Source organism: Pannonibacter sp. I15F10I1, from assembly GCF_900185665.1.
GTDB classification, from domain to species: Bacteria; Pseudomonadota; Alphaproteobacteria; order Rhizobiales; family Stappiaceae; genus Pannonibacter; species Pannonibacter indicus.
The window spans coordinates 224,568-273,883 of sequence record NZ_FYAN01000003.1; the positions used below are offsets into that span (position 1 = coordinate 224,568).

Below are 49,316 nucleotides of genomic sequence, written 5' to 3' on the forward strand. Positions count from 1 at the left end.
CCAGCCCCGGTTGCGCATGCCCTCGATGACCGGACGGGTCATGGTGAACATGCTGTCGAGGTTGGTGGACATCACCGCGCGCCACTGCTCGAACGTCATCTTGTGGAACATGCCGTCACGGGTGATCCCGGCGTTGTTCACCAGGATCTCGACCGGGCCGAGCTCTGCTTCCACCTTGGCAATGCCTTCGGCGCATTCCTGCTCATTGGCCACGTCCCACTTGTAGACGTGAATGCCCGTGGCCGCCTTGAAGGCTTCCGCCTTTTCCGTGTTGCCGGCATAGGTGGCGGCGACCGTGTAGCCTGCCGCCTTCAAACCCAGAGAAATTGCCTCACCGATACCGCGGGTGCCACCGGTGACCAACGCAACCTTGCTCATTCATCTCTCCCCAGACTACGGGCCTGTTTCCTCAGCCCTGTTCCCGATTGAACTTCCCGGCAGGCACCCCGCCGGGAAGAAACTGGACATGCAGGCTCTTGCGGCCCGCTTCACGGCAAAGGCTTGTGCTTAGCGCTCGACGCAGAGCGCCACGCCCATGCCGCCGCCGATGCAGAGCGTGGCAAGGCCCTTCTTGGCGTCACGGCGGCCCATTTCGTGCAGCAGCGTGACGAGAACGCGCGCGCCCGATGCACCGATCGGATGACCGATGGCAATGGCACCGCCGTTGACGTTGACGATGTCCGGGTTCCAGCCCATGTCCTTGTTGACGGCACAGGCCTGCGCCGCAAAGGCTTCGTTGGCTTCCACCAGATCGAGGTCGGCAACGCTCCAGCCAGCCTTCTCCAGCGCCTTGCGCGAGGCCGGGATCGGGCCGGAGCCCATGACGGCCGGATCAACGCCTGCCGTTGCCCAGGAGGCAATGCGGGCGAGCGGGGTGAGGCCGCGGCGGGCAGCTTCAGCTGCGCTCATGACCACAAGTGCCGCAGCGCCGTCATTGATGCCCGAGGCATTGCCTGCGGTGACGGAGCCTTCCTTGTTGAAGGCCGGGCGCAGCTTGGACATGCTTTCCAGCGTTGCGCCATGGCGGATGTATTCGTCATCCTCGATCACCTTGTCGCCCTTGCGGTCGGCGATGGTGACGGGCGTGATCTCGTCCTTGAAGCGGCCGGCCTTCTGGGCAGCTTCCGCCTTGTTCTGCGAGGCAAGGGCGAAGGCGTCCTGCTCGTCACGGCTGATCTGCCACTTCTGGGCGACGTTTTCGGCCGTCTGGCCCATGTGGTAGCCGTTGAAGGCATCCCACAGGCCGTCCTTGATCATGGTGTCGATCATCTTGTAGTCGCCCATCTTGTAGCCGGCGCGCATCGGAGCGCAGTGCGGCGAGAGCGACATGTTTTCCTGACCGCCTGCAATCACGATGCTGGCGTCGCCGCACATGATCTGCTGGGCAGCAATGGCCACCGTGCGCAGGCCGGAGCCGCAGACCTGGTTGAGCAGCCAGGCGGTGGAATCCTGGGAGAGGCCGGCGGCAATGGCGGCCTGACGGGCCGGGTTCTGCCCCTGACCGGCGGTGAGCACCTGGCCGAAGATCAGTTCGTTGACGTCGGCGGCATCCACGCCAGCCTTTGCCAGCGCTGCCTTGATGACGGTGGCACCCAGCTCATGGGCGGGCGTATTGGCGAAAGACCCGTTGAATGAACCCACGGCCGTGCGCGTGGCACTGACAATAACGACGTCGGTAGAAGCGCTCATGAAGACCTCCTGAAACTGATTCCTCCCGGGATATGGCGGGTCCGCCGCTTGTTTTTTATGACAGGACCACACTCCCCGCTCCGTCAGACTAGAGACTGTGAAACGCGACAAGTCAACCGCCCTTCGCGCCCGCAACAACCCGTATAGCGTGCAACGCACACAAGCTTTCGCCCCGCAGCAGGAAAAGGCTGGCATGGGTGCCCGGCTTTGGCATAGTCTTGTGGCGGAGGACGCTGCAACACGGGGAAGATGTTGCAGCAAAAGAGGAACTTGCCGCCACCGGCCCCGCAAATCCGGGCAGGCAGGACAGGCAACCGGGAGCGACAGACGAGATGGCCAAGACGACCGAGCCCACGATCATCAAGAAATACGCCAACCGCCGCCTCTACAACACAGGCACCAGCACCTATGTGACCCTTGAGGATCTGGCAGTGATGGTGAAGGGCGAAGAGGATTTTGTGGTTTTTGACGCCAAGACCGGCGAAGACATTACCCGCTCCGTCCTCACCCAGATCATTTTCGAGCAGGAAGGCAAGGGCGGGCAGAATCTGCTGCCGATCACCTTCCTGCGCCAGCTGATCCGCTTCTACGGCGACAGCATGCAGGGCCTGGTGCCGAGCTATCTCGAGTTCTCGATCTCCTCCCTGACCAAGGAGCAGGACAAGCTGCGCGCCCAGATGAGCGAAGCCTTCGGCGCCAGCGCCTTCGAGATGATGGAAGAGCAGGTGAAGCGGAACACCGAGATGTTCGAGCGGGCGATGAAGATGTTCATGCCCTTCTCGCTGCCCGGCGCCGCCGCCCCCGGCACGGCCGCAGCGCCCGCCGCCGCACCGGAAAAACCGGCTGCCTCCGCCGGATCGGATCTGGACGACATGAAGAAGCAGCTGGCCGCCATGCAGAAAAAGCTCGACGCCATCAGCGGCAGCAAGGACTGAGGCAGCAAGCAGCATGCGGGCCAGTCACCCTGGCACCATCTCTCCGCCCCTCTCCCCTTTGAGCTACTGCATGCAAACATCGTGCTTGAAGCAGGGTAAGGCTTGGGGAAAGCCTGCAGTCTGCTCACTCCCGCACAGCGTTTCAGCCCCCCTCCCCCTGGTGGGGAGGGGTTAGGGGTGGGGGGGAAGCCTTTCCATTTGGCGGAGCATCCATTGATCCCGGGCAGCGGCTCCCCTCATGCCTCTTCAGGAAAGTTTTGGCTTTTCAATCCCTTGCAGGCTCAGAGCCTCCCACCCCTTACCCCTCCCCACCAGGGGGAGGGGGCGGAGGCGTACTGCCATCATGCCGGTGCCCCCTTGCGTCCGATGGCAAGCGCCGGCCCCTCAGCCGCAATCCGGCTTGAAACCGGCGGCTTCGATGCCGGCAACGGCGCAGGCTTCGTCATTGTCCGAAGTGTCGCCGGAGATGCCCACGGCGCCGAGGATCTCCCCTGCCCCATCGCGGATCAGCACGCCGCCGGGCACCGGCACGATGGCACCGCCCGAAATGCCGTTGAGCGCCTGGACGAAATGCGGACGCTCGGCAGCGGCCGTGTTGAGCCAGCGCGAGCCCGCCCCGACACCGACAGCACCATAAGCCTTGCCGAAGGCAATCTGCGGCCGCAGGATCGAGGAATTGTCCTGCCGGACCATCGCGACCAGATGCCCGCCGGCATCGATCACCGCCACGGTCAGCGGCTTCAGCTTCAGGCTCTCCGCTTTTGCCAGAGCGGCAGAGATGATTGTCTGTGCGGACGAAAGTGTCAGTTTGCTCATGGCCCGGCTTCTCCTCTAGACTTGGTCAATGCAGGGCATCATCGCCCTGCCCTTCCATCTGGCTACCAGATCTTACGGACGGGACACAGCGGCAGCAGCGGGTAAAGATCTGCGCCGGGAGGGAAACAATGGGCGAGGGAGAACACGATCTTGGCGCGAAACTTTGAAATGCCCGGCCGCTCGCCGGTCTATGCCACCAACGGCCTTGCCGCCACTTCCCACCCGCTGGCAACAGCTGCCGCCATCGAGGTGCTGCAGGATGGTGGCAACGCGGTGGACGCAGCCATTGCCGCCGTCGCCGTGCAATGCGTGGTCGAGCCGCATATGACCGGCATCGGCGGCGATTGCTTTGCCATCGTCACCGAAGCCGATGGCCGCATGGCCGGCTTCAACGGCTCAGGCGCAGCGCCCAGGGGCGTTTCCTCCGCAGCCTTGCGCGATGCCGGGCTGACAAGCATTCCCCTCGAGAGCGCCCACGCGGTGACGGTGCCCGGTGCGGTGCGCGCCTGGGAGACCCTGCTGAAGGCCCACGGCACCCGCTCCTTCGCCACCCTGTTCAAGCGCGCCATTGCCTATGCCCGCGACGGCTTTGCCGTGGCGCCGCGCGTCGCGCTCGACTGGCCGGCCTCCATTGCCAAGCTCTCGGCCGATGAAGCGGCCGCCAAGACCTATCTGCCCGGCGGCAAAGCGCCGGAAGCGGGTGACATCATGCGGTTCCCGGCTCTGGCCGATACGCTGGCCGCCATCGCCAGCGGGGGCGCGGATGCCTTCTACACCGGCGCAGTGGCCGAGGATATCGTTGCCACGCTGAAGGCACGCGGCAGCTATATGACGCTGGAGGATCTGGCCGCCTGCCACACCACCGCCGTTGCCCCCGTCACCCGCGACTACCGCGGCTATACCGTGGCCGAGCTGCCGCCCAACGGCCAGGGCATTGTTGCGCTGATCATGCTGGGCCTGCTGGAACGCCACGACCTTTCCAGCCTCGATCCGCTGGGCGGCGAGCGGCTGCATCTGGAAATGGAGGCGGCCCGCATCGCCTATGCCATGCGCGACCGGTTCGTCGCCGATCCGGGACATATGGATGCCTGCCACATGTCCCTCTTCGCCGATGACATGATCGAAAGGCTGTCGCCGCTGCTGAACCCTTCGGCCCGCACGCAGGACCTGCCCCTGCCCAGCGCCCCGCCGCAGACGGATACCGTCTATCTGACCGTCGCCGACAGCAGCGGGCTGACGGTGTCCTTCATCAATTCCATCTTCCACAGCTTCGGATCGGGCATTCTGGCGCCCAACTCCGGCGTGCTGCTGCACAACCGGGGCGCCAGCTTCAAGGTGGCGCCGGGCCATCCCAACACCATCGAGGGCGGCAAGCGGCCCATGCACACCATCATTCCCGCCTTCGTGCTGAAGGATGGTGCGCCCTGGATGTCCTTCGGCGTCATGGGCGGCCAGTATCAGGCCTGCGGCCACACCCATGTGCTGACCAACATGATCGACTATGGCATGGACGTGCAGCAGGCGATCGACTTCCCACGCATCTTCATGGATGACGGCTTCAGCTTCCTGCAGGCGGAGAGCGGCATTCCGGCAGCAAGCCTCGACGTGCTGCGCGCCAAGGGCCATATCGTGAAGCAGGCACCGGCACCGATTGGCGGCTCGCAGGCCATCCGCATCGACCGCAAGCGCGGCCTGTTCATCGGCGGTTCCGACCCGCGCAAGGATGGCCACGCGGCGGGATACTGACCCGAAAAGGCGAGAGGGCGGCTCCCCCCGAAACCGCCCCCTCCTGAAGTCCCCACCCGGGGACCTCGAAACTTCCGCGATGCAGATTTCAGAAGCTCTGCGACACCACAAAGCCAGCCGGTCTGCGGCGCGGGCTCGCGGCCGTGCGGCGGTAGCTCACCGTGGCCTCGCTGCCCGCGTCATCATTCAGCGCACCGGCATCGCGCATGGCGATGAGCTGGGCCAGAAACGCCGCATCGGGCCGGTACATGGTGAAGCTGGCGGTGCGCTCCTCGGTGCGCAGCACCATGGGAACGGGGACGGAGGGCGGCGTGCGGCGCAGCTCTTCGGCCTGCGCGGCGGTGGCAGCTTCGGCCTTGGCTCTGGCCCTCGCACTGCGGCGGGCGGCGGCACGCTCTTGGGCTCGGATAGGATCGATACGCAACGGATCTGCCTCTGCCTGTTTCACTTCGGGACGCCCTCACGGGGCTTGTCCTGAAAGTCGCAAGGCATGTGCCAGCAGGCCGGAGCGCGTTAACTTTTTGACATTGAATTTATTGAGAAATTTCATTTAATGGTTAACGCCACAGGCCGCAGGCAGACCTGAAACGCTCAAGGCACTGAGATTCCGTCTGAATCCTCCCGCCCCCGCCAGCCCCATCCGGCGGCCCGTTTCGCCGTCCAGGCACCCATGACCGGACATACTGCGCCGGTCCGGCCCATGCCTCCGGTCCGCCAGCCTGTCCCGTCCCGGCACCCGGCCCCGCTTTGGCACAGAATGGGGACGTGAAATGGGACGGGATGGCGGCGGCAATGGAGCGCCCATCCGTCAAGCACGCCCCTTCCGGCGTCATCCCGGCCGAGCAGAGCGAGAGCCGGGACCGGTGAGCCGGGGTGCATGATGTTACTCCCTTGCGCCAGAGCCGATGGTCCGGGACTCACCGGTACCGGATCTCCGCTTCGCTGCGTCCGGTATGACGATGGAGGGGCTTGAGCATTTTCAAGGTGCGATACGTCAGCATCGAAAGCCTTGGTATTATGCGCCCCCTCCGCCCCAAAAGAAAAAGACGCCCCCGTTTCCGGGAGCGCCTTGCGATCATGCCGCGAGGGCCGGACTGCTTAGGCAGCCAGAGCGCCCTGAGCCTTCTCGACCAGAGCCTTGAAGGCTTCCGGCTGATGGATGGCGAGATCGGACAGAACCTTGCGGTCGACTTCGATGCCAGCCTTGTTGAGGCCGTCGATGAAGCGGCCGTAGGTCAGGCCCAGCTCACGGGTGGCAGCGTTGATGCGCTGGATCCAGAGCGAGCGGAAGTTCCTCTTCCTGACCTTGCGGTCGCGATAGGCATATTGTGCTGCCTTCTCGACGGCCTGCTTGGCCACGCGGATGGTGTTCTTGCGGCGGCCATAGTAACCCTTGGCTGCCTTGATAACCTTCTTATGACGGGCATGGGCCGTTACGCCCCGCTTGACACGCGCCATTGGTAGTCTCCTTGATTGTCAGGTGGCGTTAGGCGTTCGGCATGTACTGCTTCACGATCCGGGCGTCCTGCGGCGACAGCGTGGTGGTGCCACGTGCGTTGCGGACGAACTTGGCCGTGCGCTTGATCATACCATGACGCTTGCCAGCCTGACCGGTCTTGACCTTACCGGTCGCGGTCAGCTTGAAGCGCTTCTTGGCTCCAGACTTGGTCTTCAGCTTGGGCATTTTGCATCCTTTCATTGGCGCGGGCCAAAGCCCGCTCGTTTGTTGGTGCATCGAGAAGCCGCCACGGCATGCCCTGGTTCTCTTGGGACCCGCCTGCGCAGTCTGACTTGTTTCAGGAAAACAGGTCAGAAAACGGCAACAGGCAATTGGTCCACGGAGAGCCGGACGACTCTGGACCGGAGGCTTATAGGGACAGCCTGCCGCCTTTGCAACCGGATTCATGCGGGCACTGGATCACCTGCATCAAAAAAGCAAGGCGGCCACGGATTACTCCGCAGCCGCCGCACGAATCTTTTGCCGGAAAAAGGCTCAGCGCTGGATCGGCGACAGAACCATCACCATCTGGCGGCCTTCGAGGCGGGGCGAGGACTCGACCTTGGCGATTTCCGCCGTCTCGTCGCGCACCTGCATCAGCAGCTTCATGCCAAGATCCTGGTGAGCCATTTCACGGCCGCGGAACCGGAGCGTGACCTTCACCTTGTCGCCTTCAGAGAAGAAACGCATCATCGCCTTCATCTTCACTTCATAGTCATGAGTGTCGATGTTCGGACGCATCTTGATCTCCTTGATCTCGACGGTCTTCTGCTTCTTGCGCGTTTCAGCAGCCTTCTTCTGCGACTGATACTTGAACCGGCCGTAGTCAAGGATCTTGCATACGGGCGGCTGCGCATTCGGCTGAATCTCGACCAGGTCGAGACCGGCCTCCATCGCGATTTCGAGGGCTTCACCGGTCGGGACAATGCCGCGGTTCTGGCCTTCGTGATCAATCAGCTGGACTTCGCGAACGCGAATTTCGTCATTGGTGCGCGGGCCATCCTTCGTGGGAGGCGGGGCGCGGAACGGACGGCGAATGGTCGCTATCTCCTCTATCGTTGCAGCACGGTCGTTTGACTGTTCCCGCAAGGGCACAGAGCACCATTCCAGAACAGGAACAGAGCACCACTCCAATGCGCTTCAGCCCCGCGCGCTTGCGCCGGGGCCGCGGCCACATCCAGTGTGGCAGGAACGGACAAAGCATTGGCCGAAGCGCAGAGAAAGTCAACCTTTCTTGCAAGCCGGCGATCATTCTGCCCTGCGGCCAAGCAGCCCGGCATAAGCTTCAAGCGTGGAAGCGCACATGGCTTCCACCGTGAAGTGCCGCGCCACATGCCCCTGCGCCCGCTCCACCAGCGCCGCCCTGGCATCAGGGGCAAGCGCCAGAACGCCGGCAATGGCACCGGCCAGCGCGGCGGCATCCCCCGGCGGCACGCGCCAGCCGGTGCGCGCTTCTTCCGGCACTTCCGGCGGGGCCAGCACCGTTTCCGGCACGGCGCCCAGATCCGACACGATCACCGGCACACGGGCCGCCTGCGCCTCCACCGCCGCCCGGCCGAAGGCCTCGGGTTCAATAGACGCCACCACGGAGAGTGAGGAGAGAGAAAGTGCGGCGGGCACATCGGCACAGTGCCCCACCAGCCGCACGTCGCCTTCCAGACCGGCTGCGGCGATCTGCGCCTTCAGTTCGGCCAGATAGCCGCTGCGGCCCTGATCATCCCCGGCAATGATGGCAAGCGGCAGAGCTGCTCCCGTTGCCTTCAGCTCCGCCATGGCAGCAATCAGCACCTTCTGCCCCTTCCAGCCGGTCAGCCGGGCCAGCTGCAAAAGAATGGGCCGGGACCCGTCCACGCCCCAGGCCTCCACCAGCGCCACACGCCGCTCAGGCGTCACCGCCCCGGGCGCCAGCGCGGCGATGTCCGAGCCCCGGTAGATGACCGTGATCTTGCCGCGCGCAAATTCATGACGGGCGGCAATGAGATCTGCCGTGTAGCGGGAATTGGCGATGACACAGTCGCCCCGCGCCATCACGGAATTATACCAGGACTTCAGCGCGCCCTTCTGCTTGTAGATGCCGTGATAGGTGGTGACGAAAGGAAGCTTGAGGCTCCGCGCCGCCATCAGCGCCGACCAGGCCGGCGCCCGGCTGCGGGCATGGATGAGCGAAATACTCTCCGCCTGCGCCACCTGCTTCAGCCGCCGTGCATTGGCCAGAATGGTCAGCGGGTTCTTGGACTTCACCGGCAGGATGATGTGCTTGGCGCCAAGGGCCTCCAGCTCCGGCACCAGCCGCCCGCCTTCGCTGACGACAACCGCCCGCCAGCCCTTCGCCACCAGCGCGGCAGCCACATCCACCGTGGTGCGCTCGGCCCCGCCGGTGTTGAGATCCGGGACGACCTGAAGCACGGCCGGGCGGGTGGTGGTGTCGCTCTTCACAGGCAGGGCCCTTCAATTTGCCGCCCGCCTGTGCCACACCGGCCCGCAGCAGGACTGTTACAGCGGAGCCTTACATTGGATCAGGACGGCCTTCAATTCCTCACCCTCGGCCATGGCGCGGATGAACGGCGGATCGCGGTGAAGACGGAGCCGGGCAGACAGCCCGGCCTGTTCTGGCTCTCCGGCTTCAAATCCCACATGAACGGCTCCAAGGCCGAGGCGCTGGCGGCCCATGCGACGGCGCGCGGGCAGGCGGTGACGCGCATGGATTACTCCGGCCACGGCCTGTCGGGCGGCGCTTTCGAAGAGGGCACCATCTCGCGCTGGCTGGAAGAAGCACTCGCCGTGTTTGACCGCTGCACCAGCGGCCCGCAGGTTCTCATCGGCTCGTCCATGGGCGGCTGGCTGGCGCTGCGGCTGACACAGGAGCATCGCAAAGCCGCACTGACCGCCGGGCAGCCGAGCCGCATTCGCGGCCTCGTGCTCATTGCTCCGGCCACGGACTTCACCGAGGAACTCATCTGGAAGATGCGGCTGGATGAGGAGGGCCGGGAGCGGCTGATGCGCGATGGGCGGATAGAGCGCCCCTCAGCCTATGGAGACGGGCCTTACGCCATCACCCGCCAACTGATCGAGGATGGCCGCAATCACCTGCTGCTGGACAAGCGCCTCGCCACAGGCTGCCCGGTCACCATCCTGCAGGGGCGCGAGGACCCGGACGTGCCCTGGCAGCATGCGAGCCGCCTTCTGGAGGCGCTGGCGGAAGATGATGTCACCTTCACTCTGATCCCCGATGGCGATCACCGCCTGTCCCGCCCGCAGGATGTGGACTTGCTCCTGCAGGCGGTGGACCGGCTTTCCGGCTTGAAGGCCTGAAGTTCAGCGGTTGAAGACGATGGTCTTGTTGCCGACGATGATCACCCGGTTTTCCAGGTGGAACTTTACGGCACGGGCCAGCACCCGCGCCTCGATGTCGCGGCCGCGGGCCGTGAAATCATTGGCCGACAACGAGTGGTTCACCCGCTCCGCGTCCTGCTCGATGATCGGGCCTTCGTCGAGATCGGCGGTCACGTAATGAGCCGTCGCACCAATCATCTTCACGCCGCGCTCATGCGCCTGATGATAGGGCCGCGCGCCCTTGAAGCTCGGCAGGAACGAGTGGTGGATGTTGATCACCTTGCCGAACAGCCGCTTGGACAGGGTGTCGGACAGGATCTGCATGTAGCGGGCCAGCACCACCAGATCGGCACCGGTCTCCTTCACCAGCGCCAGCAGCTTGTCTTCCTGCTCGGCCTTGTTGGCCTTGGTCACCGGCCAGTAGTGGAACGGAATGCCCTCGTGGGTGGCGGTGCGGGCGCTGTCCTCATGGTTGGAGACAATGGCGACGACCTCCGCATCCATCCAGCCGACGCGGATCTGATAGAGAAGATGCAACAGCGCATGGTCGAACTTCGAGACCATGATGATCATCTTCTTGCGGCGCGACATGTCGGTGAGTTCGGTCTTCAGGTCGAAGCGGTTCACCACGGGCGAGATGGCATTGGCAATCGCATCGCGGGTGGTCTCATCCGGCACGATGAATTCGATCCGCATGAAGAAGCGGTTGGTCACCCGGTCCCAGAACTGATCGCTCTCGGCGATATTGGCGCCAAGATCAGCCAGCTCGGTGGTGATGGCGGCCACGATTCCCGGACGGTCTTCGCAGGACAGGGTCAGGACAAAGGACTTCATTTTGAGGACCAATCTTGTTTTCCAGTCAGTGGGCGAGCGTTGTAGATCAATTCGGCGGAAAGTGCAGCGCGCTTTTCGAACCGCCGCCCGAAATCGATGCAGCTTCGGGAGGCAGGCGTCACGGTGTGCGGCTGATGCCGGATTTGACGCGGCGCAGGGGGATGGAGCTTTCGATGCTGGAGACGCAGGCAAGCTTTGTCAGGCGGCCGGTGAGAAACGCCTCGAATCCGGCCAGTCCATCCGTCACCACCCGCAGCAGATAGTCCCGGTTGCCCGTCATCAGCCAGCAATCCAGCACTTCGGGGAAGGCGCGCACCGCCTCCTCGAACTGGGCCAGCGCCTGATCCACCTGCCGGTCAAGCTTCACCGACACGAAGACGGAAACGGAAAAGCCCAGCGCCGCCTCGTCGATGAGGGCGGCATAGCCGGTGATGATGCCCGCCGCCTCCAGCTGGCGCACGCGCCTTGCCACAGGCGTGGGGCTCAGCCCCACCCGCTCGCTCAACTCCTGCACGGTCAGGCGGCCATTGGCGCCCAGCTCCCGCAGGATACGGACATCAAATTCATCAATTCTGGCTGTTTCCACCACTCAAATTCCAAAATTGGAGAAAACCGGCAAAACACTGAACCTGAAAGGCGGAAATAGCAAGGACACACTCCCCCGCTTCATCCCATGATGGGATGCCGGAAGGAGAGAACAACCATGTCCCATCAGCATCTCAAGACCATCGAGCAGCGCCTGCTCTGGCTGTCGCATTGGATGATCCACAACGCCAACCATCTGCGGCCCAAGGCGGATGGCATCAAGATCGGCGGCCATCAGGCTTCGTCAGCCTCGATGGTGTCGATCATGACGGCGCTCTATTTCTCGGCCCTGCGGCCGGAAGACAGAGTGGCGGTGAAGCCCCATGCCGGGCCGGTGTTCCATGCGATGCACTACCTGATGGGCAACATCGCCCGCGAGAAGCTGGAGAATTTCCGCGGTTATGGCGGGGGGCAGAGCTATCCGAGCCGCACCAAGGACGTGGATGACGTGGATTTCTCCACCGGCTCCGTCGGCCTTGGCGTTGCCATCACCTCCTTCGCCTCCATCGTGCAGGACTATATCTCCGGCAAGCCCTGGGGCAAGGATCTGCGCCAGGGCCGCATGATCGCGCTGATGGGCGATGCGGAGGTGGACGAAGGCAATGTGCACGAGTGCCTGCAGGAAGGCTGGAAGCACGACCTGCGCAATGTCTGGTGGATCATCGACTATAACCGCCAGTCCCTCGACGGCGTGGTGCATGAGGGCCTGTGGGCCCGCATCGAGAAGATCTTCGAGGCCTTCGGCTGGGATGTGGTGAAGGTGAAATATGGCGTGCTGCAGCGTGCCGCCTTTGCCGAGCCGGGCGGCGAGCGCCTGCGCGCCTGGATCGACGCCTGTCCGAACCAGCTTTACTCCGCCCTCACCTTCAGCGGCGGCGCCGTCTGGCGCCAGCGGCTGATGGATGATCTGGGCGATCAGGGCGATGTTTCCGCGCTCATCGGCCGGCGCAGCGACGCAGACCTCGCCGCGCTGATGGAAAACCTCGGCGGCAACTGCGTCGAGACCATGGCGCAGACCTTCGCCGGCATCACCCATGACCGGCCGGTCTGCTTCCTCGCCTATACGGTGAAGGGCTGGGGCACGCCGATTGCCGGGCACAAGGACAACCACGGCGGCCTGATGACCAAGGCGCAGATGCAGGACTGGCAGGCCCATATGGGTGTGCCGGAAGGGCAGGAATGGGAGCCTCTTGCCGGTGTAGAGGACCGGGCCGGGCTGCAGGCCTTCCTGAAATCCGTGCCCTTCTTCGCCGCTGGCCGCCGCCGTCACAGCAGTGACAGGGTCAGCGTCCCTGCCCTGCCCGCCCCGTCCGGCGAACGCGAGACCTCCACCCAGATGGCCTTCAGCCGCATTCTGGATGACATCGGCCGCCAGCAGAGCGATCTGGCGGAGCGTATCGTCACCCTGTCGCCGGATGTGACCGGCACCACCGGCCTCGGCCCCTGGGTCAACCGGCGCAAACTCTGGGCGCGAAACGCCCGGGCCGATCTCTTCCGCGCCCAGAACATTCCTTCCACCGCGAAGTGGGACTTTGCCCCGGAAGGCCAGCATATCGAGCTGGGCATTGCCGAGATGAACCTCTTCCTGCAACTCGCCGCCGCAGGGCTTGCCTCGCCCCTCTTCGGCAAGCGGCTGCTGCCGGTCGGCACGGTCTACGATCCCTTCGTCTGCCGTGGTCTCGATGCCTTGAACTATGCCTGCTATCAGGATGCCCGCTTCCTCATCGCCGGAACGCCCTCAGGGGTGACGCTTGCCCCCGAAGGCGGCGCGCATCAGTCGATCAACACCCCGCTGATCGGCATGTCGCAGGACGGGCTGGCCGCCTTCGAGCCTGCCTTTGCCGCCGAGCTGGCGCTGATCATGGGCTGGGCCTTCGATTATATGCAGCGCGAGGGTGACGCGACGCCGGACCCGGTGAACCTGCTGCCGGATGCCAAAGGCGGTGCGGTCTATCTGCGCCTGACCACCCGGCCCATCGAACAGGCCGCCCTTCCGGCGGGGGAAGGCTTCGCCGGCGATGTCATCAACGGCGCCTACTGGCTGCGCCCGCCGGGGCCGAACTGCGAGGTGGTGATTGCCTATCAGGGCGCCGTGGCGCCGGAAGCCATTGCCGCTGCCGGCTATATCGGCGAAGGCCGCCGCGATGTGGCGGTGCTGGCGGTCACCTCCGCCGGACGCCTGCATGCGGGCTGGACGGCGGCCCAGCGTCTGCGCCGCAAGGACGAACTGCCGCCCTTCGGCCCGGCAAGCCATGCAGAGCGCCTGCTGTGGAACCTGCCGCGCCATTGCAAGCTCGTCACGGTGATCGACGGCCACCCGGCCACGCTCTCCTGGCTCGGCAGTGTCTGCGGCCACCAGTCGCTGGCACTCGGTGTGGAGCATTTCGGCCAGACCGGCACCATCGGCGATCTCTACCGCCACTTCGGCATCGACACGGCCTCGATCGTTGCCGCCGTCTCCAGCCTCACCGCCGGCCGCCAGCTGCGGCAGGTTCCAGCGTAAAACAACAACGGGGAGCCAAGGCTCCCCGGCTGCCTTTTTGACAGACCCTCACCCCTCGTTCGTCATACCGGACGCAGCGAAGCGGAGATCCGGTACCGGTGAGCCACGGACCATCAGCTATGTTCCTCGGGGACAAACATCACGCACCCCGGCTCACCGGTCCCGGCTCGCGCTCCGCTTGGCCGGGAAGACGGTGGAGGGGTGTGCGGCAGATTGACGGGGAGCCAGGGCTCCCCGTTCGTACATTCGGATTTCGCTCAGTCCTTGCTCACGTGCCGGTCTTCCGGCTCCACAAGCATCTTGAAGGGGTCGGCCAGCGCGGCTTCCGGGCGGCTGACCGGATAGGCGCGGCTCGAGGTGCGGGCGGCCAACTGTTCCGGCCCGTCACGGCGCAGCAGCGCGCGGAAGCTCGGGTGCATGCCGCCGTCCACATAGGACACCACGTGGTCGCGGCGGCTTGAGGCAATCGCCTCGTCCACCTTCAGCTTTTCCGCGTCCAGCTGGGCCACCAGTTCCGGTTCCGGCGGAACGGCCACCTCCGGGCACGGCGCCAGCGGATTGCGCGGCGTGCCATCCTTGAACTCGGTGTTGAAGACATAGCGCCTGCCGCAGGCGGCCACCTTCGGCTGCTGCTTCGTCAGTTCGAAGCTGTCATAGCCTTCCTTGAGCGTCCGCCAGAACGGCATTTCCGGATCGGACCGGTGCAGCGCCATATTCTCTGCCGTCATGCGGAAAGGAAAGGCCTGCACCTGGAACGCGGCCTGACCGGAGGCCAGCGCCTTGGCCACGATGGCATAAATCTCACCCGCCGCCTGATCGGTCATCGCATAGCAGCCCGACGAGGAACAGGCGCCATGCACCATGAGCGCATCGCCCGTGTAGCCCAGTGCCGATTCCAGCCGGTTCGGATAACCGAGATTGAAGGAGACGTAATACTGCGACTGCGGGTTCAGCATCCCCGCCGACACATGATAGAAGCCCTCGGGCGCCTGACGGTCTCCTTGCTTGCGCTTCGGCCCCAGCTTCCCGGACCAGCGGCACATGGGATAGGTCTTGAACAGGGCATAACGCCCGGTCTTGTCCACCTTCCACACCTCCAGCTCGCTCTCCTGCTTGAAGATGCGGACCAGCACCGGACTTTCCGGCTTCATGTCCTTCTTCGCCATTTCGGAGATCGTGGCGCTGGAAAGGCGCGGCGCATTGCGTGACAGGTTTTCGTAGTCCGACCCGGCACAGCCGGCGAGGGCAAGCGCCATGACGCCCGCAAGGATGAGCCTGCGCAAGGGCCGCAGACCCTGTCTCGAACGGCCTTGGGGTTGGATGGATGTGCCGGGCAGATGGAACAGCGAACTCATTCTGGCAGTATCTTCAGCTTCCGGTCCTGAGCCCCCCGGAGCGGGTGGTTGCATGGATATGCGTCAAGATCAACCGAAGTTATTACCGGTGCGTTAAGGATACGAACACGTTCAGGTGAGCGGCGGGCTGGCGCAGCAAACCCGCCGCTGCACGGGCCGGTCAAGCCTTACCCGGCCTGACCTTCAACCCAAGGCGGATCTGCTTTTCGATCTCCGCCAGGGCAAAGAAAACCACCCCGGCCCCGACGATCAGAAGCCCGTCCAGGAAAGGCACGGCCTCAGTCCCCAGCAGCATCTGCAAGGGTGGCAGATAGGTGACGGCGAATTGCGCGGCGGTGACCGCCAGAACCACCGTCCAGACCACCTTCGTCCCTTTCACCGCCGCCCATGTGAGGGAGGTGCCGTAGATGTTGCGGATGAAGAAGAGGTGGAAAATCTCGAGCACGACAACGGTGTTGACCGAGATGGTCTGCGCCAGTTCCAGCGAATAGCCGCGCGCCAGCGCATAGTTGAACATGCCGAAAACGGTTGCAACGAAAAGGCTGCCGACCAGCACGATGTGCCAGACCAGATCCCCCGTCAGCAGCGGCGCATCACGGCGGCGCGGCGGGCGCGCCATTGTGCCGGTCTCCGAGGGTTCAAAGGCGAGCGCCAGCCCCAGCGTCACGCTGCTGACCAGATTGATCCACAGCACCTGCACGGCCGTGATCGGCAGGGCAAGGCCGAGAAACAGTGCCAGAATGATCGGCAGGGCCTGACCGGCATTGGTCGGCAGCGTCCAGCTGATCACCTTCTTCAGATTGTCCCACACCGTGCGCCCTTCGCGTACAGCGGCGGCGATAGAGGCGAAATTGTCGTCGGCAAGCACGAGATCGGCGGCTTCCTTGGCCGCTTCCGAGCCCTTCAGCCCCATGGCAATGCCCGCATCGGCACGCTTCAGGGCCGGGGCATCATTCACCCCGTCTCCCGTCATGGCCACGGACAGGCCCCGCGCCTGCAGGGCCGCAACCAGCCGCAGCTTGTGCTCGGGGCTGGTGCGGGCGAAGACATCGCAATCCACCACTTCCATGGCAAGCTGAGGGTCATCCAGCCTGTCGAGATCCGCGCCGGTGAGCACCCGGTGCGGATTTTCAAGGCCGATCTGCCGGGCGATGGCCGCCGCCGTTCCGGCGTGGTCACCGGTGATCATCTTCACCCGGATTCCGGCCGTCCGGCATTCGGCCACGGCCTCGATCGCCTCCGGACGCGGCGGATCGATAAGCCCGGCCAGGCCCAGGAACGTCAGGCTTCCGTCAAGGCTGTTCCGGTCGATTTCCTGACCCGTCTCGTGCCGCATGGCAAGGGCCAGAACACGCAAGCCCCGTTTTGCCATGGCTTCGGCCCGGTCATGCCAATGCGGCAGGTCAATCCCGTGGCACATGCGCAGCACCCGCTCCGGCGCTCCCTTCACATGGGTGACGCGCTCGCCGCCGGCCTCCGCCAGGACCGCCATATAGCGGTGGCGGCTGTCGAACGGGATGACATCCAGCCGCTCGGCATTGATCTCGCCCGCAGCCTTGCCCGCCAGCGCAAGCAGCGCCCCTTCCATCGGATCGCCCTCCACGATCCAGTGCCCGGCCTTGCAGGCAAGGGCCGCATCGTTGCAAAGCGCCGCCGTCCGGGCGAGATGCGAGAGATCTCCGCGCGGCTGGATCGCCCCGGAGGGGGCATAGCCGTCGCCTTCCACCTCGAACACGCCGTCCGGTGTCTCGACGCAGACAACCGCCATCTCGTTGCGGGTCAGGGTTCCGGTCTTGTCGGTGCAGATCACCGAGACCGAGCCGATGGCCTCGATGGCCGGAAGGCGGCGGATGATGGCATGGCGCTGCGCCATGGCCCTGACGCCGATGGCCAGCGTGATGGTGGTGACGGCAGGCAGGCCTTCCGGAATGGCGGCCACAGCCACGCCGACAACCGCCATGAACAGGGATGCAAAAGGATGGCCGCCGAGGAAATACCCCCAGGCCAGCAGGATCGCGGCGGCCAGAACGATCAGCAGCGAGAGCCAGCGGGCAAAGTGATCCATCTGCTCCACGAGCGGCGTCTTCAAGGTCTCCACGCCGGACAGAAGCCCGCCGATGCGGCCGATTTCCGTATGCGTACCCGTTGCCACCACGAGGCCGCGCCCGGAACCTTGCGTCACCAGCGTGCCGGACCAGAGCATGGACCGCCGGTCCCCCAGCGGTGCATTCTCCGCCACCGGGGCGGCGGTCTTGTCCGTGGGAACCGATTCGCCGGTCAGGATGGCTTCCTGCGCGCTCAGCCCATGGGCCTGCAGCAGCCGCAGATCCGCAGGCACCTTGTCCCCGGCCTCCAGCAGCACGACATCGCCCGGCACCAGCGCCGTGCCATCGACCGAAACGCGCTGCCCGCCGCGCAGGACAGCCGCCCGCGGCGCCAGCATGCTGCGGATGGCGGCCATCGCCGCCTCCGCCTTGCCTTCCTGCAGGAAGCCGATCATGGCATTGCCCGCGACCACTGCCAGAATGACGGCGGTGTCGATCCAGTGCTGCAGCAGGGCCGTCACCACAGCCGCCCCCAGCAGCACATAGATCAGCACATTGCGGAACTGGGAGAGGAAACGGACAAGCGCGCTGCGCCTGGCAGCTTCCGGCAGGCGGTTGGGGCCGTGGGTTTCCAGGCGGCTGGCCGCCTCTTCCGGGGACAGCCCCCCGGGGCCTGCGGACAATTGATCAAGGCAGGCCTGTGCGGTCTGGCTGTGCGGAGAGGTCAGGGTCATGCAGTCTCTGGCTCCTTCGTCATCAGATGTCAGAGGGCCTTGCCCCCATGCGATTCTCTTTTCAGATCCTTTCTCAGGCCGTGGCGCGGCCTTCCGAGGCAATTTCAGGGATCTCGGTCCGCTCCTCCTCCTCGGCACCGCACAGCAGCTCTGCCGCCCGGTCCGCCGCATCCTGGAACGGCTCCAGCACCAGATTGACGCCCGAACCGGACAGGACGCCCGTGTCATGGGCGGTATGAGAGGCCGCCGCAATGCGCCCGGTAAAGCCAGCCGCCCGCGTCAGCTGGATCAATGTCCGGCGGGCATCCTCATGGCTGATGCCGGCCGGGTGGATCGGCACCGTGGAGACAATCCAGACCGCCTCACGCAATGGCAGTTCGGCGACGAATTCCGGATCGGTCGCATCCCCGAATTCCGCGGCAAGGCCCAGTTCCTTCCAGCGCTGCACGGCCTGCGGATTGAAATCGATGCCCAGCACCCGGATGCCCCGCCGCTGCAGCCGCATGCCGATGGCCGTGCCGAAGCGCCCGAGGCCGAAGAGAATGATCTGGAACCGCCCCTTGGGCAGAGCCGCCGTCTCCCCTGCCTCCCGGTGAGCATTGCGCCGCTCGAACAGGCCGAGCCAGGGCTCGCACAGGGCATAGAGCTGATGGGAATAGGTGATCATGTAGGTCGAGGCGGCGATGGTGACGAGGCCAACCATGGTCACCAGCCCCAGCGCCTCGTCCGGCACATGGCCCAGCGTCACGCCCATGGCAATGAAGATCAGCGAGAATTCGCTGATCTGCGCCACCGTCAGGCCGGCCAGAAAGCCGGTGCGCTTGCGGTAGCCGAGTGCCCCCATGATCGCCAGAACGATCAGCGGATTGCCGATGAGCACGAACAGGGAGAACACCACGGCCCCGGTCACATGGCTGCCGAGCTGCGACAGATCCAGCGTGGCACCGAGCGCAATGAAGAAGAAGAGCAGCAGGAAATCGCGCAGCGGCCCGAGCCGGGCTGCAATGGTTTCCCGGTAGGCGGTGGAGGCCAGCGCCACACCGGCCAGCAGGCCGCCCACTTCCTTGCCAAGGCCGATCTGATCGCCGATGGCTGCAAACATGGCCGCCAGCGCAAGCGCGAAGATCACCAGCAGCTCCGGCACCCGGGCCAGCCATGCGGTGAGCGGATTGGCAAGATAGCGCACGAACAATGCCACCGCTGCCACCATGGCAAGCCCAGCGCCCATGATGGTGACGATGGAGCCATCCCCATGCCCGCCTTCTCCGGCAGCACCGATGCCGATGGCCGACAGCACGATCATGGCAAAGACCACGAACAGATCCTGCACGATGAGGAAACCAAGGGCGATCTGGCCATGCAACGCATCGATCTCGCGCTTGTCGGACAGCAGCTTGACGATGATGATGGTGGAGGAGAACGTCAGGGCCACCGCCACATAGAGGCTGGTGACATGACCAAGGCCCAGCGCAAGCCCGATCAGATAGCCGAAGAAGGCGGTGAAGAGCACCTGCCCCAGGCCGGTCATGACCGAAACAAGGCCAAGGGACCGGACGAGCTTCACATCCAGCTTGATGCCGACGAGGAACAAGAGAACCGCAATGCCGAGTTCGGACAGCAGCTTGATCTGCTCCCCGGAGTGAACGACATCCAGTGCCGATGGCCCGGCGACCAGCCCGACAGCAATGAAGCTGACGATCAACGGCTGGCGCAGCAGCGTGCCGGCAAGGCCGACGGCGGCAGCCAGCACAAGAAGCAGCGAGACTTCGGTGAAAACGCTCATTCGCTTTGCCCCTCCGCATGCGGCGTTTCAGACGGTCCGCAGGTCCTTGGCACGGTTTCATGGCGGCGCAGGAACTCGGCCAGATCCGCATCCGCGATCCGCCAGCCCTTGCCGATATCGATGGCCCTGAGTTCTCCGGCCTTGATCCAGTGCCGGACCGTGGCTTCGGCAATCTTCAGGCGGTCAGCGACCTCCCGGACGGTCTGATAGGTTTCGCAAGGCATCCTGACTGTCCCTGACTTCAGTTCGGTGAAGCATAGCGGCGTTTGACATCGTTTGATTGAGATGGATCAATTCAGAAGCTGCCAATGCGTGCTCGTATGATGGAAAGACGACCTGAACAGCCAAGGGAGACAGCCCGTGCTTCAGCGGATCATGCTGGCGACAGATTTTTCCGAACGGTCCGACCGGGCGCTGCGCCGCGCCGTGCTGCTGGCCCGGGCCCATGGCGCGGCCCTGGATCTGGTCCACGTGGTTGATGACGACCGGCCGCGGCGGATCGTGGACCGGGAATTGTCCGACACACGCAGTCTTCTCATGGACCTTGCCCAGTCCCTGCGGGCGGCCGATGGCATCGCCTGCACGGTTGATACGGTTCTGGCTGATCCGTTTTCCGGCATCGTGCAGGCAGCGGAACAGCGGCGGCCGGACCTGCTGGTGCTCGGCCCTCACCGCCGGCAGGTCCTGCGTGATGCCTTCGCCGGCACCACGGCAGAACGCACGATCCGCACCACAAATTGCCCGGTTCTGATGGTCAACGGCCCTCCGGCCGCCCCCTGGCGCCATGCGCTGCTGACCACGGACCTGACGGACCAGTCCCGCGCAGCGCTTTCCCGCTTTGTCTCACTTGGCCTCACCGCAACACCGGCCAGCGTGCTGCATGTGTTTGATGTGCCGGCCCTCCGGCTAACCATGTCCGGCACGCTGCACAAGGAAGACCGGGATCTCTACCTGTCGGATCAGGCAAGCGCCGCCCGCAGCCGCCTTGCCGCCTTCGTCCAGGGGATCAGCGGCCTGCAGGCAGGGCTGATGGTCCGGCACGATGAAACCACCCAGGCGCATGAAATCCTGCAGGCGGCAGATGAGGCGGGGGCTGATCTCATTGTCATGGCCAACCACGGCAAGGGCATGCTGGCACGGATGATCCTTGGCAGCGTCACGGCCAAGGTGCTGCAATCCGCCCCGGTGGACGTCCTCATCTTCCCCGCCAGCCCGGACTGACACCGTTTCCCGATGAGCCTGTCTCATCGGAAAACGGTAGGGCCCGTGCAGAGCCTGAGCCATTTCAAGGCGTGATGCATCAGCATCTAAAGCCTTGGCATAAGGCCGCCCTCTTCAAACTCCTGATAGGTCTGCGGGCTGGTGAGGACGGCCCAGACATAGGGCACGATCTGGTCCCGCACGGCCTGAAGGTCAAACATGCCGATTTCGGAAATCTTGTCAGGCTCGCAGATCTGCAAGGCATCGGGCATGTGCTCCGCCTTGAAGAAATAATCGATATAGATCCGGTCCGGCAGGCGGCGGTGCAGCACCTTGGCAAAGGACACATCGCCGGGCGCAAGCCTCACGCCGATTTCCTCCGCGGCCTCGCGCAGCAGGGCTTCCAGCGGGGCTTCGGGCGACTCCACGTGACCCGCCACAAGGCTCAGGAAGCCGGGATAATAAGCACTGCCCGCACGCCGGATCATCAGGTGCCTGCCGTCTTTCTCATGGATGAGATGGGTGGAAACCTGTGTCTTCATCGGGCCTGCCTTCCCTGTCCGCAGACGCTGCTTGTAGCGCAGCATCAGCCAGGCGGCGAGCCTTTCCGGACCGGTCCACAGAGCGTGAAGCGCCACCGTGAAACGTCAGGGTTTCAACCAAGGTGATCGGGAAGCCGCCAGGCGGCAGGATGGTTTGCCGGACGTCCGGGACCTGCCCGGCAGGCCTGTTCCGGCTGACCTGCATTGGGGGCAGAAGGAGGACACAATGGCACAGATGATGAAGGCAGCGATCTTCGCCGGACCCAACCGCATCGTTCTTGATGAAAAGCCGGTGCCAGATGTGGGGCCGCTGGACGCGCTGATCCGCATCACCACCACGACGATCTGCGGCACGGACGTGCATATTCTCAAGGGTGAATACCCGGTGGAACGGGGGCTGACCATCGGGCATGAGCCGGTCGGCATCATCGAGAAGCTAGGCTCCGCCGTGAAGGGCTACCAGGAAGGACAGCGGGTGATTGCCGGCGCGATCACCCCCAGCGGCCACAGCGCGGCCTGCCTGTGCGGCTGCATGTCCCAGGATGGCGCCGGCACGAAACATGGCTTCAAGGCCATGGGCGGCTGGCGCTTCGGCAACACGATTGATGGCGCTCAGGCCGAATATCTGCTGGTCCCCGACGCGATGGTCAATCTGGCGCCCATCCCCGACGGGTTGACGGACGAGCAGGTTCTGATGTGCCCGGACATCATGTCCACCGGCTTCTCCGGGGCGGAAAGCGGCGCCATCAAGATCGGCGACACGGTGGCGGTGTTTGCGCAAGGCCCCATCGGCCTGTGCGCCACGGCAGGTGCGCGGCTGATGGGCGCAACGACCATCATCGGGGTGGAATCCGTCCCTGCCCGCATGGAAATCTCCCGCCGCATGGGCGCGGACCACATCGTCGACTTCAGCAAGGGCGACCCGGTGGACGAAATCATGCGGCTGACGGATGGGCGCGGCGTGGATGTTGCCATCGAGGCCCTCGGCCGGCAGGAGACCTTTGAAGCCGCGCTGCGGGTGCTGCGCCCCGGCGGGACCCTCTCCTCGCTCGGCGTCTATTCCAGCGACCTCACCATCCCGCTCGGGCCCTTCCTCGCCGGACTTGGAGATCACAAGCTGGTCACCTCCCTGTGCCCCGGCGGCAAGGAGCGCATGCGCCGGCTGATGGATGTCATTGCCTCCGGCCGCCTCGACACCAGCTCACTGGTGACGCACCGGTTCAAGCTGGATGACATTGAAGCGGCCTATGACCTCTTCGCCAATCAGCGCGACGGCGTTCTGAAAATCGCCATCACGCCCTGAAAATCGCCATTCCGGCGCTATGGCGCATAAAGAAGAAGCGGCGCCATCGGATGGATGGCGCCGCTTGCATTTGGCCTGTTCTCCATGAGCCAGGCTCATGGAGAGTTCGTATCAGTCCGAGCCGCGGGCGAGCATGCCCGGCGTGACGAAGCGCTTCTGATAGGCAAGCAGCGCCACACCGATGGCAAGGCCGGCGAGATCGGAGATCAGGCCGCCCTGGATCATGCACAGGGCGCCGATCAGCAGCACCACGCGCAGGACAGAGGCGAGTTTGCCGAAGTACCAGCCCTGCACCGCCGCCGCGAGCATGTAGATGCCGATGCTGGCCGTGACGAAGACATGCAGGACTTCCATCCAGGTGCCCTGCATCAGCAGGGCCTGCGAATAGAAGAACATGAAGGGCACGACGAAAGCGGCAAGACCGATCTTGAAGCTTTCGACCGACGTCTTCATCGGATCCGACCCCGACAAGGCCGCCCCCGCATAGGCGGCAAGCGCCACCGGCGGTGTGATGGCAGACATGACCGCGAAGTAGAACACGAAGAAATGCGCCGTCAGCACCGGGATGCCGAGATTGACGAGGCCCGGAGCCACGACAGCGGCGGCGACCGCATAGGCAGCCGTCGTCGGCATGCCCATGCCCAGCACGATGGAAATGCACATGGCAAAGAACAGCGCCAGAAGCTGGTTCTGTTCGGCAATGCCAAGCAGCAGGCTGGAGAAGCGGGCGCCGACACCGGTGAGCGCGATCACGCCGACGATGATACCGGCGCAGGCACACACCGCCACCAGCTGGATCGACATGCGCGCCGCCAGATCAAAGGCCTTGGCGAGAAGGCGCGGCCCCATCCGGTGCGGCGTCAGCCAGCTGACAACGGCTGCGGCCATCATCGACACCGTACCGGCACGGATCACCGAATAGCCGGCAAACAGCGTGTAGATCAGCATGATGATCGGGATGAAGAGATAGACCTGCTTCAGCAGTTCCTTGAAGACCGGCAGCTCTTCCTTGGGAAGGCCCTTCATGCCCATCTTCGTCGCCTGAAGATCGACCATGAAGTAAACCGAGGCGAAATAGAGCACCGAGGGGATGATCGCCGCAATGACGATATCCGTGTAGGGGATGCCCGTCACTTCGGCCATGATGAAGGCGCCGGCACCCATGATCGGCGGCATGATCTGTCCGCCGGAAGAGGCAGCCGCTTCCACGGCAGCCGAGGTCTTGGCCGGATAGCCGACCTTCTTCATCAGCGGGATGGTGAGCGAGCCGGTCGACACAACGTTGCCGGCCGATGTGCCGTTGATCATGCCCATCAGGCCCGAGGCCAGAACCGCCACCTTGGCCGGTCCGCCACGGGCGCGGCCTGCCGCTGCAAAGGCGAAGTTGACGAAATAATCGCCCACTTTGGAGGCCTGCAGGAAGGCGGCGAAGGTGATGAACAGGATGATGTAGGTGGAGGACACCGCCACCGGATCGCTCAGGATGCCCTGATCGGTGAAGATGTAGGTGAAGAAACGCCGTGCCTCATATCCGCGATGGTTGAGGAAACCGGGCAGATAGGGGCCTGCGAAGGAATAGAGGATGAAGATCGAGGCAATCGCCACCAGGGCAAGGCCCGCCACGCGCCGTGTCACTTCCAGAATGAGAATGACGCCGACGAGAGCTGCATAATAATCCGCGGGCTGCGCCATGGCCGTTCCGGCGCGCAGGCGGATCGGCCCGACGTTGAAGAGGATGTAGCCCAGAACCGCGATGGACGCGATGCCGAGGGCATAATCCGCCCAGCCGATACGGGCACGGTCCCGGTTCGGCAGGAACCAGGCCCCGGCCAGAGCCGCAAGCGTGCCAACCAGAAGCGGCAGACCGAAATTGGCGAAAACGAACGCCGGCGGACGTGGAATGCCGGCAAGCCAGTAGCCGCCCCAGGCATAGGCCACCATGGCAAATCCATAACCGATGCCGCCGACACCCACGGCCATGAACAGCCAGTCGAGCGGATTGCGCCGCGCACCGGCGGGCGCCGTATGCGGCAGCTGCACGGCGGAATAGATCAGGAACCCGAGCAGCAGCCCGCCGCAGACGTGGATCAGGCGGTAGGTCCAGGTCTCCAGCGGGTAGAGGTTCATGACCCCGATGTGAAAGGCCGTATAGGCAATGCAGAGAACCGTGATTGTCAGGTTGATCCAGCTGCCATGCAGGCGCTGGTTGCTGGCAACCGGTTCTTCATCGACATTCTGGGCCAGAATCGGCCCGCTGCCCTTGGGCGCTGAGGCGTTGTCAGCTTGTGTCATGGTGTTCGTCCCGAATGGATACCGGATCATTCACGAAAAATGGCGGCAGCCGGCAGCTGCCGCCCTCCGGAGTTTGGCCACCCGGCACGAGGGCCGGGGGCTCATCTCAGGGCTTGATGCATCAGCATCTATAGCCTTGGTCTTACTGACCCTTCAGGGCATCGGGAATGGTGATGCCCTTTTCTTCATAGTAGCGCACGGCGCCCGGATGGAACGGCAGGAACGAGTTCTTGTCGATGTTCTCTGCGATCGTCTCGGCTGCGGTGGCGTGGATCTGCACCATGCGGTCGTTGTTTTCCATCACCAGCTTGGTGATTTCATAGGCCAGCGTTTCCGGCATTTCGGCATTGGCAACGGCGAAGTTCCACAGGCTGACGGTGCCCTGCGGGTCCGGGAAGCCCTGATAGAGGCCGCCGGGGACTTCGAAGGCAGCCAGTTCCGGCATGGCTTCGAGGATCTTCGTCTGCTCGTCTTCACTGAAGCCGAAGATGTTGACCGGGTTTTCAGCTGCAATCTGGGCGAAGGCGGAGATCGGAACGCCGGCTGCGAAAGCGAAGGCGTCGATCAGGCCGTCCTTGACCTGGCTGGTCGCATCATTGGCGCCGGAATAGGAAATCACCGGCTTCACGCCGACGGTTTCAAAGTAGCGGGGCCAGTAGGTTGCGGCCGTACCGCCAGCCGGACCGACCGACACGCGCTTGCCGTCAAGATCAGCCACCTTCGTGATGCCCGACGACTTCAGCGCAACAACCTGGAACGGCGTCTGATACATCGGGAACAGGGCGCGCAGGCTCTTGTGCTCGACACCCGGTGCCAGTTCGCTTTCACCCATCCAGGCCTGATAGGCCGGGCCCATGGTGACGAGGCCCATCAGATGGTCGCCCGTTTCCACCAGCGTGGCGTTCTGCACCGGTCCGCCGGTCACTTCAGCCGAAGAATTGACGCCAAGCTTCTCGGTGATCAGGCCGGCAAGACCCGTGCCGTAGATGAAATAAGTGCCACCCTGGCTTGCCGTTCCAATGGTCATGCTGCCGGGCCAGCCGGTCTTGTCCTGAGCAACGGCCGGGGCAGCAACGCAAAGCGCCATGGCACCAGCCATGGCAATCATCAGCTTCTTCATGGAATCCTCCCAACGGTCTTCCGGTATGGTCCGCCCGGCGCCTCCTCTGGGCCGGACTTGACCGGACCTAAGCGCCTGCCGGGACGCATGGCAACGCCGGGAGGTCCTCCAGATGGCTGGATTCTTTCATTTTCCGTTAAGGGATGGGAGGAATCCGTAACATTGCCCAGTTGGCATGTGTGGAATTCCACACATGCGCAGATCATCCGGCCCATCTGAACAGAACTGAAGCCTTGCCCTACTCGCGGGCATCCAGAGCAAGACTCTTGTCGAGCCCGTATTTCTGCATCTTTTCGTAAAGCGTCTTGCGCGAGATGCCGAGCTGTTCGTAGACCGGCTTCAAAGCCCCGCCATGAGCCGTGATGGCATTGGCAATGAGCTGCCGCTCATAGGCGGCCACCTTGTCGGCCAGCCGGGTCGAGGGCGCATCCTGAGCCCCGGCGCTGTCCAGTCCGGTCTCCAGCCCCAGCACCAGCCGGTCCGCCGCATTGCGCAGCTCGCGCACATTGCCCGGCCAGTCACGCTCGGCGATTTCCGACAGGACCTCCGGCGCCACTTCCAGATCCTCGCGGCCATAGCGTGCACAGGCCTCCCGCACCAGATGCAGGAACAGGAGCGGAATATCCGCCCGCCGCTGCGCCAAGGACGGAACACGGATGGTCGCCACATTCAGCCGGTAGAACAGGTCGGCGCGGAACCGCCCGGCCGCCACTTCCGCCGCCAGATCCACCTTGCTGGTCGCCAGAAACCGCAGGTCCAGCGGCACGGCCTCGTTGGAGCCGAGCCGGGTGATCGTGCGCTCCTGCAGCACCCTGAGAAACTTGGCCTGCAAGTCCACCGGCATGGAGCCGATTTCATCCAGCAGGATTGTGCCGCCCCGCGCATGCTCGAACTTGCCGTATCGCGCGCGCAGCGCCCCGGGAAAGGCTCCCGCCTCATGGCCGAACAGCTCGCTCTCGATCAGCGTTTCCGGTAGCGCCGCGCAGTTGATGGCAATGAACGGCCCCTTGGCGCGGGCGCTGATGTCATGCAGACTGCGGGCGACGACTTCCTTGCCCGCCCCCGTCTCGCCAATGATCAGCGCATCCGCATCGCTGGCGCCGATGGCCCGTAACCGGTAGCGCAGGTCGACCATCACCGGGGTACGGCCCGGCAGGCGCGTCTCGACATCGTCGCGCTTGCCCGCAACGGCCCTGAGGCGGCGGTTCTCCAGCACCAATGCCCGCCGGTCCAGCGCATGGCGCGCCACACCCGCAAGCGCCTGGGTGGTGAAAGGCTTCTCGATGAAGTCATAAGCCCCTTCGCGCATGGCCTTCACGGCCAGCTGCACGTCGCCGTGGCCGGTCACCAGGATCACCGGGATCTCGTGATCCAGCTCCCGGATCCGTTGCAGCAGCGTCATACCGTCCATGCCCGGCATGCGTATGTCGCTGACCACGATCCCGTCGAAGCCGAAGCCGGTGCGTGCCAGCACTTCTTCTGCGGAGGAGAATGTCTTGACCTGCAGCCCGTAGAGCTCCAGCGCCTGACTGGTGGAGAGGCGCAGATCCTCCTCATCATCAACAAGCAGCACCATGCCGGAGTTCATACGGCCACCTCTTGCAAAGTCCCGGCGCCCGCTTCCACCTGCGCCTGCATAAGCCCGATACGGAACAGCGCCCCGCCCCCCGGCCTTGGCAGAACGGCGAGACTGCCACCGAAGTCCTTGATGATGTTATAGGAAATCGAAAGGCCCAGACCAAGCCCCTTGCCGACACCCTTGGTGGTGAAAAAGGGATCGAAAATGCGCTCGATGATTGCCGGCGGCACACCGGGCCCCCGGTCGCCGATTTCTATGATGATATGGCTCCCCTCCTCGCGGGCGCTGAGCATGATCTCCCGGTCCTCCAGCTCCTCGACCGCATCACAGGCATTGGTCAGGATGTTGACGAGCACCTGCTGCAGGCGCACCGGACCACCGCGCACCGGCGGAAGGCCCGCTGGAATGCTGGCATTCACGGTTGCACCGGCCGAAGTCAGCCGTGCCGAGACAATCTCCAGAGTATCACGGACAGCATCCTCGATCCGCACCGCCCCAAGCCGTTCGTTCGGCTTGCGGGCAAAATTGCGCAGATGCCGTGAGATCGACGCCATGCGGTCGATGAGCTTGGAAATGCGGCCGAGATTGTCCTGCGCCTCCGCGATGCGGTTCCGCTCGATCAGCAGGGCGGCACTGTCTGCATAGGTCTTGGCGGCAGCCAGCGGCTGGTTGAACTCATGCGACAAGGCGGCCGACATCTGGCCGAGCCCGGCGAGCTTGCCGGCCTGGATCAGATCCGCCTGGGTCTGGCGCAGCTGCAGGTTCACCCTTGCAAGATCGGCCGTGCGCTCCCCCCCCCGCCGCTCCAGTTCCGCCTGAGCCTCGATCTGCATGAACATGCGCTCCTGCAGCCGGGCGCGGCGCTGGATGACGGCGGAGCCCCCGAGCACGGACAGGCAGAGGAACAGGAGGATGGCAACAAGGCTGGTGCGCGCCTGGGTGTGGATCGAAGCGGTATCGAGCAGCACCTTCACCGTCCAGTCGGCTCCGGGCATGTAATGCTCGAGCATCAGGTATTCACGGCTGCCGCCAGTCTGGCTGCCGCTTTGGCTGCCAGACTGGCTGATGGTCATCAGATCATGGCCGGCAAAACTGCTGCGTGCCACCGGCAGTTCCCGCAGGATGGCGTCGGAATAGCGGCGGGATTCTTCTGTGCGGCTCAACCGCTCCTGGGTCAGCGGCAGCACCGAGGCATAGAGCCATTCGGGATTGCCGGTCATGAAGATGATGCCTTCCGGATCCGAAACGAGGATCTTGTATTCGCCGCCCTGCCAGGAGCTTTCGATGCCTTCGATATCGACCTTGAAGACGATGACCCCGCGGATTTCTCCCGAGACCCGGACCGGTGCCGAAAAGTAATAGCCGCGCTTGGCCGAAGTGGTGCCAAGGGCATAGAAGCGCGCCGGCCGCCCGGCTGCGGCCTCTTGAAAGTAGGGGCGGTAGCTGAAATTCTCGCCGACGAAACTCGCCGGCCCGTCAAAATTGCTGGCGGCAATCGTCGTTCCGTCCGTTGTCATGACATAGATGTCGGAGGATTCCAGCAGCGCGTTGATGTCCTTGAGATACTGGTTTGCCAGCTGGCGCAGGCCGGGATTGTCCGGATCCATCAGCAGATCCTTCATGTCCTGATGATCGGCGATCAGGGTTGGCAGCGGCTCATAGCGGCTGAGATGGCCGCTGAGCGCTGCGACCGCCAGACGCAAGGCACTGACGGCCTGCAGCGAGGCTTCCTGCATGAAATGCCGTGTCAGGGTCCTGTCGCCGATCGTCACAAGCGCCAGGGCCGAAAGCCCCAGCAGCACGATCAGCGCCGCAATCATCCGCCGCGCTGCAATGATGCGTCTTTCAGGAGATATTGCATCCGCCATCAGGTCAGGTCCTCTTCGGGCAGAAGATACCGTGGCAGGCCGAGGTTTCCAATGGCAAGCCAAAGCCAGGGCCCCAGCTGCCGCCCGTCAGAAACCGGCCCCCTTGCGGAACCGCGCAGGCGGAAGCCCGGTGAGGCGGCGGAAGTCGCGGGAGAAATGATAAGGGTCGGCATAGCCGCAGGTGGCGGCAACCTCAGCCACGGTTCCGGAACTTTCCGTCAGTGCCCGCTTGGCGGCCGTGATGCGCTCATGGCGCAGGAAATCCATCGGCGACGTGCCCGTGGCCGCCCGGAAGGCCCGGAAAAGCTGGGAAGGGCTGAGCCCTGTCAGCGCCGCCAGATCCCCGATCCGCCAGGGATGGGAAAGACTGGCGCGCAGGCGCTCCATCAGCGCGGCGATACGGGGATCCTGCGTGCGCCCTTCATCCGCCGGGCGCCCGGCCGCCAGCTGCGAGACGATGAGCGCCACTTGCGCATTCACCAGGGCATCCACCGCAGGCCCGCCCTGCTGTGCCAGCCGCAGCACAGCCGCAAAGGCAGCTTCCATGTCCCTGCAGGCCTCAGGCAGAAACAGCGGCTGGCGCGGCACATCCAGCACCCGGTGCAGCGCATCAAGCCCCGCACCGCGCAGACCCATCCAGTAATAGCGCCAGCGGCCCTCCCCCGCCGCGCCATGGGCATAAGGCCTTGATGTGTCGAGCCAGGCCACCATGCCCGGCAGGACCGCGTGCGTGGCACCGCCCGTCTCGATCCAGCCCTGCCCTTGCGTGGCGATGAGCAGCACGTGATCGCGGTAGCGCTTGCGCGTCGGCTCGGCGCCGGGCAGCGCCAGCCCGTGACCGGCCGCCTGCAGCGCATAGGGCAGCACCGCCGCCAGCGCACCGGGGGTGTGAAAGGCAATCTCTTCACGCTCGTCCATCATGCCCCGACGATGCGGGGCCTTGCGAGTTTTGTCCAGCTTTTGCGTTGATCCTGCATTTCCGCCCGGATTTTCTGAAGCTATCTTCCGCCCCTTGAGGGAGATTTTGTCATGTCAGGTTCCGCAGCCGGCGCAGCGCCGTCACAGGGTGAGTTTGTCTTTGCGCCGCTGGAGCCTGCCTTTGCGGCGGATCCCTATGCCGCCTATGCGCAGCTGCGGGCGCGCGAGGGGCTGACATGGTTCCCCGATTTCAAGATCCATCTCGCCTCCCGCTTCGAGGATGTGTCGGCCATCGTCATGGACAAGCGCATGGTGCGCTCGCTGGACGGGCTGGCAAGCCCCGAAGAGATTGCTGCGGAGAAACGCGCCGGAAACTGGCACGACATGCCCCACCATTCCCGCTTCGTGCAGTTCAGCCTGCTGGACAGCGACGGCGAGGTGCATGACCGGCTGCGCAAGGCCGTGTTCCGCCTGTTCACCCCGGCCATGATCGCAAGGCTGCGCGACAGCATCCAATCCTACGTGGACGGGCTGGTGGACCGCCTGCTGGAACAGCGGGACATTGACTTCGTGGAAGATCTGGCGGCGCAGGTGCCCGGCCACATCATCGGGCGGCTGCTCGGCGTGCCGGATGAGGATTGCCCGCAGCTGCGCATCTGGTCCGAGAATATCGTCCAGTTCTTCGATATCGACCGGTCGGACACCCGCAAGCAGCTGGCCGAAACCGCGACCACCGAGTTCTACACCTATCTCACCGCGCTGAAGGCCGAGCGGCAGAAGGCCCCGCGTGAGGACCTGATTTCCGAGTTAATCCGCGCCGAAGCCTCGGGACAGTTCACCGAGGACGAGTTCATCTCCACCTGCATGCTGATCCTCATGGCCGGACATGGCTCCACCATCGACGTGCTGGGTTCAGGCATGCACTGCCTGTTCCGCTTTCCGGACGAGCGGGAGAAGCTGAAGGCCGATCCCGGCCTGCTGCCCACTGCCGTGCAGGAGATGTTCCGCTTCGAATCGCCCCTGCCCTTCTTCCACCGCTATGCCACGGAGGACGTGACCATCGCCGGCACCGCCTATCCACGCGGAACGAAATTCGGCCTGCTCTATGGCGCGGCCAACCGCGACCCGGCGGCCTTTGCCGATGCGGACCGGTTTGACGCGGGCCGCAAGCCCAACCGGCATCTGGCCTTTGGCGGCGGCGCGCATTTCTGCCTGGGCAACCATCTGGCACGGCTGGACATGGAAATCATCTTCGCCACCCTGCTGCGCCGCTGCGCAAGGCTGGAGCTGGCGGAAGACCAGGTGGACTACAAACGCGGCCTTTCCGTGCGCGGGCCCAAGCGCCTCAACCTGCATCTGGCTCCTGCCTGAACCTTCAGCTTCCAACCGGACACGCCCCCATGCCCCGTATCATCTTCCAGTCCGCCGATGGCACCCGCACCGAAGTGGAGGCCGCAAGCGGCCAGAGCCTGATGAGTGCCGCCGTTGCCCATGGCATCGAGGAAATCGCCGCCGAATGCGGCGGTGCCTGCGCCTGCGGCACCTGCCATTGCTACATCCCCGAGGGACAGGGCATCGCCCTGCCGGAGGCGGAAGAGATGGAACTGGCGATGATCGAATGCGTCATCGACCCCCGCCCGCAAAGCCGCCTCACCTGTCAGGTCACCGTCAGCGAGGCCATGGACGGCTTGGTGGTGGAGCTTCCAGCAAGCCAGCACTGAAGCTGGAACTGTTGCTTGGCTGGCCATCCTCAAGAGCCCACCTCTCGTGGCGAAGGTCCGGAGACGCCTTGCCAGATTCAACAAGGAGACTCATCACCGCTTTCAGGCTATAGGTGGATTTGTTCACGTTTCACCCCAAATCTGCCAAGTTGATGAGCAACAGTCCGTCAGTCTCCCTTCCCGTTCTGGCTCCGGACCGGGTGCATGAAGCCTCCGGCCCGGCAGCGCTGGCTTTTGCGCTGCTGCAGGCGGCGCAACTGCGGGAAGGCAAGGGAACGGACAAGGCGGTGCTACTGATCGCGCCCACCCATCTGCGCGGCGGACTGCTGCCCTCAGGCGTTGCGCCGCTGATCGACCCGAGCCGCCTCATCACCGTGCTGGCCCCCACGCAGACGGATCAGCTGTGGAGCATGGAGGAGGCGCTGCGCTCTGGCGCGGTGCATGCGGTGATCACCCTGACGGAAAAACCCCTGACCCTGACGCAGGGCCGCCGCCTGCAGCTGGCCGCAGAAAGCGGGCGCACGCTGGGCCTGCTCGTCACCGGACAGGAGGGCGGCAGCAACGCCAGCGAAACCCGCTGGCACTGCGTGCCCCTGTGGGACGAGGCGGACTCGACTCTGCAGGCCTGGTCGCTTATAAGGAACAAAAGAGGAACAAACGGCAATTGGACGGTGCGCCTCAATGACAAGAGCTCAGGCCCGGCGAGTGTTGTGCATCTGGTTTCCCAGACTGGCGAGCGACCGCATCCTGCGGCTGCGGCCTCATGAGGGGCCGTTTGCCATCAGCCTCAACCGCAGCAACAGCGAGCATATTCACTGCCTGAACAGGACGGCCGAAACACGCGGCCTGCGCCGGGGCATGAGCCTTGCCGATGCACGCGCCCTGTGCCCGCAGCTTGTCAGCGAACCGGCAGACCTGCCCGGCGAACGGCAATTTCTGGCCGCCCTTGGCCGCTGGGCCGGGCGCTATGGCCCCATGGTGGGGCGCGATGGCGCCGATGGGCTGGTGGCCGACATCACCGGCGTGCCGCATCTGTTCGGCGGCGAGGAAGGCCTTCTCGCCGATCTCCATGGCCGCTTCAGCCATGCCGGACTGACAGTTGCCGCCGCCATTGCCGGTACGCGCGGGGCAGCCTATGCGCTCTCGCGCCATGGCGGCGGCATCGCTCCTCCAGGTGAGGCCTTGGCCGCCATCGGCGCGCTGCCGCCCTCGGCCCTGCGGATCGACGGGGAGACGGCCAGCGGCCTGCAGCAGATGGGCCTGCGCAGTATCCGTGATCTCACGCAGGTGCCGCGTGCGCCACTGGCGCGCCGCTTCGGCGCCTCGCTGATGCTGCGGCTCGATCAGGCGCTCGGCCTTGCCGGAGAGCCCGTTTCTCCCGATGGCCCGCCGCCGCATTTCGGCGCCCGCATCACCCTGCCGGAGCCGGTAGGCCTTGTCGATGACGTGATGGCCGGCCTCACCCGCCTGCTGGAGCGGCTGTGCGAAAAGCTAACGGCCGTCAATCTCGGCGCCCGGCGGCTGCATGTGGAGCTGCGGCGGGTGGACGGCGATCTGGCGCAGCTGGACGTGGGCCTTGCCCGGCCCATGCGCGACCCCGCCGCCATCGCCCGCCTGTTTGCCCGCTCGATCGAAAAGCTGGATGCCGGTTTCGGCTTTGACCAGCTGCGCATGACCGTCAGCATCGTGGAGGAGATGCAGCCGCAGCAGCTGACGAGTGCCGGTGAGGGCGAAGCGGAGGGCAAGCTCGCCGATCTCATCACCCGCATCGGCAACCGGCTGGGCTTTGATGCCGTGCGCCGCCACCTGCCTGCGGACAGCCACATTCCGGAGCGCAGCTATCTGGCCGCCCCCGCCGCCTTCAGCCGGCCGGAGCCTTTTCCCCAGAGTGGCCCGCGCCGCCCGCTCATCCTGTTTCCACCCGAGCCGCTGACGGCACAAGGGACAAGCCCGCCCGCCCGTTTCTCCTGGCGGCGCATGCGCTTCACCCTTGGCCGCGCCTCGGGGCCGGAGCGCCTGTCGCCGGAATGGTGGCTGGATGATCCCGCCTGGCGCCGGGGCCTGCGCGATTACTGGTTCGTCGAAACCCGCGAGGGCCGCCGCCTCTGGCTGTTCCATACACCGCAGGATCCGGGATGGTACGTCCATGGCGAATTTGCCTGAACCGGCAGCGGGCGGCTATGCCGAGCTTTGCGTCACCAGCAACTTCACCTTCCTGACCGGCGCCTCGCATCCCGAGGAACTGGTGTTGCGGGCGGCGGAACTGGGGCTGCAGGCGATTGCCATCACCGACCGCAACAGCCTTGCAGGCGTGGTGCGGGCCCATGTGGCCCTGCGCGAGCTGCGGCGGCAGCGGGCGGAACAGACAGGCGCGCTGGAGGCAGCCCCCGCTGCCGAACCCGCACCGGAAAAGCCCGGAGAAACACCGCTGCATCCGATGACGGGCCGCCCGCATCCGCCCGTCCGCTCCCACCGGCGCATTGACCCGTCAAGCCGGCAGGATATGGGCCGGCAGAATATGCAGGCGCCGGAATCCGGCGAGCCGCAGAAGCCCGCAGACCCCACCCTGCCGAAGCTGATCACCGGATCACGGCTGGTGCTGCAGGAGTGCCCGGTGGAGTTTGTAGCTCTGCCGGTGAACAAACCCGCCTATGCAAGGCTGTCGCGCCTGCTGACCCTCGGCAAACGCCGTGCCGTCAAGGGCGCCTGCACGCTCTATCCCGCCGACCTGATGGAGTGGGGCCGCGGCCTCATCCTCATCGCCCTGCCGCCAGATCTTCTCACCGCGAAGCCGGAGACGGCGCTGGAGGTGAAGGCCGTGCTGAACCGGCTCGTCCAGCAGTTCCCCGGCCATGTCTACACCGGCGCGGTGCCCGGCTATGACGGGCAGGATCAGGCCCGCTTCGATGCGCTGTACCGCCTGTCGCTGGCAACGGCCGCGCCTCTGGTGGCCGTTGGCGATGTGCTGATGCACCGGGCGGGCCGCCGCGCGCTCGCCGATGTGCTGACCTGCCTGCGCGAGGGCTGCACTATCGCCACCCTCGGCCGCCGCGCCCTGCCCAATGGGGAGCGGCGGCTGAAGGACGGGGCCGGCATGGCCCGTCTTTTCACCCGTTATCCGGCAGCGCTCCGCCGCACGCTGGAGATTGCCGCCCGCTGCGCCTTTTCGCTGGATGATCTCAGCTATCAGTACCCGGAGGAAGTGAGCGGCGGTGAGGATGCGCAAGGCCGGCTGGAGCGGCTGGTGCGGGCCGGTCTCGAAAGCCGCGAGCGTTTTCCCGATGGCGCGGATGCTGACACGCTTTCCAAGGTGGAAAGGGAGCTGGTGCTCATCCGCCTCAAGGCCTATGCGCCCTATTTCCTCACCGTGCATGACATCGTGCAATTTGCCCGCAACCGGAACATCCTGTGCCAGGGGCGCGGGTCGGCGGCCAATTCCATCGTCTGCTACGCGCTTGGCATCACCGAGGTGAAGCCCGGCACCACCCTGATGGTGTTCGAGCGCTTCATCTCCGCCGAGCGCGGCGAGCCGCCGGATATCGATGTCGATTTCGAGCATGAGCGCCGCGAGGAGGTGATCCAGCACATCTACGAGCGCTATGGCCGCCACCGCACCGGGCTGACCGCCACTGTCATCCATTTCCGCTCCCGCGCCGCCATCCGCGAGGTGGGCAAGGTCATGGGCCTCTCGCAGGATGTGCTCGCCGCCATTGCCGGGCAAAGCTGGGGCTGGTCCAATGGCCCGCCGGATCCGGCGCGGCTGCGCGAAATCGGGCTGGACCCGTCGGAGCGGCGCCTTGCCATGACGCTGGAACTGATTGCGGAAATCATCGGCTTTCCCCGCCATCTGTCGCAGCATGTGGGCGGCTTCGTCATCACCCGTGACCGGCTGGACGAGCTGTGCCCCATCGAGAATGCCGCAATGGAGGGGCGCACCGTCATCGAGTGGGACAAGGACGACATCGACGCCCTCGGCATCCTCAAGGTGGATGTGCTCGCTCTCGGCATGCTCACCTGCCTGCGCAAGGGCTTTGATCTTCTGGTCCAGCACGAGCGGCAGGCGCTGACGCTGGCCAGCGTGCCGGAGGAGGATGCGGCCGTCTATGACATGCTGTGCCGTGCCGATGCCATCGGCGTCTTCCAGGTGGAAAGCCGGGCGCAGATGAATTTCCTGCCGCGCATGCGCCCGCGGGACTTCTACGATCTGGTGATCGAGGTCGCCATCGTCCGCCCTGGCCCCATTCAGGGCGGCATGGTGCATCCTTATATCAACCGGCGTCGGGGCAAGGAGAAGGTGGATTATCCTTCTGACGCGCTCAAGGGTGTGCTGGGCAAGACGCTGGGCGTGCCGCTGTTCCAGGAACAGGCGCTGCAGATTGCCGTGGTGGCGGCGGGCTTCACGCCCGGCGAGGCCGACCGGCTGCGCCGCAGCCTTGCCACCTTCAAGCGCATGGGCACGATCCACACGTTCCGGGGCAAGTTCATCTCCGGCATGCTGGGCAATGGCTACAGCCCGGAGTTCGCCGAGCGCTGCTTCAGCCAGATCGAGGGTTTCGGCGAATATGGTTTTCCCGAAAGCCACGCGGCGAGCTTTGCCCGGCTGGTCTATATCTCCGCCTGGATGAAGTGCCACCACCCGGCCATTTTCGCCTGCGCCCTGCTCAATGCCCAGCCCATGGGCTTTTATGCTCCGGCACAGATCGTGCGCGATGCGCGCGAGCATGGAGTGGAGGTTCGGCCCGTCTCGGTCAACCACTCCGCATGGGACAACACGCTGGAGCGGCGCAGCGACGGCGCACTGGCCCTGCGCCTCGGTTTCCGCCAGATCAAGGGCCTGCGCGAGGCGGATTGCCAGGTTATCGCCGCCAGCCGGGGCAACGGTTATCCGGATGTGGAAACCATCTGGCAGCGCACGCGCCTCAAAGGCGATGTGCTGCAGCGGCTGGCGGAAGGCGACGCGCTGACCTGCCTTGGCCTCACCCGCCGGACCGCCCTGTGGCAGGTCAAGGCGCTGGGTCAGGCCCGCACCTTGCCGCTGTTCTCCGGCATGGACGGGGAAGCGATTGCCGAGCCTGAAGTGGCCCTGCCCTCCATGTCGCTGGGCGAGGAAGTGGTGGAGGATTACGTCGCCCTGCGCCTGTCCTTGCGTGCCCACCCGATGGAACTGCTGCGCCCCGCGCTGCCGGGCCTCACGGCCCATGACCAGCTGACCCGGCCGGACCTACGGCAGGTGAGTGTGGCCGGTCTCGTCATCACCCGCCAGCGCCCCGGCACCGCCTCGGGCGTCATCTTCCTGACGCTGGAGGATGAAACCGGCGTCAGCAATGTGGTGGTCTGGCCCAAGGTTTATGAAGCCTTCCGCCGCGCCGTCATCGGCGGGCGGCTTTTGCGCGTGACGGGGCGTTTGCAGCGCGAAGGGCAGGTGGTGCATCTCATCGCCGGACAGATCGAGGACCTGTCCCACATCCTGCCCGGCCTCGGCCAGTTTGGCGGAGAGATAGATGCCACGGGCAGAACGCCTGCCGCGCCCGGCGGCGCTGATCTGAGGGGCGGAAAACCCGGCGCCCGCCATCCGCGTGAACAGGCCAAGCTTCTATTCCGGAGCCGCGATTTTCATTGACTGGCTGACCGGGCAATGAATGACAAACATCGCCCCGAGCGGGAAATTGCAGCCGGATAGCCGCCAGCCTTCTGCACCAGGCTTGCCGTCCCACCGGTATCAGGTTCGCACGAGCCTGACCAATGCTCGACGAGAAAGGCGCATCGAGAAGCTGCCGTTACCCCGCGAAGTCCTTCAAGATGTAATGACCGGCAGCAACCTCACTATAGAGTGCTTCGGGTCTTGAATAGCCGATCTCCCGGATCGGGCTTCTCAACTCTTCCGCCTCGATATTGCGGCGCCGTCCAAGCCTGTCCGGATCGGGAACCGGTACAGCCTCCATCAGCTTTCGCGTATACGGATGCTGCGGACTGGAGAATATGGAAGCGCGCGGACCAATTTCGACAATCTGCCCAAGGTACATAACAGCTACCCGATGGCTAACGCGCTCGACGACCGCCATGTCGTGGGAGATGAACAGGAAGGCGATACCCATGCTCTCCTGAAGGTCGAGCATGAGATTTATGACCTGCGCCTTGATGGATACATCAAGCGCAGAGACGCTTTCGTCGGCGATAATGATCTTCGGTTCGAGGGCGAGCGCACGTGCAATACAGATGCGCTGGCGCTGGCCACCGGAGAACTCATGCGGGTAGCGCCGGGCCATGTCCGGCGAGAGCCCGACCTTTTCCAGCATCGCTGCCGTCATCTCGCGTGCCTCTGCCTTCGTTCCGAGCTTGTGTTCAAGATAAGGTTCAGCCACCGCCTCGCCGACCGTCATGCGCGGATTGAGGCTGGCGAAAGGATCCTGGAAAATCATCTGCACGGAGCGTCTGAGACTGCGCATTTCCTTGCGGTCGAAAGCCAGAACATTTTCCCCGTTGATCAGGACAGAACCGCTCGTCGGCTCGATCAGCCGCATGATGGCGCGGCCGGTCGTCGACTTGCCGCAGCCGGACTCGCCAACAAGGGATAGTGTTTCGCCGGAATGGAGCTTGAACGAAACATCTCCAACAGCGTGCACACGGCCGGCAGGACGCGCGAAAAAGCCTGAATAGATGTCGAACTGCTTGGTGAGATTCCTGACCTCCAGCACTGGCGCCGCATCACGCGCAACCGTGTCAGGCAGATCTTTCGGTGGTTCCACGGCTCCCGTCACCGTATCGGTGATGGCAAAACGGGCGGGCAGTGTCGAGCCGGCCATCGAGCCCAAGACGGGAACAGCCGACAGAAGCGCCCGGGTATAGGGCTCCGTGCTGTCACGGAAGATGTCCGCCGTCCTGCCGGTTTCGATCTGCTCGCCGCGAAACATCACGACGGTCCGGTCAGCTATTTCGGCCACGACGCCCATGTCGTGAGTAATGAAGAGGACTGAGGTCCCTTCCTCTTCCTGCAGGGTCTTGATGAGATCGAGGATCTGGCCCTGGATCGTCACGTCCAGCGCAGTCGTAGGCTCGTCGGCGATCAGAAGCTTAGGCTTTGCGGCGAGGGCCATGGCGATCATGGCCCGCTGGCGCATACCACCGGAGAAACGGTGCGGATATTCATCGAAGCGTGAAGCCGCCGAAGGTATGCGTACCTTTTCCAGAAGCCGAATGGCTTCCAATCGCGCGCTGGCCTTGGACACATCGCTATGGCAGCGGATCGCTTCCGAGATCTGGTCGCCGATGGTGAAGAGCGGATTGAGGCTCGTCATCGGCTCCTGGAAGATCATCGCCACCCCGGCACCACGAACCTTGCGCATCTCGCGCTCGGGCAGGCCGAGCAATTCGCGCCCTCCGAGGAAAACCTTGCCCTCGATGCGGCTGGTCTCCCGCTGCAGAAGCCGCATGATCGACAGCGACGTCACGCTCTTGCCCGAGCCGCTTTCGCCGACGATGGCGAGCGTCTCTCCCGGCGCGACGTCAAATGAGACGTCGCGTATGACGCTTTTCCACTCGCCCTCGCTGAAGAAGGAGGTAGTCAGGTTCTGGACGGAGAGAACGGGTTGTGTCGTCATCGCCGGCATTCCTTTCGTGCTTGCCTCAGTCGGGCCAACGCATGAGCCCATCGAAACGATGGCGGCTCAGATCTTCGATCGGTGTCGCAATCACCTCGTTGGAACTGCGGGCCTTGTCGAGTTCCTCCCTCAGGCGGCGTGCCACGATTTCTTCCTGACCGGGGTGCAGGTTGCAGGGATCGAGATAAAAGTAATGATGCTCGGCCTCATGATCGCGGACGATGACGGGCGTGTCACCGGACGCCAAGGCCCGGGACAGATCCCAAGCCGTAATATGCGCCTCATCCGGCCTGATGAGGACCTTCAGCCGGTCGAGCGGATTGCGGGTCGGATCGGGATCGATCACCGCCGTCACGCCCGGATAGGGCTCGAGCGTCTCCTTCCAGAGTTTGAGATAACCACTTTCGCGGGCGCGAATGCCCTCATGGTCACGGGTTTCCCAGGCCTCCAATGCCGCCATCACGCCGTAGATGCTCTCCTTGCCGGCCTTCATGCCGCGCCCGATGCCAAGATTCTGCAGCATGGCATAGCGCACCAGTTCCTTTCTGCCGGCGACGATGCCCGAGGTTGGACCACCCAGAAACTTGTGCCCGCTATAGAGCGCGATATCGGCGCCGGTGGCGAGAAAGCCTTTCAGATCATATTCGGATGCAGCATCGACGATCACCGGCACGCCTCTGGCGTGGGCGATCTCGACAAACTCCGAAAGATGCAGCAGCCCGTAATTGACCACGTGGTGGGACACGACATAGACCGCCGCCGCCGTCTTGTCGGTGATCGCCTGCTCCATGTGATACCGATGGGTGGAGGTTGCCTGGCCGATCATCACCACCTTGCCGCCGGCAAGACGGATCGACTGGTCGACCGGCGCACCATAACTTACGACATGGCCCATCTGCACGATCACCTGATTGCGGTCGGTAAGCGTATCGGGGAGCTTCTCGATGGCGAGCAGGTTCGGCCCCGTGATCGCACCGGCAACGGCAAGACTGATGCCCGCGGAGCAGGAGGCAGTCACGAAGCCCGCCTCAGCGCCAGTCAATCTCGCGATGACGGCGCTCGCCTTGCGCTGCAGGTCATTGATTTCAACGAACTGGGGCATGATGGCCTGTACTGCACGGACTGCCTCCGGCACCACGATCGACGCACCGAGGCTCGTCATCGTGCCGGATACATTGATGACGGGGCGCAGACCGAGGCGTGCCCGGATATCCTCACTCATTGATTTCTCCTATTGCGATCACGCTGCACCGCCGGTAGAAGCGGACGCTATAACGTAATAATGTAATAACGCATTGAGTGCCTGCGGTTGTCCCTTGACCACCCGAGGCGAAGAAGGAAGGCATGCTATGGCCGAGACTGCCGAAACTACGGCTGACACCACGAAAAAAAGCCGCGGCTCCCGGGTGAGTGCGATCGACCGCACACTGCAGATCATCGACCATCTCTACGAAACTGGCGTTCCGGAAGGGGCATACGGGATCGCAAAAGCGGTGGGTGCGCCGTTGTCGACTGTCTACACGATCATCGACGACCTCGTTGAGAAGAACATGTTGACGCGTACCGCCAACGGAGCAATCTGGCTTGGTCCGCGGCTTTACCACTATGGCCTCGCCTATGCCCGCTCGATCGATTTCATGAGCGTTGCCACCCAGGAGATGCACGATCTTTGCCGGCTGGCCGGGGAAACGGTTCAGCTTTGCGGCCGCGACGGACACCATATGCTGGTGCTCGCCATGGCCGACGGGCCCAGCCATTTTCAGGTGAGTTCGCGTGTCGGCACCCGGGTGCCACTCAACTGGACCGCGTCCGGCCGCCTGCTTGTTGGCCATCTTCCGGAAGATGAGCGCATCGAGCTTTTCAGGCGCGGTGCGCGCTCCTCGCCGACGGGCCGTGCAGATATCGACGCCGCCTCCCTGTCGACTGCGGCGGCGAAGGCCTTCGAGAACCGGCTTTCGATCCAGGCGGGTGAGTCCGACTACGCTGTGGCCTGCATCGCCTCTCCCATCTGCAACGGTCAGGGCGAGTGCGTGGCCACCATCTCCATCGTGCTTCCCGAACAGAAGGTCAGCCAGCAAGATGCTCATTACGGCAACCTGGTGCGGGATTCGGCCGCCAATATCGAAAGGCTGATGGGTTGGCGCAGCCATTGATGCCCCCTACTCCTTGAGCGCCACGATCGCTTCGATCTCGACCGTGATGTTGTTGGGAAGAGAGCCGAAGCCGACGGCTGAGCGCGCGTGACGGCCATTTTCGCCGAAGATCTCGATCAATAAATCGGAGCAACCGTTGATAACGTTCGGGTGATCGGCAAAATCCGGCACGGCATTGACCATGCCAAGAAGCTTTACCACCTGCTTGACCCGGCCAAGATCACCCAGCGCATCCTGCATGACAGCAAGAAGATTGAGCCCCGTCAGCCGCGCGTGCTGATAGGCCTCCTCCGTCGTGACGCCGCCACCAACCTTGCCGGTATGGAGCGTGCCGTCAGCCTCCCGGGGGCCCTGACCCGACAGATAGAGCATGTTGCCCTCAATCTTGTGGGAAACGAAATTAGCGATCGGCGGCGCCGGTGGCGGGATCTCGATGTTCAGTTCGGCAAGCCGCGCATAGACGGCCCCGGAGAGATCATTTTCGAGGGCGGAGGAATAGGACACTAAAGCACCTGTCATCTGATGAAATTGCAGACCCGGCTCAACGCCAGGAATAACCATGGCTGTGGCGAACGAGTTTCGGCGGGCGCGGCTGGTAGCGGCTGGCCTTGATGACCTCACTGCCGATCACGGCGTAGACCGGATCGAAGAGCTTGCTCATCCGGGCGACATCCCCATTGGAATCAGTCGCTTCCAGATCCGAATCGATCAGATTAAAGATCGTGAACTCCGCCCGGTTACCGGCCGAAAGCAGGTTTTCGCCCGGCAGGCCGATGACCGAGGCCGGGGCCGCCGTGACCGCGCGGATGACCTCCGTAAAGGGCATGCCAACCGACAGAAGCTTCGACATCGTCGTCGCCATGTCCCAGACTGGGTGGTTCATCGAATGGCCGTGCAGGTCGGTCGAGATCGAGAACGGCATCAGGCCGCGCTGGATCGCAGCTTCCGCCACCTTGAAGGAGAACGAAGCGCCGCCATGGCCGATATCCAGGCGCACGCCCTCCGACGCGCAGCGTTCGGCGAGCTGGAACAGATCCTCATCCTCCAGAATGGAGGAGCCTGCTTTGCCGTTGAAGCAGTGGGTGACGATATCGCCAGGATCAAGGATTTCCAGGACCTCGTCGTATAGCGCTGGTGGTTCGCCGACATGAACCATCATCGGCACTTTGAGGATCTTGGCGATCTTCTTGCCGAGCTTGACCGGGGTCACACCCCAGGAGCCGGTGATGACATGGCTCGCCCGCACCTTGATGCCAACGATATGCTCCTTATTGGCTTCATAGCAGTCGAGGATGCGATCAAGGTCGATATCCTTGATGTCGCGCAGTTCCGGCACGCGGTTGCAGGCCACCAGGCCAATCGAGCCAAGATTCAGGAACGCCTTGATGCGCTCTCGCGACGGCTCGATGATATATTCCCGGAAACCGTGGAAGTTGGCCTCACCCGCAGAGCCCGCGTCGACGAGCGTGGTGACGCCGCGTTCCGCGCCGCATTCGGACGGCCGGATCGAGATATCCGTGCCTCCATGCCAGATGTGAACATGAAGATCGATCCATCCCGGCGAGATCCAGGCACCCTGCCCGTCGACAACCGTCCGGCCGCCAGCCTGCGGCAGGCCCGGCGCGGCCGCCTCGATATTGCCATCAGCGCCGATGGCAACATCGATCGGGGTTCCGGTCTGCACCGTATCGAAGCCCACGGGCTTTACGTTGCGTATCAACAGAGGTTCGGCGGTTCTTGCCTGCACCATCTTACAAGTCCTTCTGCAAACGGGGATCCAGCATGTCGCGCATTCCATCGCCGACGATCTGGAGTGAGAGAACGGCCAGGATGATCGCCAGGCCCGGATAAAGCGTCATCCAGCTGGCCTGATCGAGATATTGCCGGCCGGAGGAAATCATGGTTCCCCAAGTCGGAACTTCGGGGCTGACGCCGACGCCGAGAAAGGAAAGCCCGGCCTCGGCGAGGATCGCATTGGCGAAGAGGAAGGTGGTCTGCACCAGAATGGGGGAGATGAGGTTCCGCAGCACATGCCGCGTCATGATGTGGTAGGTCGAGATGCCCATGGACTGGGCAGCCTCGACAAAAGGAAGTTCACGGATGACGAGTGTCGAGGCGCGCACAATGCGTGCGAGCCGTGGCGCGTAGACGATCGACAGAGCCACGATGACCGTCGACATCGATGGGCCGAGGGCCGCGACCAGCGCAATCGCCAGCAGGATGTCCGGGAACGCCATCATGGCGTCGATCAGACGGGCAATCGGCGTGTCGAGCCGCGAGAAGAAACCCGCCAGCAAGCCGAGCGTCACTCCGATCAGCGCCGACAGCACCACCACCGCAAACCCGATGAAGAGTGAAACCTGGCCAGCAAAAATCGTGCGTGTGAAAACATCCCGGCCAAACTCGTCGGTCCCGAACCAATGTTCGAGACTTGGCTCCTTCAGCCGGCTCGCGATCGACAGCTTGGTCGGGGAATAAGGCGCAATCACCGGCGCGAGCACGGCGAGCAGGACGAAGATGACAAGGACGGCAAGCGCGATCAGCACCGGTTTGCGCCTGGTCAGCCGGCGCAGGAAAACCCACAAAGCGGCCCCCGCGGGGGAGGAAATCTGGACCTCGGCCATCAGTAGCGCACCCTTGGATCGACCAGCAGATAGAGCATGTCGATGACAAAATTGATGAGAACGTAAAGGCCGGCAATCACGAGCAGTGCTCCCTGGATGACCGGATAGTCACGGCGCAGCACGGCTGAAACGACGAGACTGCCGACGCCGGGAAGCGCGAATACGGTTTCAGTGACCACGGCACCGGCCACGAGCACGGCACCGGTGAGGCCGATGACCGTCAGGATCGGGATCAGCGCGTTCTTCAGAGCGTGTTTCAATATCACCCGCCGTTCGACCAGGCCCTTTGAGCGGGCGGTGCGGATGTAATCCTCGTTCAGGACATCGAGCATGGCCGCACGCGTGAAACGCAGGATGAGCGCGGACGAAACAAGGCCAAGCGAAACCGCTGGCAGAACCAGATGATGCAGCCGCTCAAAAAAGCTCGCGCCCGGCCCGCCATAACCAGAGACCGGGAAGACACCGAACTTCACGGCGAAATACTGGATCAGGATCAGCCCAAGCCAGAAGCTCGGCACACTGGCCGCCGTCATGGCGATCACCGTTGCCGCCTGGTCGATGATTGAACCGCGGCGGTAGGCGGCATAGATGCCGACGGGAAGAGCGACGGCGCTCGCAAGTATCAGTGCAAAGACCGTGAGGAAGAAGGTAGGCTCCGCGCGCTGCGCCAGCGCCGCCGTTACCGGAATGTTGAGGAAGATCGAGCGGCCGAGATCGCCCTGCAGCAGCGAAAGCACATAGCTTGCGTATTGCACGAGGATAGGCTGATCGAGACCGAGGCGGATCCGGAGATCGGCGATGTCCTGAGCGGTCGCATCGGGTCCCAGCATTACGGCCGCCGGATCGCCCGGCGTGACGCGCACGATGACGAAGACGATCGTCACCACGAGTATCATGACCACGATCATGCCGAGCAGGCGTTTGAATACATAACGTATCATGCAGCTTCACCGTGTCTGACGCATCGCCCGGCCGAGCGCGGGTCATGCGAAGTGCCGGCAGGAAAAGAGACCGCCCTCACAGAGCATTCTCGCGAATAATGCCGCCGAGGCGGTAATAGGACTGTTTGGGAATGCGCTGCAGCGTCGGGTAGTCGACATAGACCAGGCCGAAACGCTTGCTGAAACCGCGGCCCCATTCGAAATTATCCATCAGCGACCAGGCAAAATAACCCCGGATGTCGTGGCCTTCCTCGATCGCATCCAGAACAGTGTTCAGATAACCCTCGAAATAGGCGATCCGCTCCTTGTCGATGACCGTCCGGTCGGGCCTCAGCGCATCGTGGAAGGAGGCGCCGTTTTCCGTGATGTATATCGGCGGATTGCCGTAGCGGGCACTGGTATCCCGGATCTGCTCGAGGAAGGCACCCGGATCGACCACCCAGTTGACGTCCGTGAGCGGGCCGGCACCGGTCGGCGGCATGGTTTCGGCCACGCCCCAGGTGGCACCGGGATGCGGCGCGACATAGACGGGGTTGTAGTGATTGAGGCCGAAGAAATCGAGCTTCTGGCTGATTTCCTCCATGTCGCCGGGCTTCACCAGTCCATCGAGCTGGTCCCTCAGCGGTTCGGGATAGGTGCCGAGCCATAACGGGTCGACTGTGACGCGGCGCCAGAGCGCATCGCCGAGAACACATGCCTCACGATGAGCCTCGTCGTCGTAATGCGGACGAACCGGCCCGAGCGAAACGATATTGCCGGCCTCCGCCGCGGGGGCTTCCGCGCGCACTGCCGTCACCGTCTTGCCGTGGGCAAGATTGAGATTGTGGATCGAGGCGAGGCAGCTCGCATAATCCTGCTTGCCCGGAGCGTGGCGGCCGAGATTGTAGGCAACCCATGGAATGACATTGGGTTCGTTAACCGGCACGAAGCGTTGGACCCGATCGGAGAAGTGGCGGATCACCTCGGCCGCGTAGTCGCCAAACCAGCTTGCGGTATCGCGATTCCGCCAGCCGCCTTTCTCTTCGATCGCCACCGGCATGTCCCAGTGGTGAAGGCAGATCCAGGGCTCGATCCCTTCATGCAAAAGCAGATCGATGACCCGGTCGTAGAAATTGAGCCCACGCTGATTCACCTGTCCCTTGCCTTCGGGAAAGATCCGCGGCCATGCGGTCGACAAGCGATAGGCCCCGACACCGAGATCGCGCATCAGGCCGATGTCTTCCGGATAGCGGTGATAGTGATCGCAGGCAATATCGGCGGTGTCGCCATTCGTGGTCCGGCCGGGCGTGTGGGCATAGACGTCCCAGACACTCGGTCCCCGGCCGTCCGTCCTGGTTGCCCCTTCAATCTGAAAGGCCGAGGTGGCGGTGCCCCAGAGAAAACCGCTCGGAAAGGCTCTTGTCATGGGAGTACCTGCTCAAGTCGCGGAATGAACAAGATAAAAAGGATCCCGGCCGGTGAGGTGGGTGAGCACCGGCCGGGACAAGGTCCTGGGAGGAACCAGGATTACTTGCCGTTTTCGGTGCTGACGTTCCAGAAATACGGCCAAGGCGATGGCTTGAAGCCTTCCAGCGTCTTCGCTTCCGCAGTCAAGGCATTGAAGTCGCCGACCTTGAAGACAGGAGCTTCCTCGTAAAATGCCTTCTGCACTTCAGCGAAAAGCGCCTTGCGCTTCTGCGGATCGGCTTCCGCGAGGAAGGGATCGGTAACGGCATGCTTTTCGGCCGAGTTCCACCAGCCTGGAAAATCATCGGACATCCAGCCGTTGAGGGCAGGTTCTGCCGGGAACGGCCCATGGGTGATGAAGATGTCCCAGAGCGCTGGATCGGCACGGCGCTGCGTCAGCGTCGCCCAATCATAAATCCCGAGGTCGACCGTAAAACCCGCCATCTTCAGATACTCGGCCGCGACCTGTGCCATCTTGTAATGGAACTCGTATTGCCGGCTCGTCAGGATGCGCAGCGGCTTGCCGTCATAACCGGCTTCCTTCAGCATTTCTCCTGCCTTCACGGGATCGCCGCTGCCGTAGCGCTGGATGCCTTCATCGGTGTGCCAGATATAGCCTTGCGGATAGAGTGAGCCACTGACCCTGGAGAACTTCTCATTGCCAAAGGCCGCGAGCAGCATGTCTTCGGGGTTCAGCGCCGTCTGGATGACGTGGCGGACCGCCTTGCTCGTCATCATTCCCTGCTTGGTGTTCATGACGAAAACCGGCGCGCCGAAGGGCTCCAGCACGACTGGCAGCGCCTTGTCGGCACTCTCCAGACGCCCATAGCTCTCCGCCGGCAGTGAATCGGCAAAGTCGAACTGGCCGGACAGGATGCCTTCCAGGCGGGTATTGGCATCCGCCACAGGCACGAAGCGGATCTCGTCCAGTATGGTTTCGCGCTTGCCACCGAAGCCATTCGCGGATTCGGTACGGGCTGCGTAATCATCGAAGCGCACGAGTTGGATGTACTGGTCCGGTTTGTGCTCCTTCAACATGTATGGACCGGTACCGGTGAAGGTCACGAGCGGTTCAACCAGATTCTCCTTCGGCATGATCACGGCTGCGGAGTTGTTGAAGGCCAGAAGCGACAGAAGCGGCGCATAGGGCTTGCTGAGTGTAATGCGGATCGCATTGTCACCCGTCATCTCAACCTTTTCGACATACGGAGCAGCCTGCTTGCCGCGTGAGGCGATCGACATCCAGCGCTCGATGCAGGCGAGCACATCGCCGGCATCCATGGTGCTTCCATCGTGGAACCGCACGTCCTTTCGCAAGGTGATGTCGTAAACCCTGCCTTCTTCGGAAATCTCCGGCATGGCGTCGGCGAGAAGCGGCACCACGTTCCACTCGCCGTCATAGGTGAAGAGCGTTTCGAAGATATGCTGAGTGGTCATGCCGACGACGTCGGCGGTCGACACCATCGGATCCAGCGTCGGCGGTTCACCGATCGTCGCGACATCGATCTTTCCCGCAGCCAACGTCAGTCCTGGATAGAGCGGCAGCGTCATGATTGCTGCTGCCAGCAACGCGTTTTTCAACATCCTCGTCCCCTCTGCTTCATAATTATATAATAGAAGCCATTACTATGATAGTTAAGCCGCGTTTGCAGATGGGTGTCAAGTGCCGCTTGAATTATCCGCCTCATACGAGCCCGAGCAGCGCCTGAGCAATCTCAAGGCGTGATGCGTCAGCATTGGAAGACTTGGTATCGGTTTGAAAAGGCACGCGGCGCACGCGTCGAGGCTGGCGATCGGCTGAAGACCGGCATTATGCGATTGCAGACTGCCCCGCATCAGGTTTGCCGGGGTTCACATTCATGAGTGGGATGGAGCATCATGAGCAAGACGATGCACCCGCTCCCCAAGAGGTCCGCGAGCGCGGTAGAGCTGCCAGCCGGCGATGAAGGCCTGCGTTCGAAGGGATTACGACTGGCCCTGGGCAGCGAGGCCCGGCATCCGTCGCGTTGTCAGGCGCTGTTGTCGATCGCATGAGGGCTGACCTGGCTCCGGCGGTGCGCGCCTTTTACTTGCGGAACGTGGCTTTCGACGGTTTTGCCTGTTTGCTTTGTACTTGTTTTGTTCTTTGTTGATTATATAGGTGTTTTTGAATGGT

The 49,316-nt window shown here is 63.8% G+C and carries 41 protein-coding genes (1 of these 41 only partly in view); 13 read left to right on the forward strand and 28 right to left on the reverse strand.

Going from position 1 to position 49,316, the window contains the following annotated elements:
• Positions 1 to 378 carry the 5' portion of an acetoacetyl-CoA reductase gene (phbB, locus tag IF10I1_RS02765; RefSeq protein WP_123195356.1) on the reverse strand. It extends 351 nt beyond the left edge of the window, so 378 of the gene's 729 nt are visible here — the first part of the coding sequence; its start codon is at positions 376 to 378; its stop codon lies beyond the left edge, outside the window.
• A gap of 129 nt (positions 379 to 507) precedes the next feature.
• The gene (locus tag IF10I1_RS02770) at positions 508 to 1,689 is read right to left on the reverse strand and encodes an acetyl-CoA C-acetyltransferase (protein ID WP_019965308.1); all 1,182 of its coding nucleotides are present in this window, start codon (positions 1,687 to 1,689) and stop codon (positions 508 to 510) included.
• A 332-nt stretch (positions 1,690 to 2,021) separates the two neighbouring features.
• Between IF10I1_RS02770 and phaR the strand changes: the two genes are divergently transcribed.
• Positions 2,022 to 2,624, forward strand: coding sequence for a polyhydroxyalkanoate synthesis repressor PhaR (gene phaR, locus IF10I1_RS02775; protein ID WP_186424349.1), 603 nt, complete (start codon positions 2,022 to 2,024; stop codon positions 2,622 to 2,624).
• A gap of 384 nt (positions 2,625 to 3,008) precedes the next feature.
• Here the strand turns inward: phaR and IF10I1_RS02780 are convergent, their stop codons facing one another.
• Positions 3,009 to 3,440 carry a heme-binding protein gene (locus IF10I1_RS02780; protein WP_050473862.1) on the reverse strand — a complete coding sequence of 144 codons (432 nt, stop codon included), beginning with the start codon at positions 3,438 to 3,440 and terminating at the stop codon, positions 3,009 to 3,011.
• 168 nt (positions 3,441 to 3,608) lie between these two features.
• Between IF10I1_RS02780 and ggt the strand changes: the two genes are divergently transcribed.
• On the forward strand, positions 3,609 to 5,186 hold the full coding sequence (ggt, locus tag IF10I1_RS02785) for a gamma-glutamyltransferase (protein ID WP_186424357.1): 1,578 nt from the start codon (positions 3,609 to 3,611) through the stop codon (positions 5,184 to 5,186).
• Positions 5,187 to 5,274: 88 nt separating this feature from the next.
• Here the strand turns inward: ggt and IF10I1_RS02790 are convergent, their stop codons facing one another.
• The 5 genes from IF10I1_RS02790 to IF10I1_RS02810 form a co-directional block, all read right to left on the reverse strand.
• The gene (locus IF10I1_RS02790; RefSeq protein WP_186392365.1) at positions 5,275 to 5,610 is read right to left on the reverse strand and encodes a hypothetical protein; all 336 of its coding nucleotides are present in this window, start codon (positions 5,608 to 5,610) and stop codon (positions 5,275 to 5,277) included.
• Between the two features lie 674 nt (positions 5,611 to 6,284).
• Positions 6,285 to 6,644, reverse strand: coding sequence for a 50S ribosomal protein L20 (gene rplT / locus IF10I1_RS02795; protein WP_019965303.1), 360 nt, complete (start codon positions 6,642 to 6,644; stop codon positions 6,285 to 6,287).
• Positions 6,645 to 6,672: 28 nt separating this feature from the next.
• Positions 6,673 to 6,870 carry a 50S ribosomal protein L35 gene (rpmI, locus tag IF10I1_RS02800; protein WP_019965302.1) on the reverse strand — a complete coding sequence of 66 codons (198 nt, stop codon included), beginning with the start codon at positions 6,868 to 6,870 and terminating at the stop codon, positions 6,673 to 6,675.
• A gap of 309 nt (positions 6,871 to 7,179) precedes the next feature.
• Positions 7,180 to 7,722: a translation initiation factor IF-3 gene (infC, locus tag IF10I1_RS02805; protein WP_026355866.1), complete on the reverse strand. Its 543-nt coding sequence runs from the start codon at positions 7,720 to 7,722 to the stop codon at positions 7,180 to 7,182.
• 210 nt (positions 7,723 to 7,932) lie between these two features.
• On the reverse strand, positions 7,933 to 9,120 hold the full coding sequence (locus IF10I1_RS02810; RefSeq protein ID WP_186392364.1) for a glycosyltransferase family 4 protein: 1,188 nt from the start codon (positions 9,118 to 9,120) through the stop codon (positions 7,933 to 7,935).
• 75 nt (positions 9,121 to 9,195) lie between these two features.
• On the opposite strand from IF10I1_RS02810, the gene IF10I1_RS02815 reads away from it, so the two are divergent.
• Positions 9,196 to 9,996, forward strand: a complete 801-nt coding sequence (locus IF10I1_RS02815; RefSeq protein WP_186392363.1) for a carboxylesterase — start codon at positions 9,196 to 9,198, stop codon at positions 9,994 to 9,996.
• 3 nt (positions 9,997 to 9,999) lie between these two features.
• Here IF10I1_RS02815 and purU read toward each other — a convergent pair whose 3' ends face one another.
• Complete coding sequence (gene purU / locus IF10I1_RS02820) at positions 10,000 to 10,851, reverse strand: formyltetrahydrofolate deformylase (protein WP_186392362.1); 852 nt, start codon at positions 10,849 to 10,851, stop codon at positions 10,000 to 10,002.
• A gap of 118 nt (positions 10,852 to 10,969) precedes the next feature.
• Positions 10,970 to 11,440 (reverse strand): Lrp/AsnC family transcriptional regulator, encoded by a 471-nt coding sequence (locus tag IF10I1_RS02825; RefSeq protein ID WP_186392361.1) that lies wholly within the window; start codon positions 11,438 to 11,440, stop codon positions 10,970 to 10,972.
• Positions 11,441 to 11,554: 114 nt separating this feature from the next.
• Between IF10I1_RS02825 and IF10I1_RS02830 the strand changes: the two genes are divergently transcribed.
• Positions 11,555 to 13,939, forward strand: coding sequence for a transketolase (locus IF10I1_RS02830; RefSeq protein WP_186424350.1), 2,385 nt, complete (start codon positions 11,555 to 11,557; stop codon positions 13,937 to 13,939).
• A gap of 257 nt (positions 13,940 to 14,196) precedes the next feature.
• Here the strand turns inward: IF10I1_RS02830 and IF10I1_RS02835 are convergent, their stop codons facing one another.
• The 4 genes from IF10I1_RS02835 to IF10I1_RS02850 form a co-directional block, all read right to left on the reverse strand.
• Positions 14,197 to 15,294, reverse strand: coding sequence for a L,D-transpeptidase family protein (locus IF10I1_RS02835; protein WP_371328525.1), 1,098 nt, complete (start codon positions 15,292 to 15,294; stop codon positions 14,197 to 14,199).
• Positions 15,295 to 15,454: 160 nt separating this feature from the next.
• Positions 15,455 to 18,073 carry a cation-transporting P-type ATPase gene (locus tag IF10I1_RS02840; protein WP_186392359.1) on the reverse strand — a complete coding sequence of 873 codons (2,619 nt, stop codon included), beginning with the start codon at positions 18,071 to 18,073 and terminating at the stop codon, positions 15,455 to 15,457.
• Positions 18,074 to 18,146: 73 nt separating this feature from the next.
• On the reverse strand, positions 18,147 to 19,856 hold the full coding sequence (locus IF10I1_RS02845; protein ID WP_050473852.1) for a cation:proton antiporter: 1,710 nt from the start codon (positions 19,854 to 19,856) through the stop codon (positions 18,147 to 18,149).
• A complete protein-coding gene (locus IF10I1_RS02850; protein ID WP_050473851.1) occupies positions 19,853 to 20,080 on the reverse strand; it encodes a helix-turn-helix domain-containing protein in 228 nt (75 codons plus the stop codon). Before IF10I1_RS02850 ends, IF10I1_RS02845 begins: the two co-directional genes overlap by 4 nt.
• A gap of 136 nt (positions 20,081 to 20,216) precedes the next feature.
• Between IF10I1_RS02850 and IF10I1_RS02855 the strand changes: the two genes are divergently transcribed.
• Positions 20,217 to 21,077: a universal stress protein gene (locus tag IF10I1_RS02855; protein ID WP_208977116.1), complete on the forward strand. Its 861-nt coding sequence runs from the start codon at positions 20,217 to 20,219 to the stop codon at positions 21,075 to 21,077.
• An 86-nt stretch (positions 21,078 to 21,163) separates the two neighbouring features.
• Here the strand turns inward: IF10I1_RS02855 and IF10I1_RS02860 are convergent, their stop codons facing one another.
• On the reverse strand, positions 21,164 to 21,694 hold the full coding sequence (locus IF10I1_RS02860) for an NUDIX domain-containing protein (protein WP_186392358.1): 531 nt from the start codon (positions 21,692 to 21,694) through the stop codon (positions 21,164 to 21,166).
• 130 nt (positions 21,695 to 21,824) lie between these two features.
• Between IF10I1_RS02860 and IF10I1_RS02865 the strand changes: the two genes are divergently transcribed.
• Positions 21,825 to 22,901 carry an NAD(P)-dependent alcohol dehydrogenase gene (locus IF10I1_RS02865; RefSeq protein WP_050473849.1) on the forward strand — a complete coding sequence of 359 codons (1,077 nt, stop codon included), beginning with the start codon at positions 21,825 to 21,827 and terminating at the stop codon, positions 22,899 to 22,901.
• A gap of 111 nt (positions 22,902 to 23,012) precedes the next feature.
• On the opposite strand, the gene IF10I1_RS02870 is transcribed toward IF10I1_RS02865, so the two are convergent.
• From IF10I1_RS02870 to IF10I1_RS02890, 5 genes are all read right to left on the reverse strand, one after another.
• Complete coding sequence (locus tag IF10I1_RS02870) at positions 23,013 to 25,193, reverse strand: TRAP transporter fused permease subunit (protein ID WP_050473848.1); 2,181 nt, start codon at positions 25,191 to 25,193, stop codon at positions 23,013 to 23,015.
• 142 nt (positions 25,194 to 25,335) lie between these two features.
• A complete protein-coding gene (locus IF10I1_RS02875) occupies positions 25,336 to 26,313 on the reverse strand; it encodes a TAXI family TRAP transporter solute-binding subunit (RefSeq protein WP_050473847.1) in 978 nt (325 codons plus the stop codon).
• 238 nt (positions 26,314 to 26,551) lie between these two features.
• Positions 26,552 to 27,901 (reverse strand): sigma-54 dependent transcriptional regulator, encoded by a 1,350-nt coding sequence (locus tag IF10I1_RS02880; RefSeq protein ID WP_058898517.1) that lies wholly within the window; start codon positions 27,899 to 27,901, stop codon positions 26,552 to 26,554.
• Positions 27,898 to 29,760 carry an ATP-binding protein gene (locus tag IF10I1_RS02885; RefSeq protein WP_186424351.1) on the reverse strand — a complete coding sequence of 621 codons (1,863 nt, stop codon included), beginning with the start codon at positions 29,758 to 29,760 and terminating at the stop codon, positions 27,898 to 27,900. Before IF10I1_RS02885 ends, IF10I1_RS02880 begins: the two co-directional genes overlap by 4 nt.
• A gap of 87 nt (positions 29,761 to 29,847) precedes the next feature.
• Positions 29,848 to 30,681: an AraC family transcriptional regulator gene (locus tag IF10I1_RS02890; RefSeq protein ID WP_186424352.1), complete on the reverse strand. Its 834-nt coding sequence runs from the start codon at positions 30,679 to 30,681 to the stop codon at positions 29,848 to 29,850.
• A gap of 108 nt (positions 30,682 to 30,789) precedes the next feature.
• Between IF10I1_RS02890 and IF10I1_RS02895 the strand changes: the two genes are divergently transcribed.
• The 5 genes from IF10I1_RS02895 (at position 30,790) to IF10I1_RS02915 (ending at position 38,019) form a co-directional block, all read left to right on the forward strand.
• A complete protein-coding gene (locus IF10I1_RS02895) occupies positions 30,790 to 32,049 on the forward strand; it encodes a cytochrome P450 (protein WP_186424353.1) in 1,260 nt (419 codons plus the stop codon).
• Between the two features lie 29 nt (positions 32,050 to 32,078).
• Positions 32,079 to 32,399: a 2Fe-2S iron-sulfur cluster-binding protein gene (locus IF10I1_RS02900; RefSeq protein WP_055455853.1), complete on the forward strand. Its 321-nt coding sequence runs from the start codon at positions 32,079 to 32,081 to the stop codon at positions 32,397 to 32,399.
• Between the two features lie 152 nt (positions 32,400 to 32,551).
• A complete protein-coding gene (locus IF10I1_RS02905; protein WP_186424354.1) occupies positions 32,552 to 33,166 on the forward strand; it encodes an ImuA family protein in 615 nt (204 codons plus the stop codon).
• On the forward strand, positions 33,105 to 34,562 hold the full coding sequence (locus IF10I1_RS02910; protein ID WP_244293677.1) for a DNA polymerase Y family protein: 1,458 nt from the start codon (positions 33,105 to 33,107) through the stop codon (positions 34,560 to 34,562). Before IF10I1_RS02905 ends, IF10I1_RS02910 begins: the two co-directional genes overlap by 62 nt.
• The gene (locus IF10I1_RS02915; RefSeq protein ID WP_186392349.1) at positions 34,546 to 38,019 is read left to right on the forward strand and encodes an error-prone DNA polymerase; all 3,474 of its coding nucleotides are present in this window, start codon (positions 34,546 to 34,548) and stop codon (positions 38,017 to 38,019) included. The genes IF10I1_RS02910 and IF10I1_RS02915 overlap by 17 nt, the downstream gene beginning before the upstream one ends.
• 157 nt (positions 38,020 to 38,176) lie before the next feature.
• Here the strand turns inward: IF10I1_RS02915 and IF10I1_RS02920 are convergent, their stop codons facing one another.
• Together IF10I1_RS02920 and IF10I1_RS02925 are read right to left on the reverse strand one after the other, a co-directional pair.
• The gene (locus tag IF10I1_RS02920; RefSeq protein WP_122522704.1) at positions 38,177 to 40,006 is read right to left on the reverse strand and encodes an ABC transporter ATP-binding protein; all 1,830 of its coding nucleotides are present in this window, start codon (positions 40,004 to 40,006) and stop codon (positions 38,177 to 38,179) included.
• A 16-nt stretch (positions 40,007 to 40,022) separates the two neighbouring features.
• On the reverse strand, positions 40,023 to 41,219 hold the full coding sequence (locus tag IF10I1_RS02925; protein WP_186392348.1) for an aminotransferase class V-fold PLP-dependent enzyme: 1,197 nt from the start codon (positions 41,217 to 41,219) through the stop codon (positions 40,023 to 40,025).
• Between the two features lie 127 nt (positions 41,220 to 41,346).
• Between IF10I1_RS02925 and IF10I1_RS02930 the strand changes: the two genes are divergently transcribed.
• Positions 41,347 to 42,150 carry an IclR family transcriptional regulator gene (locus IF10I1_RS02930; protein WP_122522700.1) on the forward strand — a complete coding sequence of 268 codons (804 nt, stop codon included), beginning with the start codon at positions 41,347 to 41,349 and terminating at the stop codon, positions 42,148 to 42,150.
• 6 nt (positions 42,151 to 42,156) lie between these two features.
• Here the strand turns inward: IF10I1_RS02930 and IF10I1_RS02935 are convergent, their stop codons facing one another.
• From IF10I1_RS02935 to IF10I1_RS02960, 6 genes are all read right to left on the reverse strand, one after another.
• Positions 42,157 to 42,654, reverse strand: coding sequence for a RidA family protein (locus tag IF10I1_RS02935; RefSeq protein ID WP_244284675.1), 498 nt, complete (start codon positions 42,652 to 42,654; stop codon positions 42,157 to 42,159).
• 37 nt (positions 42,655 to 42,691) lie between these two features.
• On the reverse strand, positions 42,692 to 43,900 hold the full coding sequence (locus tag IF10I1_RS02940) for an amidohydrolase/deacetylase family metallohydrolase (protein ID WP_058898505.1): 1,209 nt from the start codon (positions 43,898 to 43,900) through the stop codon (positions 42,692 to 42,694).
• 1 nt (position 43,901) lies between these two features.
• Positions 43,902 to 44,774: an ABC transporter permease gene (locus IF10I1_RS02945; RefSeq protein ID WP_122522698.1), complete on the reverse strand. Its 873-nt coding sequence runs from the start codon at positions 44,772 to 44,774 to the stop codon at positions 43,902 to 43,904.
• Positions 44,774 to 45,715 (reverse strand): ABC transporter permease, encoded by a 942-nt coding sequence (locus IF10I1_RS02950; RefSeq protein ID WP_186392347.1) that lies wholly within the window; start codon positions 45,713 to 45,715, stop codon positions 44,774 to 44,776. The genes IF10I1_RS02945 and IF10I1_RS02950 overlap by 1 nt, the downstream gene beginning before the upstream one ends.
• Positions 45,716 to 45,791: 76 nt before the next feature.
• Positions 45,792 to 47,120, reverse strand: coding sequence for a GH1 family beta-glucosidase (locus IF10I1_RS02955; RefSeq protein ID WP_058898502.1), 1,329 nt, complete (start codon positions 47,118 to 47,120; stop codon positions 45,792 to 45,794).
• 101 nt (positions 47,121 to 47,221) lie between these two features.
• Positions 47,222 to 48,745, reverse strand: a complete 1,524-nt coding sequence (locus IF10I1_RS02960) for an ABC transporter substrate-binding protein (protein WP_186424356.1) — start codon at positions 48,743 to 48,745, stop codon at positions 47,222 to 47,224.
• A 294-nt stretch (positions 48,746 to 49,039) separates the two neighbouring features.
• Here IF10I1_RS02960 and IF10I1_RS02965 point away from each other — a divergent pair, with 294 nt between their 5' ends.
• Positions 49,040 to 49,195 (forward strand): hypothetical protein, encoded by a 156-nt coding sequence (locus IF10I1_RS02965; protein WP_186392345.1) that lies wholly within the window; start codon positions 49,040 to 49,042, stop codon positions 49,193 to 49,195.
• Positions 49,196 to 49,316 lie beyond the last annotated feature (121 nt).

Coding starts and splice junctions, on each gene's coding strand:
- purU (WP_186392362.1), bottom strand. CDS start 10,851: ATGAAGTCCTTTGTCCTGACCCTGTCCTGCGAAGACCGTCCGGGAATC.
- phaR (WP_186424349.1), top strand. CDS start 2,022: ATGGCCAAGACGACCGAGCCCACGATCATCAAGAAATACGCCAACCGC.
- IF10I1_RS02850 (WP_050473851.1), bottom strand. CDS start 20,080: ATGCCTTGCGAAACCTATCAGACCGTCCGGGAGGTCGCTGACCGCCTG.
- IF10I1_RS02870 (WP_050473848.1), bottom strand. CDS start 25,193: ATGACACAAGCTGACAACGCCTCAGCGCCCAAGGGCAGCGGGCCGATT.
- IF10I1_RS02940 (WP_058898505.1), bottom strand. CDS start 43,900: ATGGTGCAGGCAAGAACCGCCGAACCTCTGTTGATACGCAACGTAAAG.
- IF10I1_RS02960 (WP_186424356.1), bottom strand. CDS start 48,745: ATGTTGAAAAACGCGTTGCTGGCAGCAGCAATCATGACGCTGCCGCTC.
- IF10I1_RS02875 (WP_050473847.1), bottom strand. CDS start 26,313: ATGAAGAAGCTGATGATTGCCATGGCTGGTGCCATGGCGCTTTGCGTT.
- IF10I1_RS02965 (WP_186392345.1), top strand. CDS start 49,040: ATGAGCAAGACGATGCACCCGCTCCCCAAGAGGTCCGCGAGCGCGGTA.
- rplT (WP_019965303.1), bottom strand. CDS start 6,644: ATGGCGCGTGTCAAGCGGGGCGTAACGGCCCATGCCCGTCATAAGAAG.
- IF10I1_RS02835 (WP_371328525.1), bottom strand. CDS start 15,294: ATGAGTTCGCTGTTCCATCTGCCCGGCACATCCATCCAACCCCAAGGC.
- IF10I1_RS02890 (WP_186424352.1), bottom strand. CDS start 30,681: ATGATGGACGAGCGTGAAGAGATTGCCTTTCACACCCCCGGTGCGCTG.
- IF10I1_RS02900 (WP_055455853.1), top strand. CDS start 32,079: ATGCCCCGTATCATCTTCCAGTCCGCCGATGGCACCCGCACCGAAGTG.
- IF10I1_RS02920 (WP_122522704.1), bottom strand. CDS start 40,006: ATGCCGGCGATGACGACACAACCCGTTCTCTCCGTCCAGAACCTGACT.
- IF10I1_RS02840 (WP_186392359.1), bottom strand. CDS start 18,073: ATGACCCTGACCTCTCCGCACAGCCAGACCGCACAGGCCTGCCTTGAT.
- ggt (WP_186424357.1), top strand. CDS start 3,609: ATGCCCGGCCGCTCGCCGGTCTATGCCACCAACGGCCTTGCCGCCACT.
- IF10I1_RS02925 (WP_186392348.1), bottom strand. CDS start 41,219: ATGAGTGAGGATATCCGGGCACGCCTCGGTCTGCGCCCCGTCATCAAT.
- IF10I1_RS02880 (WP_058898517.1), bottom strand. CDS start 27,901: ATGAACTCCGGCATGGTGCTGCTTGTTGATGATGAGGAGGATCTGCGC.
- rpmI (WP_019965302.1), bottom strand. CDS start 6,870: ATGCCCAAGCTGAAGACCAAGTCTGGAGCCAAGAAGCGCTTCAAGCTG.
- IF10I1_RS02950 (WP_186392347.1), bottom strand. CDS start 45,715: ATGATACGTTATGTATTCAAACGCCTGCTCGGCATGATCGTGGTCATG.
- IF10I1_RS02895 (WP_186424353.1), top strand. CDS start 30,790: ATGTCAGGTTCCGCAGCCGGCGCAGCGCCGTCACAGGGTGAGTTTGTC.
- IF10I1_RS02945 (WP_122522698.1), bottom strand. CDS start 44,774: ATGGCCGAGGTCCAGATTTCCTCCCCCGCGGGGGCCGCTTTGTGGGTT.
- IF10I1_RS02830 (WP_186424350.1), top strand. CDS start 11,555: ATGTCCCATCAGCATCTCAAGACCATCGAGCAGCGCCTGCTCTGGCTG.
- IF10I1_RS02885 (WP_186424351.1), bottom strand. CDS start 29,760: ATGGCGGATGCAATATCTCCTGAAAGACGCATCATTGCAGCGCGGCGG.
- IF10I1_RS02780 (WP_050473862.1), bottom strand. CDS start 3,440: ATGAGCAAACTGACACTTTCGTCCGCACAGACAATCATCTCTGCCGCT.
- IF10I1_RS02845 (WP_050473852.1), bottom strand. CDS start 19,856: ATGAGCGTTTTCACCGAAGTCTCGCTGCTTCTTGTGCTGGCTGCCGCC.
- IF10I1_RS02955 (WP_058898502.1), bottom strand. CDS start 47,120: ATGACAAGAGCCTTTCCGAGCGGTTTTCTCTGGGGCACCGCCACCTCG.
- IF10I1_RS02930 (WP_122522700.1), top strand. CDS start 41,347: ATGGCCGAGACTGCCGAAACTACGGCTGACACCACGAAAAAAAGCCGC.
- IF10I1_RS02915 (WP_186392349.1), top strand. CDS start 34,546: ATGGCGAATTTGCCTGAACCGGCAGCGGGCGGCTATGCCGAGCTTTGC.
- IF10I1_RS02905 (WP_186424354.1), top strand. CDS start 32,552: ATGAGCAACAGTCCGTCAGTCTCCCTTCCCGTTCTGGCTCCGGACCGG.
- IF10I1_RS02770 (WP_019965308.1), bottom strand. CDS start 1,689: ATGAGCGCTTCTACCGACGTCGTTATTGTCAGTGCCACGCGCACGGCC.
- IF10I1_RS02865 (WP_050473849.1), top strand. CDS start 21,825: ATGGCACAGATGATGAAGGCAGCGATCTTCGCCGGACCCAACCGCATC.